Below are 57,671 nucleotides of genomic sequence, written 5' to 3' on the forward strand. Positions count from 1 at the left end.
CCATTATATGCGACATAGAAGATGAGCGGATTATGTTTTCACATTTCCCTGTTTTTAACAGAAAGGTGCATGATAGATTCACAAAAGCGCGTGATATTTTAGATGAAACCTACAAACTCGCACAATGCTCCCTTAATATACACGGACATTTACACTCCAAAGAAAGTGGCAATGATTTTTGTATCAATGTTAGTTGCGAAAAACTTGGTTTTATCCCACGCAAATTAGGAGAGATTTTGCAATCTCATAAGAAAAAAAGAAGCTTTTATGCTTGAATTTTTTACAGCCATTAGCGTGGGTTGTGTAAAATGCAACATCCCAAAGTCCAAAAGAGCTTTGCTTGAAAAACTCCAAAAGCTTGGGGTCTTAGAATCTACACAAACCAAAGATGTAATAAAACTCAAAGATGAATTTCTTATCGGTATTGTCGATACGACCTTGAGTAAATCTCATAGCTTTTTGACACCATTGCACCCACAATACAAACAAGATTATATCCTCAAAAGCATTCCACGCAATGTCTTTAGGGGCGACATCATTCTAGCCAAGAGAGAACATATCAAACAAGGAAAAATAAAGGGTATAATGCGCTACAAAAGCATAGCGCGGTTTTTATGTGTGCTAGAAGCAAAAGAAAGTTTTGATATATGTGTATTGTTACAACACAAAGGCACGATATATGCCTTTAGCCTACAAAATGGGCAAAGATTCACACCCAAAGCCTCACAAAAATCCCTCCGCACATTGCCACCACATTGTGTCATCAAAATCGATTTGCGATCTCTTGAGATTCACAAGGTGCTAGGAGTGCTTGATAATCCAAACATTGACAAACAAATCGTGCTAGAGCAACACGCCTTAGATCAAGATTTCACACCCCAAAGCCTACTACTTGCACAAAGTTATGGCACACGTGTATTAAAATCCCATTATCCACACAGACGCGATTATACACATCTAGCATTTTGTGTTATCGATCCTAAGGGTGCCAAAGATCATGATGATGCAATTTATTATGATATAGCATCACAAACACTCTATGTCGCTATCGCCGATGTGAGCGAATATGTGAGCAAAAATAGCGCTCTTGATACACAAGCAAGAGTAAGAGGCTTTAGCGTGTATTTTCCAGATTCTGTCGTGCCTATGCTACCATTTGCACTCTCTAGCAAACTTTGCTCACTGCAAAAAAATCGCTTGCGTCTTGCGCTTGTGTGGGAGATTAGCCTCAAAAATGGGCAACTACAACATCATGCTCTTTATGAAGGAATCATTAAAACAAAAGAATGCATCGATTATGAAAGTTTAGATTCCGCACTTACGCAAAAAAAACTACCACAATCACTCAAATGGCTATATGCCTATGTTTCAGAGGTAAAAAAACTCCGTGCCAATCGCCTAAAAATCGGTTATGATCTCCATAGCCCAAACCCAAATATACATATAGATTCTATAGGCAGAGTAACGCATATAGATCTAGATCATACTTCCCTTGCACACCACATCATCGAAGAATCTATGCTTCTAGCCAATATCGCTACAGCACAAATGCTTCACAAACACACACCAAATGGGCTTTATAGAATCCACCAACCACCAAAAGAAAGTAAAATATTCCAACTTTTAGATGCCCTGCAAGATTTGGGTGCGCCTATTATACGATCTAAGTTAAAAGATCAATTTGATGCAATTCAGCATTGGGCAAAACAAAAGAGTGATCGATTTGCACAAATCATAGATACACTCATTATTCGATCTTTTAGCAAGGCGTGCTATAGTGCCACGCCTTCAGAGCATTTTGGATTAGGGTTTGGACTTTATACACATTTTACCTCACCCATAAGGCGTTATGGGGATTTGTGTGTGCATAGAATCCTAAAATGCCTCTTGCACGATGCCAAGGGATTGGAATACCTCACAGCAAATATGGAGAGTATCGCGCAAGAGCTTAACCTCAAACAAAAGACAATTAGCTACCTAGAACGCGATTTTAGCAACCTAAAAAGCGTGCGATATGTTCTAGATCTTTTGGCACAAAATCCTAATAAGCCCATTGTATGCGAGGCGATCTTGCTTGATGATACTATAGAAAATGATGGGTTTGCAAAATCCCTAGCCCTAGATCTCATTCCAAATACCTATATTTTGTTACAATCTTGCGGGGAGTTTGAAAAATTTGCAATTTTTCATGTGCGTATCACAGGAGCAGATCTCATTGCACGCGAGATCTATGGCGCAATTACCAAAGCCAAATCCACAACCAAAAAGAGGGAAAATGTATAAAAAAGATCTAGATTCTCTCCTTACCAAACCAAACCCTCCAAGAGCCTATCTACTCTATGGTGCAAGTGAGTTTCTCATAACACACTATGGCATAAAAATCGCCAAATTTTTGGCTAACACCCAAGAGGTGCAAAAATTTTTTTATGATGAATGCGATGTGGATAATATCCACGCATTACTTAGCCAAAATTCACTTTTTGGAGGCGATACATTTATCCTTATGAAACTTGATAAAAAGCTTGATAAGAAATCTTGTGAATCTCTCCTCAAAGCTTTAGAATCTAACCCAAGCAATGCGCTTATTATTGAGTTTCATATCTCTAGCTCCAAAAGTGAGGCTGAATATATGCAAGATTGTCGTGCCTTTGCCAATGCGTTTAAAAGCCCTAATATACCGGTGGCAGAAGTGCGATTTTTTGAACTAAGTTTGCAAGAGAATCTAGAATTTTTGCACACTCACGCCAAAGATCTAAACCTCGAAATCCATACACAAGATTTACGTTATATCCTAGAGCTACAAAATAGCAATCTCTCAATTGCGTATAAAGAACTTGAAAAAATTTGTATTGGACTAGATTCACAAGGTGTGCGCCACATCAGCAGTGAAGAAGTGCGATTTTTGTGTGAGGGCATAGCAAGTTTTAGTGTTGAAGAGCTATTTTGTGCAGTTATGGACAAAAAGCCATTTGTGAAGATTCTCCAAAATATTTATGAAGAAGGCACGAGTGAAGTAATGCTTGTGCGAGAACTGCAACGATTTTTTTACCAACTTTTTTTATTTTTTAGTTATATCAAAACGCATGGTAATCTCAATGCAAATGAGATTTTGGGATTTACTCCACCAAAACATATTCTTGATCGACAACGTAAATATTGCCTGTATTTTAAAGAGGCTGATTATATTGAGATTTTTGACTTACTAAACCGCTGGGATAGGGAAGCCAAAAGTGGTAAAAGCAAAAATTCCCTCACGACTTTAATAAAAATTCAAGCTATGCTTAGATAGAATCAGCCCCTTATGCCTTGCTCTTTTGTTTAAATACAAGAGGGCGGTTACACCAAAAGGAGATTCTATGAAACACTACGAGACGATGTTTATCATCAAACCTACTCTAGTCGAAGAAGAAATCAAAGCGAAAATTGATTTTTTCAAAGATATTATTATCAAAAATGGCGGTGCTATTGAAACTTGCCTAGATATGGGTATGAGAAATCTTGCCTATGAAATCAAAAAAAATAAGCGTGGCTATTATTTTGTAATCTACTTCAAAGCTCCTACAAACCTTATTGCAGAGCTTGAAAGAAATTACAGAATTAATGAAGATGTGTTGCGATTTATTGTTATCAAATACGAAAACAAAAAAGAGCAAAAAGCATGGCAAACACTTGTAGATAGAGCTAACAATAAACCAGAACCAAAGAAACAAAAAGCTGAATCTACTCCCAAAGATTCACAAGAAGTACCAAAAGAGGCTTGAGGAACATTTGGGATTAAAGTTAAGCTATAGGCAAAGGGGATAGGATGTATAACAAAGTCATTATTATAGGAAATCTCACACGCGATGTAGATTTACGTTATTTGCCTAGTGGTAGTGCGATAGCCACACTTGGACTTGCCTCCAATAGACGCTATAACAAGCAAGATGGAGGCAAGGGCGAGGAAGTGTGCTTTGTCGATGTGAAATTGTTTGGTAGGAGTGCAGAAGTTGCAAATCAATACCTTAAGCGTGGATCAAAAGTCCTTATTGAGGGACGATTAGCTTTTGAAAGCTGGACAGACCAAAGTGGGCAAAAACGATCCAAGCATAGTGTGATTGCAGAGAGTATGCAAATGCTTGATTCACGCACACAAAACACAGAAGATTCTGGATATACTCCTAACTATGTGGATAATACCTACTCTCAAACACCACAAAATCAGCACACAGCATATAACCAACCGCAACAAGCATATAATACCCAACACAATAATGCGTATCCACAAAATATCCCCGAAATCAACATAGACGATGAAGAAATACCATTCTAAAAGGAGAACTTATGGAAAAGAAAAAATACTCAAAACGATATTGTCGCTACACAGAAGCTAAGTTGGAATTTATCGATTATAAAGATGTCGATATGCTTAAGCACTCACTTTCAGAGCGCTACAAAATTATGCCTCGTCGCCTCACTGGTAACACAAAAAAATGGCAAGAGCGCGTGGAAGTAGCAATCAAACGCGCACGACATATGGCACTTATCCCATATATCATCGATCGCAAAAAGGTTGTTGAAAATCCTTTTAAAATCTAAGTGTAAATTCTTTGGGGGGGGGGGACCCAAAGAATTCCTTGCATCCTCCACTTTTTATCACAAAGAAATTTTTCTAAGATGCTGATCTTCTAGTATATATACTTTGTCACACATCTGTGCTATCTGTCTATCATGTGTCGCGATGATGAGGGCAGTGTTTTGTTGCTCCACATACTCAAAAATACATTCCATAACCTTATGTGCTGTGCGTGAATCTAGATTCCCTGTAGGCTCATCGGCAAAAATAATCTTTGGTTTCTTGCTAAGCACACGCGCGATAGAAAGCCGTTGCTGCTGTCCACCACTCAATTCTCCGATATGTTGCTTTAGTGTATGTGCAATCTCAAAACGCTCCAAAAGCTCCATATCCATAGGCTGGTTGCTCACAATACTTGCAAGTTCAAGATTCTCTGCGACATTAAATCCACGAAAAAGATAATGGGCTTGAAAAATGATACCTAGCTCGTAACGGCGAATATGCAATAATTCTTGATCCTTTAGGGTGTATATATTATGAAATTGCAAAATATCTACCTCGCCATTTGTAGGTGGAAGCATAGTGCAGAGATTGTTTAAAATCGTGCTTTTTCCACTCCCGCTCACGCCTACAATAGCGATTTTTTCTCGCTCATTTACCACAAGATCTAAACCTTCATAAATCAATGAATCAAAGCTATGACACAGATTTTTAGCGCGCAATAATGTCATCTTACTCCTTCCAACTAAGTTGTGCGTTTTTTTCACACAGCATAATCCACGCAAACACGCGTGAAACCGCCAAGTATAACTTAGGATCAATTTCTGAATCTAAAGGCATATCTAAAAGTGAATCCACCAAAACTTCATTACAAAATAATGGCACATCATATTCCTTTGCTTTGGCAATGATACGCATTGCTACCTCACCCCTACCGCTTGCCACAACCTTTGGGGCATTATGCATATCCACATTATAGGCAAGTGCAGCAGCTTTTGAAAATGTCTTTGCCATTGTTAAAATGCAAGCTGGATACGATCCACATCTGCCCACGATGTGCGAGAATGCCCATTGTTACCACGAATCTCAAGATGTTTAAGAACCTCTAAGGTATTGCGCACAAACATATCTGTTTCTAGATTCACGCGTTGGGCGAGTGTATAGGTTTTAAAAAGCGTATTTTGTAGCGTATGAGGTATAATCGTAAGCCAAAAGCCATTTTGTGTAACATCTACAACCGTTAAACTCACACCATCAACACTAATAGAACCTTTTGGCAAAATAGCACACAAACTCTGTGCGGAAGTCGTGATAAAAAAATTACTTTGGGTAGGAAGATGTGTGATATGCCTAATCACACCTATAGCATCAATATGTCCTTGCACGATATGCCCATCAAGTCGAGAATCTGCACGCAATGCTGGTTCAATATGCACAGGAGCGTTAGAAGTAAATTTTTCTAATGCAATAAGGCTTTTTGTCGTGTCACTAAGCTGAGCAACAAATCCTCTAGGACTAGATTCTATGGCAGTGAGGCACACACCATTTACCGCTATAGAATCCCCTATAAGTGGTTGGTAGGCACAAAGCACTTCAAGTCTATTTCCAACCAAAGAAGAGATCTTGCCAATCTCCCTAATAAGCCCACTAAACATAGCAATCCTTGCTTAAATTTATTATGTTACAATTAGCTAAATTTTATCATATTTTCTCTAAAAGGTGTTTATACGATGATGATTGATACGCATTGTCATTTAGATTCGCAAGTATATGATGCAGACTTGGATCGTGTGATTGCTGATGCGCTACATGCAGGGATTAAACAAATTATCATACCTGGTGCATTTGGTGGTGATCTTCCTAAAGCTAGAGAAATCGCACATCGCTACCAACATATTTATTTTGCTGCTGGGATTCACCCATATGAACTTGATAGCTTTAGTGAGGATTTGTTGCGAGGATTTGTATGCGATGAAAAATGTGTGGCTATTGGAGAGTGTGGTTTGGATTATTTTCGCCTACCTGAAAGTGGGGTTGAATCTTACAAGAACCGCCAAAAAAAACTTTTTATCGCACAAATTGAGCTTGCACTAGAATACAAAAAACCACTCATTGTGCATGTGCGTGAGGCTTCAAATGATGCATTTGAAATCCTCAAAGCGTATCCTGAACTTAGAGGTGTCTTGCACTGCTTTAATGCCGATAGAATCTTGTTAGGATTACAAAACTTTTATTATGGTATTGGTGGAGTTTGCACCTTTAAAAATGCACGAAGACTCATTGAAGTGCTTCCTCTTGTGCCAAAAGATCGGATCTTGCTTGAAACAGATGCACCTTATCTCACGCCTCATCCACATAGAGGGGAGCGCAACGAGCCAAAATATATTCCTTTTGTTGCAGAAAAAATTGCCGAGATCCTCTCACTAAGCGACAAGGAGATTCGAACTCTTAGCACACAGAATGCCTATGCGCTCTTTACGCAGATTCCACCTATTTTGGAGCAAGCTATATGAGATTTTTACTCTTTGGTATAGTATTTTGTATCCATGTATGGGCGGTAGAGCATTATTCTTTTGTTGATAGTGATGAGCATACGCCAAGGATTTTGCAATCTTTTGGGCTTAGTTATGATTTTTTACCCGAACAAACCGATCAACGCAATGCCATAGAATCTAGTGCGCAATATTTCCTTAAGCGCTTTGATAATAGTTATGTATTTATTCCCATTATACGCAATATGATAGCCCAAGAAGGCTTACCACAAGAATTTTTATTTTTGGCAATGGTTGAATCTGAATTTATTATCAACGCCAAAAGCTCCAAAAAAGCTTCTGGTATTTGGCAGTTTATGCCTGGAACCGCCAAAGGCTTAGGACTAGAAATCAATGAATACATCGATGAAAGACAAGATCCCATAAAAAGCACACAAGCAGCAATTACATATTTAAAGCAACTCCACGATCTCACCGGAGAGTGGTATCTAGCTATGATGGCGTATAATTGTGGTTATACACGCTTACAAAAAGCCATAGAAGATGCTGGGGGTGATAGCTCCTTGCAAACTCTCTTGGATGAGGAAAAAAAATATCTCCCACCTGAAACACGAAACTATATCCGAAAAATTGTAGCGATGAGTCTTGTGTTTAATGATGCAGATTTTCTCAAAAATAACAATTCTGAATACCTCCTCAATCGTGGCGCAACGGACACACTTGCAATTTTGAAGCTAAAAAGTGGTGTGCCATTGGGTCTTATCGCTACAAATGCAGGAATGTCATTAAATGAGTTACGAAGCTATAATGCGCATTTTAAATACGCATTTTTACCCCCCGGATCAAGTACCAAAGAATATAATGTATATTTGCCCTATGAGAAACTCGCACGATTTAAGCAACATTTTGACACAAACTATAAGCCAAATTCTGCTTTTATGTTGCATAAAGTCCAAAAAGGCGATACGCTAAGCTCTATTGCACGCCAATACAAAACAAGCATTAATGAGTTAAAACGCATCAATGGTCTAAAAAATTCACATTTATCTATTAATCAAAAAGTCGTAATTCCAATTCCCAAAAAGTCCTAAAGAGTAGCGTAGCATGAAAAAACTTAGTATCCTAATACCCATACTAGCACACATACTTGTGGGTGCAGAAAAGCTCGAGGTCAATGCAAAAACCTTTCAAAGCGATGACAAAACTAATCTCATTGAGCTTAATACTGACGTCTTTATCAAAAAGGCAAATGATAAACTTTGGGCACAAAAAGTCATCATCAAAACAGATAAAAAACGCAAACCCTTAGAATATACCGCGACTGGCGACGTGAGATTTTATGTAGAAACCCAAGATGGCAGGAAAATAAATGGTAGCGCACAAAAAGTGGTGTATGACACCGTAGCTGATGAATATCGCCTCTATGACAATGCTAAAATCCAAGAAAAAGATAGCCCAAATACCATTATTGGAGAGTTTATGACTCTCAATAACAAAAAAGGGCAAGCATATTCCCAAGGGGCAAAAGACAAGCCTACAACGCTTATATTTTTACTTGATGAGGAGGAAGATACAAAAGATTCTCAAAGTACCTCAAACAACAAGCAAAAGAAATAATAAAAGAGTATATATGCTTATTACCAAAAATGCGCGTTTTCTCACAAGTGCACAACACATCGCACAAGCTCCAAGCCCACAAAGTAGTGAAATTGTTTTTTTAGGACGTAGCAATGTAGGAAAATCAAGCTTCCTTAATATACTGCTAGGCAAAAAATTAGCCAAAAGCTCTGCCACACCTGGTAAAACACAACTTATCAATTTTTTTGGAGTGGAGTTTATCAAGAATAATGAGATACTTCCGCTTGTATTTGTGGATCTTCCTGGCTTTGGATATGCCAAAGTGAGCAAAGAAACAAAGGCGAAATGGGAGAAAAACTTGCTAGAGTTTTTACAAAAACGCAGTGCAATCAAACTTTTTATACATTTGCGTGATGCTCGTCATCCAAATCTAGCACAAGATGATGAGGTATTGCAATTCCTAACAAATCTCAAACGCGGTGATCAAGAGATTGTAACAATTTTTACTAAAGCCGATAAACTTACCCAAAGCAAAATCGCTAAGCTAAAAAACTCCCGTGCTATCCTTAGTAGCACACTCCAAAACCCAAAACTAAAAATTCCCACAACAGAGGAGTTGCGAACAACTATATTGCAAAAAGTTTTGGGTTACAATCAAAAACACTAATGTCTCAATAAAAGAATAAAGCTACACGACACAAAGCTTGTTATGTATTCCCTCTAAGAGCTATTTCTTGCACAAAACGATGTGTGGGAATATGGATATTATGCAATAATAAAGCTTCTCTTTGGTGAAGTCCTCTTGTAGGGAAAAACCATCTTTTGCATAAAACTTTAACATTACTCCATAAAGAAAATTGTTTAGAGGGTATAAGAAATGCCAAATCATAATAAAACTTATATGTTTCCATAGTGTTTTTGACAAGTGTAAGAATCTCTTGCTTATATCTTTGTTCATCCAGCAATATCTCATTGAGCGCTTGAACACTAAAACTAACATCTGTTTCTTGACATAATTCTACCCTACAGGCATTTGGTGTAAATATTTGTTTATGAAAAAATAATGTGAAGTCCTTAAGTTTCCCATTAGCAAAATCTAAAAGTACACTAAAACTCTCTTGTTCTCTTTGGGTATAAGCCTTATGTGGCGTACAAAATGCAAAGTTTCCAAGACTATAAAATATTAAGCACTCTCTTTGTCTTGTGTAATACGACTCATAGCCCTGTGCCCAATGCGGGTGATGTCCAACAATAATATCTACACCCATATCACACAAAAATTTATAGAATCTACGAAATTGGGGCAAAGGTAAATCAACATTCTCTAATCCAGCATGAACAATAGCTATTAAGACATCAACATTTGCACGCAACTCTACTATTTGCCGAACAAAAGCTTCATCAAACAAATCCACATATCCACATTCTGCATCTAAAAAAATTCCAACACTATCTAATGCCCCAAACTGACTCTCGCCACCATTAATCACACCAATGCGTGTATTATTGATCTGTGTTCTTATAATAGGGGGGGGGGTGGTAGATGTATTATACGATCCTATATATTCCGCTTTATGTTGTGTGATCACGTCCATCGTGGATTGCAAAGCATCTGCACCATAATCAAAAATATGATTATTCGCTAAACAAAATACATCAAAACCTAAATTTGCAAGATCTGCGATAACATGAGAATCTTGGGACATATGCGGTCCTGCCTTGATGATAGGCACTCCAACACCACTGATAGGAGCTTCGAGGTTACAAAAACTTAAATTTTTATTAATAAGATCTGACAATTCATGGCATACTTCTATGCGAGGCTTACTGACAATATCACCACAAATAAAAATCCCCATACACAACCCTTTTTACATTTTATCACTTTCCATCTTTTAATTATCACACACCCCAAATATCAACGAAATTATCATTTACCCATAAACTTTGTGTGTTACCAAACTTAACACTTATATTTGTGCATTTGTGTGAATCTCCTTAAAAGTCTCAAACACATCACCTACACGCACATCATTATAGTTTTCAAGCATAATTCCGCACTCATAGCCCTTGCTCACTTCTTTTACATCATCTTTGAATCTCTTAAGTGAAGTAATTTGACCTGTATGCACCACCACGCCATCGCGTATAAGACGCACTTTGATTCCGCGAGTAATGGTGCCATCTACCACCATGCAACCAGCAACAACACCAACCTTTGGTATGGTAAATGTCTCTCGAACTTGTGCTTGTCCTGTATTTTCCTCTTGTATAACTGGACTCATCAAGCCTGATACAAGTCCTTTTAGCTCATCAAGCAATGCGTAAATTACCGAATATGTCTTAATCTCAACATTTAACTCTTTTGCCTTTGCCTTCACATTGCCTGTAGGGCGCACATTAAAACCAAGTATAAAGCTATTTTCACTAGTGCTTGCAAGGGAGACATCGCCATCAGTAATCCCCCCAACACTCGCACTTACGATATTAATACGCACCTCATCATTACTAAGCCCTTCTAAACTTGCCTTAATGGCTTCAAGACTACCTTGAGTATCGGCTTTCACAATCACAGGCAACACCGCTAAATTCCCCTGTGCTACCATGTCACCCAATTCCTCAAAAGTAACTTTCGTCGTTTTGCTAAGCTCTTTTTGTCGCAAATACGAAGCGCGTTTTTGGGCATATTCTCGCGCTTGTGCCTCACTATCTAGTGCAACAAGAGTGCTTCCGGCTTCTGGCACTTCAGATAAACCAACAATCTGTGCAATACTTGAGGGCGTAAGGGATTTTATCGGCTTACCCATATCATCATTCATTGCTCGTATGCGCCCAAATGCAGTCCCTGCTACCACAGAATCTCCCACCTGCAATGTCCCACTCTGCACGATGATAGTCGCCACAGGTCCTCTACCTTTCTCTAAACTACCCTCCAACACAACAGCCTTTGCCTTACCTTCCTTTGCAGCCTTTAGCTCCAAGAGTTGGGCTTGTATAATAATCGTTTCTAACAGCGTATCTACACCCATACCAGTTTTAGCGGATATAGGGATAAACTCATACTCTCCACCCCATTCATTTGGCGTGAATCCGAGTTCAGCACATTCAGCCTTGAGTTTATCAGGATTAACATTCTCTTTATCCATTTTATTCATCGCAATAATAATCTGCACACCTGCTGCTTTAGCGTGATTTAGCGCTTCAATGGTTTGAGGCTTGACACCATCATCTGCAGCTATTACAATAATAGCAATATCTGTAACTTGTGTGCCACGACTACGCATACTGCTAAATGCTTCGTGTCCGGGTGTATCAATAAAGCTAATTGTCTTATTATCTTTTTGCACCATGTATGCACCGATATGTTGTGTGATACCACCAGCTTCCTTGTGTGCCACTCGCGAATTACGAATATAATCGAGCAAAGAAGTTTTTCCATGATCGACATGCCCCATGATAGTTACCACAGGTGGTCGCTCTGCAAGGAATTGTGTGTTTTCTTCATACACGACTTCAAAGCTACTTTTTTGATCCAAAATTGAGACTTGGATTTTAAATTCCTCTGCCAAAATCTCAATAGAATCCTTATCCAAAAAGTCATTTTTTGTCGCCATAACCCCTAAATCAAAAAGTGCTTTTATCACATCTTTAAGCTCTCTACCAGAAAGATCAGCAAACTCATATACACGCACTTCTTCAGGAATAGTGATCACGCTTTTTAACTCTTTTGGTGGTTCTTTTTGTTGGTATTTTTTATTTTTCTTACCACCACGACGGATAGAACCCTCATTCATCCAAGGACTTTTTTTATGCACCTGCACGCGATCAGTGATCGCTTGTTTAATGCGATTTTCCTCTTCCTCATCACGCATTTCACGCTCATTAAGATCAAAAAGCATGATTTCATCTTGCTCATCATCATAATCGCGATCAAAAGTAATCTCTCTATCCTCTAAAATATCGATCTTGTGTTCATCGCTATGTTTATTGGTAGGGCGAGATTTTGCTACTTTTTTGGGTTTTTTATTGTAGCCCTCATCTTGAGTTTGCGCAAGAAGCTCCTTGTAGCTCACGGATTGCGTGGCTTTAAGTTGTGCTTGTGGAGTTGGCTTTACTTGATCGTTTTTGCGGACAATACGTAATCCTCTTTTTTCTGGCTCTTTATTTTGCGTGTCATCTTGTGCAATCTGTAAGGGAGAAGCTACTTCTATCTTGGGCTGTATTTGCACAAAATCTACAAGAGGAGTCTTTAACTCTGCTTTGGATATATCTATAGAATCTTGTTCTTGTGGTTTTTCCTCTTTTGGAGTCTTAGTATTTTGTGTTTTTGGCCTTGTAGCTGTCTTTTTTGTCGAGGTTTTTTCTTTGGCTTGAGTCTTTGGTTTTGGTGGGTTTGGATTCTTGCCTGTAGATAAAAACTCATATAACGCGCCTGCTTCCTCTTCTGTTATACTTGAGGAAGTTGTCTTGACTTTTAACCCCATTTCTAGGGCTTTTTCAAAGACTTCTTTTGTTGTTTTTGCGCATTCTTCAGCTACTTCAGCCAATCTCACTTTTGCCATATCTACTACACTCCTTTAGATTCTGTAATTTGTTGTATATTATAACGCCTCATGACACCACGCAATGCTTTTGGATCTTGATAACATTGTGCACAAATATAAAAACTCCTACCAACACCACTAAATACACATAAAGTATTGTGCGTAACTTGAAACCTTTGGAGTGTGTGTTGCAAAAACCTGCCCCTACACACCACGCACATTCTTGTTTGTTTAGGATTTCTCACATTATACCAACATTCTAGTTAAAATTCTCTAACACCCATATTATCAAACTCCAACTCGAGAATGCGACACTGTGGAAATTTTTCTGCCAACACACTTGCAAGTTTTTTACTATCATCTCTATAACATATATTTAGAAACGACGATCCGCTACCACTCAATGTGCTTAGCAATGCACCATACTCTAGTGCGGTTTTTTGCAAAGCAAAAAGCATAGGTAGGGCTTTCATACGCGTATTTTGGTGAATCCTATCTCTACTTGCCAAGCGCAATTTCTCCCAATCCTTTTGAAAAAATGCTACACTAAGAAGTGAGGAATGCGAGAGATTAAACACACAATCCCTTAGACTATAGTACTTTGGCAATGCTTTGCGAGAGTGTTTGGTAGACATAGTGCGTGTAGGTATGGCTACCACAGCACACACGCTATCAGGAATGTCTGTATGCATATGCACAACATTTTGCGATTGAATCTTGTTGCCATAATGTTCCAAAATCGCGACATTAAAGCCACCAAAAACTGCCGGAGTAACATTATCTGGATGATTTTCATACTCTGTAGCCAAATTTAAAATTTTTTGCTTATCAATAGCTTCTCCAACATATGTGAGTGCAGCATAAATCGCACTTACAATCACAGCCGAACTCGACCCCAAACCACGCGATACTGGTATGGCATTTTCAAACAAAAATTTACAATGTGCTTGTCTATCATAGCGTTCTAGAATCTGTGAAAAAATCTTCACAAACACATTATCAACTTTCAATTTCACATAATGCTCACCTTCACCCACAATTTGGATACTTGTAATATGTGCAGGGGTAATTTGAATCTTATTATATAAACCTAACGCCAACCCCAAAGAATCAAAGCCTGGACCAAGATTTGCACTTGTAGCAGGGACAATAATATTCATTGTTGCTCCATTTATACCGCTGGTAAAATATATAAAGGCGTGTTTTCACACGAAAAATCCTTAGGATACAAAACCTTTGGCAATCTAAATTCTATCGCCTCACATTCTGTCTCTAGCAAAATCTCATCATCACGCAAGACAAAATACTTGTTTGCAAAAGCATGGATAGGATTTGCATTATTAAACGCAAAACTTGAGGCACTATAAAGCCTATAACCCTTAGTAAGAGCGAGTGTATGCAAATAAATATGCGTAGCTTTAAGCGCACTAAAGCGTCCGGGACCACGCGCATAATACATGTGTTCTATCTCCACCCTTTTGGCAAAAAGCATGCTAAAGAGTTCGTTTAGGGCATATGTCGTATGACCATAAAATCTGTATGTTTCTTGTAGCTCCATACCTTCAGATTCTGTATTGCTAGATAGTATTTTGCTTGTGTAGATTCCCGCTAGAAGTGGTTCATTGACACTAACAATAACCAAAGAATATCTCTGCATATTTACACTCTTAATTAGAATCTTGGGGCATATTTTCAGACTGCAAATCTTTGGATTGTGAATCTGCGTGTGTAGATTCTAATGAATCCATAAATTCTTGCGGAGCCTTTGGGATTTGTGGTAACGATGGAATATTTGTAGCTTGTTCACCTTGTGGTTGGCGCATTTTTTGTGTGATATTTGCAGCTTTTTGGGCATCCATTTTAGCAAGGATCTTACTCACATCTTTAGAATCCATGTTTGATAAAATTTCTACGACTTCTTGTTCAGGCATTTGCTCAAAAATCGCTGCGGATTTACCCTCTTTCATTTGTTGGTAACTTTGTGTGACTTTATCGTCACTACCTTTTTTCATCTTGCGCAAAATTTCTTCATTCTTGGCTATAAGATCTTGAATATATTCTTCACGCGCTTTCATATCAAGCTCGGCTTGTTCTTGGGATTTTTGAAACTCTGCTTTTGCCTGTTCTTTTGCTTTCTGAAATTCCAAAATCTTTTCGTTAATGCTAGATTCTTGCTCACTAAGTTTACGTCTTTTTTCTTCCAAAAGCACCTGTGTAGCATTTTGAAAAACTTGGAGTGCTTGCTGACGCTCATCTATGGCTTGGAGTTCTTGGCGAATCTCATCTTTGCGCTGATCAAATATAATGTTACAATCAAGTAATTGTGTTTGGGTTTGCTTACCCCCATCGGCTGTCATTCCAACACCACAAAACACCATTAGCAACAAAATAATTCGCTTCACACTCCATTACCTCCTGCGATGAAGTAAGACAGAGATTTCATCAAGTTCTTTGTCCCCTAAAATCTTAAGAAGTTTATATCTAGATTCTTGCTCTTTTGTATCAAGGTATTTGATTTTTTCATATTCGATAGAAATATGCTTATATTCCTCACGCAAAGCTTTTGCTTGAGCCTTTAATTGGGAAAGCTCACTATGAAGCCCATCAATATGCGTCAAAAGCCTATCTCTTGTATCCGCAAGAGCGATATAAGCACCAAAATCCCCATTTTTTGGGAAATGCACCTCACCCACATCGCACATAAATGCATCAATTTCAGCTTGTTTTTGTGTGATAAGGAGATTGTGTTGCATCATTTTACGCTCATGATTTTGCAGTGCCTTATAGCGTATATCAAGGATAGCACTAAATTTTGTTTTCACAACCTCTCCTTAACGCACGATCACATCTTCACGCTCTGGACTTGTAGATATAAGGGATATTTTCACACCAATATATTGCTCCAAGAAATCGATATAGGCTTTTGCATTTTTTGGAAGTCTAGATTCATCTCGTATATTAGCCACACTCTCCCAACCTGCAAACTCTGTATAAATTGGCTTGACATTTTCATAATCGGTGGGAATATGTGTAATTGTTTCACCTTTGTATTCATAGGCAGTGCAAACTTTGATTGTATCCAATCCATCAAGCACATCCATTTTCATAATGCCTAACTTTGTACAACCATTTAACCTACAAGCATACTTAACAGCCACCGCATCAAACCAACCACATCGGCGTGATCGACCTGTAGTAGTGCCAAATTCTGCACCTTTTTGACGCATATACTCGCCCTCGTTACCAAAGTCTTCTGTAGGAAATACGCCGTTACCCACTCTTGTGCAATATGCCTTGGCAACCCCAATCACTTCTTTGAGATCTCTAGGGGCTAATCCTGTGCCACTGCATGCACCAGAAGCCGTAGTGCTAGAGCTTGTCACAAATGGATATGTGCCATGATCTATATCAAGCATACTGCCTTGTGCCCCTTCACACAAAATCTTTTTGCCTTCCTCTTGGGCTTTCCATAAAAACTGCGTGGTATCGCACACAAATGGCAATAACACCTTAGCGCTAGATTCTAATGCACTCATTACAGAATCTACGCTAGGCAATGTAAATGCATATCTTTCCTGCAAAATCTGCATATCATCGATAGCGTTGGTAACTTTTTGCTCCAAAGCCCCAAATGAGCGTAAATCCACCATACGAATCCCGTTACGTGCAATTTTATCTGTATATGCTGGTCCTATGCCTTTACCTGTTGTGCCAATTGCCTTATCTTTTTTACTAAGCTCTTTTGCTTTATCAAGCACACTATGATAGGGCAAAATAATATGAGCCTTATCGCTAATAAAAAGCCGTCCTTGCAAATTCGTAAATGGCTCTAACTCACGCAAAAGTGCGCTAGGATCTATGACGACACCATTTCCGATGACATTTTTGCAATGCGGATACAAAATCCCTGATGGGATAAGATGTAAGGCAATCTTTTGTCCATTGACTACGATAGTATGACCTGCATTATGTCCCCCTTGATAACGCACGACATAATCATATGTTTTTGCGAGTGCATCAACAATCTTGCCCTTGCCTTCATCACCCCATTGAATCCCAACAACCAAATCTGCCATTTTATAGCTCCCCTCTAGTTTGATGACTGCTTGAGCAAAATATCCACGATACTATCAGTATAGATAGCAAACCCGCACGATGGGGTTTGTGAAATTGTGTATTTACCGCCGATAACAAGAATCGTGTTCCCACTTATCATACGATAAAACAAATCATCATAATAATGCCCTGGTGCATAAAAAAGTGGTGAAAAAATACTCTCTTCATATTCACAAAAACTTGCACATCCTAACATTGCCTCTAATTCTTTGGCTAAAAAATTTGGCATATTTTTGATACACCGCTCCAAATCCTGTTTGGTATTGACTTCAATAAGTTCTTTTAAAAAATATTCTTTACTTGCAATACGCTCCACATCAGGATTGTTAAACTCTTGTATGTCAATATTGAGGTGCTGGGCACATAAAAGCGGAATCTTTTGATTACAAATTTGTAGCAAGGGTCGCAATCCTAACGTATTCATAATCATAGTCGATAGCCCCATAACAGGCGTAAGTGAAATACTATCAAGAAATTCTGCACCAATTTGATGAAGCTCTGTAGTAGGATACCCATATACTGGCTGAATGTAAAACCATTTCTTGTGACTTGTGCTACGTGCAATTCTTTTGGTAATAATACGCATTACATCAATCGTGCTATCATAGCGTAAGACTATCTGATGATTATCTTCTCCACTAAAATAAATCATATCGCGATTAGAAAAATCCCCTTGATGATTGAGAAAACTAAAAATAGGTGTTGCAATCTCTTTATAATCATTTTCATAGAGAATCTTCGTGGCTTTAGATTCTATATCACGCTTTAAGCGCGCGGACTTGCCAAAATATAGTTTGCTCCCTTGTGGTAATTCGTGGTCTAAAATCAATCCTCATCCTTTAGCTAAAAGTTGCGATTATAACACACGCACACTTTAAACATCAATTAACAATTTACTTTAACTCCTTACAATGCCAAATTCAATTCACATTATCAAAAGGAAACATATGGCAAAAAAAGTAGCACTTCTCATGAGTGGCGGTGTAGATAGCTCATATTGTGCTTATCTGCTCAAATCTCAAGGTTATGAAGTCATAGGAATATATCTCAAACTCCACGACAAAGAGGCAAAACACGAGGTTTTTATTGGTAACTGCCAAAAAGTTAGCAAAGAATTGGATATAGAATTTCATGTTTTACAAGCCCAATCGGAGTTCAAAACAATCGTGTATAATGAGTTTGTGAATGCCTACAAGCGTGGCGAAACGCCAAATCCATGCACACTTTGCAATCCACTTATTAAATTTGGTCTAGCCCTCCAAGAAGCAAAAAAAATGGGTTGTGAGTATATAGCCACAGGACATTATGCCAAAATCACACAATACAATGGCATCAATCGTATAGCTAAAGCACGCGATACAAGCAAGGATCAAAGCTATTTTCTTTATGCGTTGCCACAAGAGGCACTAGATTGTATTATTTTTCCGCTAGGCGATAGCTTGAAGGTTGAAATTAAACCTACGGCATTACAGATTCTGCCATTTTTAGGAACACTAGAAACATATAAAGATTCTCAAGAAATCTGCTTTGTAGAGACAGATTATATTGATGTGCTTAAAAAACACGAACAGGTGGAACAAACAGGTATAGTGCGTAATGCACAAGGAGAGGTAGTGGGAGAACATAATGGCTATATGCAATACACCATTGGCAAACGCAAAGGGTTTAAGGTATTTGGTGCTCACACACCACATTACGTTATGGGTATTAATCCAGAAAAAAATGAGCTTATTGTCGGTAGCAAGGAAGAATTACAAACAAACATAGTATATGCAACAAATAAATCTCTTACTATACCACTTACCAAAGAATTGTATGAAGTTAAGATACGCTACCGATCCGCGCCAATCAAAGCACACATTAGCATAGAAAATAATATTATTACTGCCAAATTACAAGAGAGTGCTTATGGAGTAGCAAAAGGGCAAGCACTCGTAGTGTATGATGGTGATATTGTGCTTGGCGGTGGTGTAATTATATAACCACATATCTTTAGAATCTTATAGGATTCTAAAGATACCTTGCAGCAATCCAAGTGCATCTTTAGTCGCCAAGCAAAACCAACTAATGTCCGCAGCCACAGCCTCCACCACAGCAACCGCTACCATTGTTATGATGATGACCGCCACCAGTTCCGCAACCACAGCCTCCACCTACACCACCTTGCAAAATTTCCATTTCTGTTGCATCACGCACATCTAACACACTAACATTAAAGTTTAGTGTTTTTCCTGCTAGTGGGTGATTGTAGTCGATAATCACAACTTGATCGTTAAAATCTTTTACGATCACCTGTGCAGTTTGTCCATCATCACTCTGACCAAAAAGTGTCATACCAATCCTAAGATCGATTCCTTCAAATTGATCGCGTGCAAGTTCCTGGATTAAATCTGCTTGATAAATTCCATACGCATCTTCTGGCTTAACTTCTATAGAGAGTTTGTCTCCAGATTTTGCCCCCATAAGAGCATTTTCTAAACCACTAATAATCTGATTTGCACCCACAAGAAATTCTAGCGGTGTGCCATCTTTGTTAGAATCTATAACCTCATTATTTTGTGCATCTGATACTTCGTATCCTATGCTAACAACCTTATTTTGTGTAATCATTTGTATTCCTTTATTGTTTAAGTTCTTTGGCTTGTGCGGCCTCTTTACTCTGTGGATATGTCGCTATTAAGACTTCCAAAAAAGAATTATAGTTTGGCATATCTTTAATCCCCTTGAAACAAAGGGCTGTATGTAGCAAAAGCGTAGGCATATACGTACCGCCATCACTAAGAGCAACACTCGCCTTGTAATATTTAATCGCCAAATGGTAATCTTTTTGCAAATACGCAATTTCACCCAAATAAAAGGTTACTTCTGGTGTCTTATATTTATTATCTTTAAGCCATAGCATGATGTCTTTGGCGGATTTATATTGTTTTTTGGTTATAAATTCCTTACCTTGAGCAAAAAGCTCAGCACTCTTATTTTTGTCAAACTTTATTGGATTCTTTTGTGAATCTTCGCTTTGTTTCTTTACACCCTTAGTCTGGGTATTATTTAGTTTTTCAAGTTCTTGAAGGATACTCTCTTGCGTCTTAAGGGTAAGTGCATGAATTTCTTGCATTTTGGAATCTAAATCTGCAATCTGTCTGCCTTGGTCTTGCAACAAAGTTTTGAATGTCGCTACTTCGGTTTTTAGATTCTCGATATCTTGTGTGTTTGTTGTGTTCTGTTGGATAGTAGTTTGAAACTTTTGATGTTGTGATTCATACAAACTCATTAATCCCTCTTGGGATTGTGTGAGAGCTTCTTGTTGCTCTTTAATTTGTGTTGTAAGATTTAGTAAATTTTGTGTGATACTTTGAAGATTAGAGAGATCCTTTTTTGTTGCACCACTTTGTTTTTCAAACGCTGAAGGCTCACTAGCTCCATAACAAATCCACAAAAGAAGCAAAAAAGAAATGTAATATTTCATTGTGCTTCTTTGTGAAAAAATTATTTCGCGACTTTAAAATCAACGCGTCTATTAGCTTTGTAGCATTCTTGTGTAGCTTGTGTGCAAACAGGCTTACTCTCACCATATGTCACAGTAGAAATATTTTTAGAATCTACACCACGCACTTCAAGAGCATTTCTCACGGCATCTGCGCGTTTTTTACCAAGCGCAAAATTATATTCATCAGATCCAAAAGAATCGGTATTGCCCTCTAAAACTATTTTTGCGCCTGATTGCTTAAGTGCGTTTGCGGCCTGATCGATGTTTGCAAGCATATCATCTGCGATTGTGTATTTATCAAACCCAAAAAGAATTGTTGGTAAACTATTTTTGTCAAGCTGGACAAAATTATCACTATTTCTACCACTTGCTGTATCTGCTCCAACACTGCTACCATCTGGTGAGATAATCACAGGTGTTGTAGAAGCATCTTGCCCCTGCACCGCTATAGCACCGCTACCACCGCTAGAGACCTTAGTATTATCTCCACAACCACTCATCAATAACAAAAATGCTCCAAAGAAACCAATAATACGAACTTTTTTCATGACTACTCCTTAATCTTTGAGATCTTAGCTAATTATAGCCTTTAAAGGTTTGTAAGTCAAATTACCAATCATAAGATTGAATTTTTGCCTGTGGAAGTGGGAAAAAATAACTACTATTGTAATCTAATCGGATAATACCCAATGCGCTTTGTGTTTGTGTATTTTTAAGATACATAATATTTTTACCATCTTTTGAGAATGTTGGCATTTGATTAGAACCTTTTTCTGTAAGACGGCGTATAAAATCGCTATTAGTAGCAATTAAATAGAGATTAAATGTATTAAGTCCAAACTCATTATTACTTTCGCGACTCGTATATACAATGTATTTATCATAACTAGCCACAGCACTATTATTGCGTCCGTGAAAGACAAGTTGCTCGACATTGCCTCCATCAAGGTTTGTGGCAAAGACATTTGGATAACCCAATCTATCAGAAACAAATGCCACATCTCTTTCATTATTGATAAATTTTCCACCTACATCAATGCCAGAAAATGTCGTAAGCCTCTTAAGATTCTTTGTTGATACGTCATAAAGATATACATCGGCCGCATTTTTAGTCGGCGTGAGTGTGAGCAGTAATTTTTGTCCATCACTACTCACATCTGAAACCACTGCCATACCATCACTTTGCAAAAGAACTTCTGCGGTATTAGTGCTTATTTGGTAGCGTAAAATCGTAGGTTTATTATCGATATAGCGCGTGAAATATATAATATTTTTTTCTTTATTGCCCCATTTTGGGAAAATATTTAACCCACCCTGTATCATATCTTGCTCAAAACTAAGCGTATAATCCGCCAAAACAATCACGCTACTGCCTGAAGTTGTATATTTAGAAAGCACGACAAGCTCACGCATCCAATCTATCGATGGCGCTTGGACATAAGCATTAATGCCAATACACATCTCATGTGCTACAAATGGATAATGTTTTAGAGTGGGTTGTGTGTATTCTTTCTCAAGGACTTTTTTGCCACTATGGACATCATAAAGCACCAAATATCCTACAATTGTTTCATTCTTTTTACTCGCACTCACGCGCGCCACAAGATCGACTTTTTTGTCTTTATAAACTTGAAAATCTAGATCCTTATCTTTGAGATTCTCACCTTTTTCTACCTGAAAATGATTACTTACTTTTAGATCTCCAACAAGATGTGCAAAAATCTTTTGCCCGTATTCACTATTATCCACGACATGCTCGACAACAATAAAAGGAAGTTTTGTAGAGCTTGTAACAATCTCGAGTGTTGCATCAAGCGCATTCATTGGTAGTGCCCAAAAACTCCACATACAAATACATACAAGCAAGCGTTTTAGCATTTTATCTCCTTAAAAAGTATGTATTATAACGCAAAACTTTAATTTCAACATTAGATGCCCTCTTTAAATACAGCACTCTTAAATATCAAACATATGAATCTTAGATTACCCTGGATTGCCCGATTCTATACAATGCAAAATCATAACGCACGGGATCATCTGGACAATATTTTTGAAGCGATTTGGTAAGCTCTAATGCCGCAGCAAGATCATAGGTTTTGCGTTTTAGAAGTCCTAATTTTTGTCCTATCGCAAAGGTATGTGTATCAAGCGGTATGATAAGCTCACTTGGTGCGATTATATCTTGCCAAATTCCAAAATCTAGTGCATCATCACGCACAAGCCATCGTGCAAAAAGATTCCATCGCTTTAGGGGACTTTTGCCCTTGGGATTAAACAAAGACGTGAGAGTTTGTGAATCCCCATACTTCCCAAAATGTATATCTTTGGGTAATTCCGCACCAATGGCAAAATCCACGCCTCTACTAGAAACGCCAAGCCTAAAGGCTATCTCGCGCAATGTCGCTATGCTATGATAAATTGCATTGAGGATTCTATAAGGCGTGTAGCCACTCTTTGTGCCACGAGCAAAAATTTCTCTAATGCCACCACACCTAATACATTCTCGCAAAATTGCAAACAATGCGTGTATATCCTGTGCATTTTGGAAGCGGTAATAAGGTGTCCCATGTGTTTGTGTTCCTGTATACTCTAATAGCCCAAAATCTAGCGTATGCAAAAATGCAACAATTTGCTTGGCGCTACCATACGAAAGAAGCGCGCACAAAAGTGCTATTTCTGCAAAATATGGATGTTGTGTATAGCGTCGCACAACTACGATAGGATCTGGTGTGTTAAGATTCTCCAAGGTATTACAACCCTCATAATGTGAATCTAAAAAATGCTGCAGTTTTTGTGTATTTTTCAAATGTTGTGTGACACAAGATTTTTGTGGCATTATGGCACAAAATCTATCAAAATCATACCCGCAAATGCCTCGTCTTTATAAAATTCCACGCGATACATACGATTTGCACTATCAACAGCAAATCTCTTAAACATACTATTTTTCTGTATAAGTGTATCAAACTCTTGAGGCTTAGGACTCTTATCTCCGGGCTTGACAAATCCTATCACATTGGCACGATAGCCTTCTTTAGATTCTATCCAAAATGACTGCTTGACTTGAATGATTGTGCCCATTTTGACTTCCTTGGCTTCCTCCCCATCGATACGCATATATACACTTGGCAATGTATGATCAAATTCTAAATACAAGGGCTTAATCACGCCCATTGTGCGCATACCATATTTGATACCAATAGTAGAATCCTCTCTGTGCATAAGCCCTACAATATAGCTTTGAGAATCTATGGGCAGATCTTGGAGTTGTGTTTTAGCACTTTGTGGCATAGGGAAATAATTTAGCGGTGACTTAAGATGTAAAAGCGGTAATGTAATCAGTGAATCTATACTAAAGGTAATATTTGGATCGTCAATGAGTTTAGCAGTTGTCTGTGGATCTAGTGTAAAGTTACGCTCAAATTCAATCCCAACTGCGTGCAAAAAGCCCTCAATGCCTAACAAATGATAATATACCTTTTCTCGTAATGGCAAGGTTTTGGATGCCTCATGCGCAAAAGCTGGTTTATTGTGTGTGATAGCAAAAAATGTAAGGCTTTTTTGCATTTCTTTATCTTTTGTGGCGGTATAGGTATTGTGAATGTGATACGTGTGCAAAGGCTTTAAGATTCCGGTATTTGTATGTGCTACTACCTGTGAAATAATCTCTTTAAGATTACCATATGGGGTAACTTCAATAGAATCTTGATCGATAATCGAGCAATTCCCCCAACGCTTGGGATTAAGCATATCATTGATATATGTCTCACGATAAAACCCGCTACCATCATGCATGTGAAAAATTGCCTGTACATCAGGTCGCAAAATCTGTTCTTTGATTTTTTGAATCGTGTTATATTCAGGATCTTTAGTGCTAAGTGTGGCAAATTTACGATTTAAATCGCCATACACACCTCGGCTATTATAATACATAGAATGTGGGCTAAGCACAGGTATTACCCGGATATTACCCTTTTTAATCGTATAGTATTGAAGTAAAAGGTTTGTCGCATTATAGGCGCCAGGTTCATCACCTTGTATACCAGACATAATAAGCACACTAGGACCATTTGAATCCTTAGTTGGCATATCATAGACTTTGAAGTCAATAGGTGCAGTTTTTGCTCCCCACATCACACCAAAACCCATCGCCATCAATATACTAATACGCCATATTTTTAACTGCATACACATTCCTTTGATTAAAAAAGGTGACATTATAACATAAACGCAATGCGAAATTATGGAATACAATATGCTTGACTTGGGCTATGAAGTTTCACACAAAGGATTCTTAATTATGCTAGCATTATCCACATTGCAATCACATCTTCATACTACTACAAATAATCCACACAAGCGCTTCGGTGAAGATTCTAAAGGTCTTAATGAATTTATTGGTGCATTACAAATCACAAACATAAGCCTCACAAAGATTCTCAAAGAAATAGAATCTTGTGAGCTAGAAGATTGCATTAGTACAAAAGCATTACAAACCTTACAAAATAATGCATGTGTGCGCATAGAAGAAATTATTCAAAATACGAAATTTATGGGCACTCCACTTTTTGATACACCTCTAAGTGCCAAAGTCAATGGAAACATAAAAGATATTTGTTTTGAAAATCCCTTAGCTTTGTCGCAAGATTTTAGTGCAATGAAAGGCTTTATAGAAGACAAACACGCTGAATCTAATGACTTGCTTTTAGAACTTAGCGAGGCTCTCCTTACACCTTCAAATACGCATTTTGAATCTATAGATAGCACCAAACTTGCTACCATGCTAAAAGGCTAGATTCTATGCTACGCTTTGCTCCCTCACCAACGGGTGATATGCATATTGGCAATCTCCGTGCCGCTATTTTTAACTATATCATCGCCAAGCAAACTAACCAACCCTTTTTGATCCGCATAGAAGACACAGATCTTGCGCGAAATATTGAAGGCAAAGACAAAGAAATTTTAAGTATTCTTAATCTTTTTGGGCTTTTGTGGGATAAGCTTGTGTATCAAAGTCATAACTTCAGCTATCATCAAAAAATCGCTGAATATCTTATCTCCAAGGATTATGCATTTTATTGCTATTGCACCAAAGAATTTTTAGATCAAAAACGCCAAGAAGCCAAAGAGCACAAAAAACCATTTCGTTATGATGAATCTTGGGCAATTTTGCATAAAGATTCTAATCCAAAACCTGTGGTACGACTAAAAGGAGCGCAAGAAACAATAGAATTTCTCGATGAAATTAAAGGTGAGATTAGTTTTGGACTTAACGAGATTGATAGTTTTGTAATCCTCAAAGAAGATGGAATTCCCACATATAACTTTGCATGTGCGGTTGATGATATGCTCTATGATATTAGCTTTATTGTGCGTGGTGAAGATCATGTAAGTAACACGCCTAGACAGATTCTGGTGCGAAAATACCTAGATTACACCAAAGACATTGGGTATGCGCATTTGCCTATTATTCTTGGAGAAAGTGGTTCTAAGATGAGTAAGCGCGATAACGCATCAAGCGTTAATTGGCTACTAGAACAAGGTTTTTTGCCTCAAGCGATTATAAATTATCTCATTGCCATGGGTAATAAAACACCAACAGAAATCTTTAGGCTACAAGATGCGTTAGAGTGGTTTGACATCAAAAACATCGCAAAATCGCCCGTAAAATTTGATATAAAAAAATTGCGTTTTATCAATCGCGAACATCTTAAAATGCTTAATGAAAGTGAGTTGGCTCTACTACTTAACACGACAGATGCTAGTGTAGGTGGCTTAGCAAAACTCTATTTGCAAGAAGCAAGCACACTCAATGAGATTCGAGAAAAAATCGATGCTATCTTTGCCCCAAAAGATATTTTTGCGCTCTATGAGGATCAAGATTTTAGTGAATCTTGTCAGATTCTCTATAAAGAGTTCCAAACACTTATACAAGAACATTCTCTAGTCTTGCGTGAGTATGAATCCCTCAAAACCGAGCTTATGACTCGCACAGGCTTAAAAGGCAAAAATTTCTTTAAGTCTCTTAGAATCTTACTCACTGGCACATCACATGGCTTGGAGTTACATGAGTTATATCCATTTTTACAATACTTCTTGCAAGATATTATGCGTTTAAAACAATAACTAAATTACAGATGAAAGTTTTTAAGAATATCTTTTGTGTCGCTTAAGACCTATCCTCTTAGATTTATTGTTCTTAGTGCATATTTTAGGTATATAACCATGTGATATTAATAAGTCGCTTTTCTACTTTAACAACAATAATATTGGGGTTGTTTTTTGTCTTTTGGCTTAGTGTAGTGGTAGATTCTCTTACACATAAAATACACAAAGGTAATACAATCACAGGCATTGGCTTTGGCACACTCATAGTGTTGCTAGTAAGCTTGATATGGTATTTCAAAATGGATTTGGTCTTGCTTCGGCATATAACAGCATAAAATATGTGTATTATTATGCAAGTGCTAATGCTGTAGTGTTAGGCGTAAGACTTATTTGCTATCGGTGCTAAAAACTTGCAGGGAATTTTACTAGCGCAGTCTATATTTGGCTATTTTTACCCCTCTTAGTTTTATGTTTCTATGCCTATGGACTTTGTGTAGAGCTTTATGGATTGGCATTTTTTAGTGTTATTAGTGTGGGCTAATGCAGTATCTCATAAGCCTAAAAAATAGCGACTACCCCACGCAAACACCCCTATGGGAGTCTCAAGCAAGATTCTAAGATATTGCAAAGATTATAATATTACGACTTGTAAAAAAATATACCAAAGAGATTCTTATCTCTGCATATGGGAATCTAATCCATATGCCCTAATTATGCATTTTGCGGGGTGAGAATATAATCCATAGCTTCATCTTCTGCCACATCCTCAAGTGAAATCACCTCATACGCACTCTCATCACTCAAAATCTTTTCTGTCAAAAGGTGGTTTAGTTTATGGCTTCCAGCAAAGGCTACATATGTACCAAGCAAAGGCATTCCAATCAATGCCATATCGCCGATAGCATCTAAAATCTTATGTCGCACAAACTCATCTTTGTAGCGTAACCCCTCTTTATTCATCACGCCGTTATCATCAAGCACGATACAATTACTTAAATCCCCACCCTTTGCTAAACCTATGGATCGGAGGTAATTTACTTCATTTAAAAAGCCAAATGTCCTCGCACGCGCAATTTCCTCAATATATGCTTTGGTGCTAAAGGTAAATTTATAGGATTGATTTTTAATCGCTTGGTGCGGAAATTGGATAGAAAAATCAAAAATTGTTTTTTCGCTTGGCTCCAAACGCACAAACTTATCACCATCTTTTACTTCTATAGGTTTTTTTATGCCTAATGCTTTTTTGGGTGCATTTTGTGCAACAATCCCAGCCTCTTGAATCAACATACAATACCCTATCGCGCTACCATCCATAATTGGCACTTCTTCATTGTCTAATGAAATTTTAAGGTTATCAATCCCGTACGCATAGATAGCAGAAAGCAGGTGCTCGATTGTCGAAACCTTGGCATTATCTTGACCAAGCACGGTTGCCATAGTTGTATCGATCACATTTTGAGGTTTTAGCTCGATGCTCACTCCCAAATCTTGGCGATAAAATACAATGCCACTATTTTCTGCCAAAGGCTCCAAGCTCATTGTTACAGGCACACCCTTATGTAGTCCTATCCCTACAAGCTCTACTTTATTTTGAATGGTTTTTTGTTTCATACATCGCCTCCATATTCTTTCATCTCTAACATCGACTTTTAGGCATTATTTTAAGCATAAACTCGTATCTCATTATATAGAGAATCTCTCTCTACAGGTATAAATCCGGCATTTTTAATCTGAAAAATTAATTCATCTCTATCAAAACCATTTTTGCTTTTGGCTCCACCGGCAGATTGTATGCTTTCTACCTCAATCGTGCCATCTAAATCATCTGCGCCAAATTCTTGTGCCACCACCGCAAGATTAATCCCTAAAGTAGCCCAATATGCTTTAATGTGTGGAATATTAGAGAGCAAAATACGCGCTATAGAAATAGTTTTTAAAATCTCTTGTCCGCTTGGAAACTCTTTAACATCAAGATAATTATTGTGTCTTTGATACAACAAAGGAATAAACGCATTAAATCCCCCTTGTTTAGAATCTATCTTGTCTTGCGGACTTTGTGCCTCTCGCAAACGAAGCATATGATTTATTCTATGGACTTTAGATTCTATATGCCCAAACAACATAGTCGCATTACTCATCTTGCCCAAAGAATGCCAATGTCTATGAATCTCAAGCCAACGCGTAGAGTTTACTTTTCCTTTGCAAATATAAGCGCGCACCCCTTCATCAAAAATCTCTGCACCACCACCGGGCATAGAATCTACCCCAGCCTCTAGCATATCTACTAGCACCTGCTTATATCCCTTGCCAAACTTTCTATCCAAAAAATCTACCTCTGCGGCAGTCAATGCCTTGATATGAATCTGTGGCAATGCTTTTTTTACTTCCCTAAAGACATTCATATACCACTCATATGTATAGTTTGGATTGTGGCTAGAGACAATATGCACTTCTTTTGCACCATTATTATAAGAAGCAGTTGCTTGTGCAAGAATATCATCTAAGCGCATTTCATAAGGGTTTGGATTTTTTCTATGTGCCGAAAATGCACAAAACTTACATACATCAGCACAAATATTACTAGGGTTTATGTGACGATTGAGATTAAAAAATGCCTTTTTTTGGTATTTTTGAGTGCGGATAGAATCTGCAGCCTTACCCAATGTAAAAATATCCAAATCATAAAGCTTTACTAACTCATTTTCATTAAGATTCTCACCACTTAATGCTTGTTCCAAAATATCTTGCATACTGCGCTCCTTACAAGTTGTCACTAAATGGTGTATTATGCCAAATATACACTAAAGCATTTATTAACAAATGCCTAAAGAGTAAGTAAGGAAATATGCGTTAGAATACCACGATTTTTCGTATAGGAGGGGTTTGTATGCTTTCTAAACAAACCAAGCGCAAACTCATTTTGTTATTTTTGCCGCGTATTGTGTGGGTGCTACTTTGGTTGCTATATCTCACATCACGACGCAGATTCCATTTTCATGAGGCAATGATACACAATAATTTTGTCGGTGCTTTTTGGCATGGCGAATTTTTAATGTTGCCGTTTTTGTATCGTTATCTAAACACGCACCAAAAAGCCTTTAAACAACGATCAAAAGGCTTTTATCTTATGGCATCACATCATTTTGATGCTGAACTTATGGTTACGCTTTGCAGGTATTTTGGGTTTGAAATCTTGCGTGGATCAAGCTCCCGTGGCGGATTAAAAGTGCTTATAGAATCTATACATCTCCTTAAAAATGGTTGTGATATAGGTATGGCACCCGATGGTCCTAAGGGACCTTATCATTCCATAGCTAATGGTGTGGTAGCGATGAGTCAAAAAAGTGGTGTGCCTATCGTCCCTTTGCGTGTAAAATGCAGTGCATACTGGGAACTTAAAACATGGGATAAATTTAAGATTCCAAAACCCTTTGGCACTATTGATTTTTATGCTATTGAAGGATTTAGTGTAGATCCCCAAATGCCACTCCAAGAAGCAAAAGAGAAACTTTTGGCATATATGGATAGCGTGGATACCATGCATAAAGAAGTTTAAAAAAAAATTTGGATACAATAGAAATAACTTTGACTTTAAGGAATTAGATTGCATTTATTAAATCTCTCTAGCCTCTTGCGACCATTTTTTTGCACGACTCTCATTGGTGTAGATATTGATGGAAAAATCTGTAATGTGTGTATCATAGTAAAAAAAAATGGTCGCATTAAAGAAGAGATTCAAAAAGACTTTAAATGCATTAACAACGAACTTCCCATAGAAGCAGTAAAACTTATCAAAACCTATAAACGCAAATACCCATTTAGTTTTTTGGGTGCCTTTTCCAAAACCTACAATCAAGGTCTTGTGAGCACGACACAAAAATCAAAAGTTAGTCAATTTGGTATCAAACCAAATGATAATGTATTTATTACCTTTGATAATTGGATGTGCTATATCCAAAAACGCGCTATTGATGAAAATCGTGTGCGTTACCTCAAGGCTTTGGGATTGGATTATCTCTTTTCGCCATTTGTTGCGCTTGATATGCTTATCAAAAAACATCTTCATAAACGCAATTGTATGTATATTCTTCAAGCACGCAGTAGCGTAAGTTTGTTGGTGGCAGATACACAAGGTGTCTCGTTTGGAGGGTATTTCTCTCTAGGTGATGCACTAGAAATTGGCGATGACACCCACGAGGAAATAAGCGAGATTCACTCCTTGCTTGATATGAAAAGTATTGAGGGTGCGATTGGTTCATCTATCGATGAGTTAAAAGAAATAGGCGAATTAGAAGACATCGACAAGGAAGTCTTGCAAGAAGAATTTTTACCCCAAGAAATCCAAATACAAAAGCAAAAACACGAAGAGCAATCGCGCATTGAGGAGTTCAGGGATATAGCACGCGCACATAATGCCAGTGAAACAATCATAAACTGCATCAACGAATTTTATAGCAATGATATTTATCGAAGTGACTTTTTAGAAAAAATTGTGATTTTTGATACCTATGGCATCTCGCCACAAGCCCTCGCTCATATCAAAAATGCATTACTACTAGATGTAGAGCTTCAACGCGTTAATCTTGGTAAGATTCTCCTTGAACTCATACAAAGGGAGAATTCCTAATGATTAGCTATAGCTTTATTCAGCCAAAGCCTAAATCGATTTTTCGTCGCCTCACGAAAATATGGATTTTATACATTGTGCTTATGGTGGTGTGTGTCCTCCTTTTTAGTATGCTTTTAGATTGGCGGATTCAGCGCAAACAAGAGGAACTAAAAGATTTTGAACTACGCACACAAAAACTGAATCTAAATATCATAGCGACCAAAGATTATTTACAGCGCTTAGAGTTTGAAAAAAATCTTGTAGTAAGTATCATAGAGGGCATAGATCCCCAGATACAATCTAATAATAAACGCTTTAGAGGTGGCTTTAAGCGCCTTTTGGACATCATTCCAACCCAAATTACACTCAATACCCTAAAAATCGACACACACACACTAGAGCTTCGTGGCATAACACCATCAAAAGAAGTATATGCATTTTTGCTAGAAACACTCCTAAAAGCAAGTTTTGATGAAAGCAAAGCCGAGTTTTTTCCACTTGTCAATGGGTGGTTTAATTTTGTCTCTGTGAGCAAAAAATACCCTACCACGACAACAAAACAACTAAAAGGAGAATAATGAACGAATACAAAACAGACTTTATTGTCAAAAATACATTATTTTTTCTTTTGTTTGTCGTGTTGGCTCTCATAGGCATTACCAAACACATTATGCCAAAGATCTATGATTACAAAGCCCAACTCGCTGAAAATAGGCACACAGAACTTATTTACAAACAAACAAAAGTAGATTTTAATGCCCTTCGTGCCCAAACATTAGGATTTATCAAGACTCATCACACATCCTTTGATAGACTCTATAATCAAGCACCAGAAGATTCTGAACTCTTAGAGCTTTTGCGCGAATATTTTGTCAGCCTCACACTCAAGCAAATATCTCAAAGTATGGAAAATGACATTTCTAAAACGCGTTATCAACTTATAGGATATATGCATAATAACGCACAGCTTCAAGACTTTATGCACAAAATCAATACCTTGCCCTATGTCATCGAATTAAGTGTGCCACTTGAAATACACGAAGATCGTGTTTCACACACACTCAAGGTTTCCCTATATCTTGATGTTTTTCAAAGCCATTACAAACCACACGCACTCATCTTGCAAGAAAACTTAGCCTACAAAAAACAATAAAACCATAGTGCGAAATGCTGTGTAAATTGTCGATTTATGGTTTTGTGTTACCATAAAGTTTTAGTCAATATTAATTTATGAAGGATGTAGATATGAAATCACGATCTTTTGGTTCAATAATAAGTGCGATAATTTTGGGATTATCAGGCGTAAGCACGCTTAGTGCTATGGAATTTAACGAAGTGGGGCACAAAGCTCTTGGTATGGGTGGCGTAGGCGTTGCTGTCAAAAATAGCCCTTATGGATTATTTTTTAACCCCGCACTCTTAGGAGCAAAACCAGGCACAAAATTAGGCTATAGCATTGGTGTGGCTATTAGCCACAAAAATATGTTTGAACTTTTAAATTACAACCTTAGCTCTATTTCAGATATCAATGGCTTTAATGAGTTACTAAAAGGCAATAGTGTCAGTGGAAAATTCCAGGCTGCATTGGCGCTTCAACTTCCAGAAACCACATTTGGAAATTTTGCTATCGGATATACAGAGACTGCCTATGCATTTGCATCGTTTGGTGGCTACCTACCAACAAACCAAAGTAACTTAAGTAATGCAAACCTAACATTTGATGTCAAAAATATCGGTATCACAGAAATCCCTATAGGCTATGCATATAACTTCCAAACACCTATAGGAGATATTAGTGCAGGGATAGCAGTCAAATTTATGAATGCTTCCTTTGGAAGTCGTAGCACCAAATTTGACCAAAACTTCAAAAAAAGCGACCTTCAAGACACCGTTCTCAAAGATATTTTGAAAGCAGCAGACAACAAAGATTCTTCTTTTGGTGTGGATGTAGGTGTAACCTATGCCCCTAGAGAAAATTTCACCATAGGACTTGTGGGGAAAAACCTCAACACACCTACATTTTCTTTTGGCGATTCACAAATCAAAGTGCGTCCGCAAGCAAGACTTGGTATAGGCTATGAGCTTGGCAAACATGTAACAATCGCTGCTGATGCGGATCTGACAAACAATGATGTATGGAATCTCACAAACTCCAAACTCCAATCACAAAAAATGGGTGTAGGGGTTGATGTGGATTTTGCATTTTTTGATATACGCGCTGGGGTAGCCAAAGATTTACGTCAAGATAATGGTGCTATTCTCTCTGCTGGAGTTGGTTTTGGTTTCATAGATGCAGCGATTGCATTTTCTACGCAAAAAGGGGAATTTAATGGTAGCACCATTCCTCAATATGTAGCATTACAAATTGGTGGTGGGTTTGTCTTTTAGGCGATAGGCACAAAGATATAGTCTAGGGAAATTGTATGAAAAAAATTCTATATGTTTTGGCTACATGTGTTGCTAGTATGCATGCATTGGAGTTTGGGACTATGGGAAATGTCTCGGCGAGTATGGGTGGAGCTGGGGTAGCTCTCAAAAACTCGGCATTTGGATTGTATTATAATCCCGCCCTACTCTCCGCCTCGCCAAAAGTAAAATTTGGCTATAGCGTTGGTGTTAGCATACAAGAAAAAAATATCGCGCAACTTGCTACTATCGACATCGCAAATATGCAACGAACTGCCCAAAACCTTGCCTCTAGTTTTGGTGGGAGTGGTGGAACTGGTGGGAGTGGGGCGGTAGATGGCGTAGCAAAGGCGGTAGATAACGCATTAGATTCTGTGTTAAATTCGAGTGGTAGTAGTGGTAGCCAAAGCACACAACAAAAGCTAGAATCTTATCTCAAAACCTCAAATGGCAATCATAACGATCTTATTGACAAGATCAAAGAAAATGTCAAAAATAGTAATGATCTTACAGGTATCCAAAAAGATCTTATCACAGGTGTTGCTAGTGGCATAGATTTTAACAATCTCAAATTTGACAATGGCACTGGCACTAACACTGTCAATCTCGCAAATGCAATCTCGTCTATCACCATTAGCAAAGGTTCGGATAAAGGCTTAGATAAGTCTATGAGTGATATTGCTATGGTGCAAAATGCCTTGCAAGACAATCATATGAATCTCACTAGTCAAAACGGCATTGTCCTTCAGTTAGGCTCTCGACCACTTAATGATATGATTGGCACTTTTGCAGTAGGTCTTTTTGGGTCGCTGTATTCCAATATTTCACTCAATGCCAACCCCGATAAATTGCGCCTTATCATTGAAGCAGGTGGGCAGTATTATGAACTAACAATCACCGATGATGGCTACACATATGGACTTTCAAATGAAAATACTTATAAGCAGCACTCCCTCATCGCCTCCTTGCAGGACGCACAAAATGGTCATAGTATCTATATGACTTCTTTTGTGCTTAGTGAGATACCTGTGGGCTATGCACGCACATTTTATCTCAAAAATGGGAATCTAAACATTGGGATTGCTGGGAAACTTATGAATAGCACTAGTATGCAAAACAAAGTACCCATCACAACTAAAACAGACTTTGGTGCAGAAATGAGTAAAATCGTGCAAGATTTCAAAAATACCACCATCGATAAAGCTATAGGGGTAGATGTGGGAGCGGTATATGAGATTGATTTGCCAAAATTCCGCTATCTTACCTTAGGGCTTGTGGGTAAAAATCTCAACTCTCCGACATTTAACTCCACTCTACAAAATATCACGATTAAACCGCAAGCGCGTGCTGGGATAGCATACTACACACAATCTGGGTTTAACCTTGCCTTTGATGTAGATCTCACACAAAATGACATTATTGCCTTTAGCACCAAAGATCAAAAAAGCCAAATGATAGGCGGTGGTGCTGGATTTATATGGAAAGGCTTTGATCTACGCCTTGGTGCGATGAAAGATTTACGTCAAGATAACGGACTAATCCTTACAGGCGGGGTTAATGTGCTGGGGATTATCGATATTGCCTTGCAATCAAGCACGAAATTTACTAAGATCCAAAACTATCCAATACCACAATACCTTAGCCTACGAGTGGGTGGTAGCCTAAGCTGGTAGGCTAGCCACCTGTGTGATAAAACGCACGCTCAGAAATTTGAACTTCCTTTTCACTCCATTGATTTTTTTCTGGTTTGTTAGATACAGCTTGTTTCAAAAGCGTATCCATCGCCTCTTTATCTCCCAAAAGTATTGCTTCACGCGCATTTACAGAATCTTGATAAAACAAACACGGACATAACACACCTTCGCTTGTGAGACGGATTCTATTGCAACTTGCACAAAAATCATCTTCGTGTGGTGCAATGATCCCAAAGGTATAAGATCTACCATTTTTGGCCGGTGCATTGATACTAAAGAGCTTAGCAGGTCCGAAGTGCTCTTTAAACAATGAGGTAACTTTGTATCGTGAGGAGATTGTATCTAAAATCTCCGCAGAACTTAGCGAGATAAGATCAGAATTTGCGTAGGTGTTTTCCATAAATTCAATAAAACGCACCAAAATGCCACGCTCACGCCCAAATTCTAGCATATCACAAATTTCATCGCGTGTGAATGCGAGTGCTACCATATTAAGTTTTATGTCAAATCCGACATTTTGGGCAGATTCTATCCCACGCAAAATCTGTGGAAGCGCATCACGCTTAGAAATTACTCGTATCCGCTCTGGCTTGAGCGAATCCAAAGAAATATTAATACGCTTTAATCCTGCATTTTTGAGGCTTTGGGCAAATTTTTCAAGCAAAAAGCCATTTGTTGTAAGTGCGATTTCTATATCATTTTTATACGCATAAATACCGCTTATAAATTCTGCAATATCAGATTGCAAAAGAGGTTCTCCGCCTGTAACGCGAATTTTTGTAACTCCATTATCAATAGCAACTTTGATAAATTCTAAAAGTTTTGGAAGCTCAAGAGCTGTAGCATCAAAAAAATCATCAGGTGTATCAGGCATACAATATTGACAGCGAAAATTGCATTGTTTGGTCAAAGACACGCGTAAATAGTCAATCTTGCGATTAAAGGTATCAATTAGCATAAATTCTCTTTATCTAGGGGTTCAAAAATTATACAATTATAAATATAATTCAAAGTTTAATCTACAAAAAGAGGATATATGTGTGAAATAGCGTGTGTGGTGCTATGTGGTGGCAAAAGTAGTCGTATGGGATGTGATAAAGCATTGCTACCTTTTGGTAACAAGGACTTAGCACATTTTATGTATGATACTTACAGCAATATATTCCCGCATACATTATTGTGTTGCAAAACCCCCAAACCACGGCTTAAACTCCCAATGATTATAGAATCTAGCACTCAACACAACCATAACACGCACATAAACACAACAAAGGATATGGCTTTTTCACCGCTTTATGGCATTGCATGTGCGCTACAAAACCTCACAGGTGATTATATTGCTTTTGTGAGTGTGGATACACCATTTCTCAAACCCAAAACCTTGCAGAATCTAGTCAAACAAGTGCAAAGCCTTGGGGCAAATGGAGGCTATATCGTGCAAGTTGATGAAACAAACACCATAATGTGTGAGCATTTTTTGCTTTCTGTATGGCACAAAAACACACTAGATTCACTTAACTATGCCATACAAACACAAAATTTTCGTGTGGGTGGACTCGTAAAAAGCCTAGATTTTCTCACATACAATGTGTATGATACCTTGCTATCTTATAATCTTAATACCCCACAAGATTATCAATTAGCACTCGCACAGCTACACTCCTAACATATCTGCGACAATATATAAAATTTTATCTTTGTTGTGTTGTGTATTGTATGTGTATGCAAGAGTATGGGCTTTTGCTTTGTATGCTACAATCTCATCACGCCTAAGCGTTGAGATTGTCTCTACCAACGAATCTACACTATAATCTTTTGAACAAACGCCACAAGACTCTTTAGCCATAAATTGCTCAATCTCGCTAAGTGGAGTTGAAACGATACAAAGTCGCGCCTGTATGTATTCAAAAAATTTATTTGGCAAACAATGCATGAGATTAAAAGTCGTGGGTAAAAATGGAATAAGTCCTATATCAAATCTATGAGAAAATGGCACGATTTGCTCAAGTGGCACTGGGGGTAAAAATATGAGATTGTTAGGTGCTTTTGTGCGTAGAGATTCTAAAAACTTGGGCTGATTGCTTAACGCCATTGCATACAATATATACTCACTTGGAAGTTTGTGTGCCAACTCGATAAGATTCTGGCTACTTCTATCAGGGCTTACAAAACCATGATAGAGAATCTCTATAGGTGTGCTAAGCGGTGTAGGAAAGAGATCATATAATGGTGGTAGCGACAAAAATACATCAGATTGTATCCCAAAATTTTCATAATACCCACGCGCTATGCCATCACTTACGCATAATGCTCTATCTACTTGTGGTAAATACACTGCGCACAAATGATAAAAAAATAAGCCAAAGCTCTCTAACCACTCTTTGCTATTCTCATACTCTAACGGATAATACTCTCGTAAGTCTATAAGAATCTTTGCTTGCGGGTGAATAAGCCTATATTCAAGTGCAAAAGGTAAAAGCGTTATATCTTCTATAATCAAAAGTTGCTGTGGTGGCAAAGCAGCAAGATACTCTCTAATGCACAAACGATTAGCGGTAAAAATAAGCTTTTCAAAGGCACCATTTTGACAATACTCTCTAAGGGCTTGGTTTTGTTCTGGTGTGCGATCTTTGGCGGTTGGCATTGCAGGAAAACTAAGGGTATGCACCTTATCAATAGGCGTGCATTCTTTGGCAATAACACTAAGCTTATAGGTATGTTTTAGCATCTCAATAAGTCGTGCTGGGCGTGGTCTCTTACTCACATCAAAATCGCACAAAATCGTAACATTAGCAACCATTGTTTGCACCTATAATCTTGCCTTGTGGCAAAATACACACAGACTTTTGTTTTGTGTTTTTACTAAGTCGCACTTCATAAGGACTTATAAATGCTAATGGTGTTTTGGCACAATACACAAATCCTAAAAAATCAAAATACACACGCCCACTCTCACGCTCTCCACACATGCTAGGAGAAAAAATCTCCATATGTTCTATTCCTAGATTCTCACCCAAACGCGCATTGATAGAAAGATTATTTTTACAATCAAAAGATGTATTTGTGTTGTTATAGCCACTTATACATCGGCGTGTGCTATCCATAGCAATAATATCCCCTGCCATAGGACGAGAATCAAAATCTGTGCTTAGTGAATCTCGTGGCGTATCAATATAGAGCGAAAAGCTTGAGGTCGCATATATTTTTCCTATATGAAATTGCACCTGCCATAAGGCATTTTTAGAATATGCCATAAGCTTCTTTGGATTCACCGAAGGATAGAGTGTGTGTAGCGTATCTACTTGCGCGCTATGGGTAAAATGCCTTTGATCTGTGAGTGCTAGAATCTGGGCATTTTGAAGTTCGTATAAGAGTGTGTGTTGTGCAACAAATAGGCTTTGATTCTGACTTGAGAGACTAAAGACAAACACAATGGCCACAAGTGCAAAAACAAGCAAAAGCTCGATGAGATTCATATTAGCGCCTAATGCTATGTGTGGTGTTAGGTTTATGCGATGGTGTTTGCGGAAGGATTTGATAATATGCCACTGCCTTACCTAAATACTCTATGGCTATATCATAATGCTTAGAATCTGTTGTGTGTTGCAGGAGTTTGGGCGAATCATTGCTGATACCATAAAAACGCAATTGTAATTCTAGGCGTTTGTCTGGAGTTGTAATTGCATGAATTCCCATAGAATGTAGCTTATGTGCCAAATCCTTGCCATAATAATATGATTTTGCAAAATGTGTTTTTACATCAAGGAAATATACAAGCTTGTTAGCATATAACACACCTGTTTGCAAACATGCAAGAACGATGATACCAACCAATCGCACGACATATGGTTTGCGAAATTGTGGCAAACGCACTCGTATATCGCTTACAAATCGTTTTATAAGTACTGGCAAAGCTACAACACTCATAGGAATAAGAGTAGCTATATCCACTTTTTGTCGCAAAGAAAGTATAAGCACAAACACAATTGCACTCAAACTCACATAGCTCATAAAATCATCATAACGTTTGATAGAATAAATGAGTGAATATATATAATACACAAGTAATAATGGCGAAAACAAAAAGATAAGCCCACCCAATGTATCCAAAAAATAACTCTGTGGATGCCCACTCACATCAATACCAAAGAGATTCATATTAATCGCAAAGCACGCAAGCGCAAATATCATATAATATGTGTGTCTTTGGCGTAACGCATAAAAAAACATTCCCAAAAACAACACGCTACATCCAGCATCTAAAAATACACCTATGGTTGGAAGAATATATGCATTGCGTTTGAATCTAAGTTGCCAATACACACAAACAAGCGCGATACTCATAATAATAGTAGCCTTAGAAATAAGCACAGAGCTAAAAACCACCCCCGGCAATATCATAAAGGTAAAAACACATAACAGCACATCAACAGGTTTTTTGAGATAGATTCGAGAAATTGCATAAAGCAGACAAACATTACATGTATGCAAGATTAAAAATGGTGCGCGCAGTGCAAAATCATTATGCCCAAAATACTCATAAGAAAATCTCACGAGAGAAAACAGCCACCCTCTATCATAAAAAAATCCAAAGGCTTCTGTGTGATGAATACTCATCTCATTAATATTAAATAGCAAACTCGCAATGTGTGCGACAAGAAGAATAACAAAGAGAAATGTTGTGCGTAGAGTTTGCATAGCAACCTTTGTGGTATTTAGTGTTTTAGGATTGATTATAACATATTAGAAATATATACACATAACCACCATCATATATCCGAAAAATCCTTTGTAGGCAAGGCTTTTGTTGTTTTGGCGCCAAGTTTTTTTAGGGATTCAAACCTTGAGGCGAGACTGCCTCTGCCACTTATAAGCTTAGAATCTATCTCATCACTTTGCTTTCCTAAACGCTCAATGAGTTTTTTTAGATTCATAAAATCCTCTGTAACTCCTACAAATTTATCATAAAACTTGCCTATCTCTTCAAAAGCGCTCCGCACTTTTTCATCGCTTTGGATATGTACCCAACTTACTTCAATGGTTTTTAACGCCATAAAAAGCGTATGAGGCGTCGTAAGATACACCTTTTTTGTATATGCGTATTGATAGATTCCATTATCCACACTTAGTGCAAGATCAAGGATATTTTGATAAGGAATAAATAACAACACAAATTCATATGTATGGGATTGAAAATTTGCGTAAGGCTTTTTGGCTAATTCATCAATACGATTTTTGAGATTGCGTGCAATTTCTTGGCACACACTCATATCAACAGATTGAAAGCTAAAGTCATTTGGTAGCGGAAACTTAGAATCTATAATAATGCTTTTTTGCTTATCCAAATACACCACTGCATCCGGACGATACCCACTGCCTTCAAGACTAAAATGCTCTTGAAGTTTGTATTGCTCTCCCTCAATTAATCCGCTATGCTCCAAAACATTTTTTAGCTGAATCTCGGCAAAGTTGCCACGGATTTTCTTATCACCCTTTAGAATCTGTGCAAGTTTATCTGCATTTTGTCCTATATCTTGAGTATATGCAAACATATTTTTGATATTAGTTTCTAACTTGGTTTCATTAGCTATCAAGTGTTCTTTATATTCACGCATGTTCTCACGCACAGGAGCAAACACAGATTCTAAAATCTTTTTAGAATCTTCCATAAGATAGAGTTTGTTTTGTTGGAGCATACTTTGAGATTGAATCTGCAATGATTGAGCAAATTCCTTCTTAAGCGTAGCAAGGTTTTGGGCATATGTTTGCTCAAGGGTTTGTAAAAGCGTCGCATTAGAATCCATATACGCCTGTAACCTAGCATTTTCTTGTAATAGTTTTGTGTATTGTTCGCTAGATTCTCGAATTTGGGTTTGTAGTATCTGTTCATTATGTGTGAGTGTTTCATTATGTGTAAGCAATGTCTGCAAGTCCTTACGCAATGTAGTGTTTTGGAATTTACTTCGCATAAGTATGGCAAAAAGGATAATAACACACACTAGCAACAATCCGGCACAGACATATATTATTTGCATATCTTGTCCTTTTTAAGAAAGGGTGTCTTCTTGCGTAAAAGCCAAGATTTTTTCGTGCAACACACAACCAGTCTCAAAATCCAATGTGCAAAATTTATAAATGTATGTCCGAACTTCATCTAGATTTTGTGCCACCCCCTGTGATACATAGACATACAAGATTGCTAAAAAGTGTGCAATAAATCGCATAAAGTACCCCAAAATTTTTATCTGCCATTATACTTAAAATTTTGTATAATGACTGCGCTAGAGTTGTTAGGAGGAGTGATGAGGATTTGGCTCAAATATTGTAATATCATATTGTGTGTCATCGCTACAATATTTGGAGTGTTTGTATTCCCACACAACAAAATCACTCAAGAAGTGCTTGATTTATTTCCAAACAATGCACAACGAGAAATTATTGATGTGTATCGTGAATTCTCAAGTTCTCGCTATGTGCTTGTCGCAAGCAAAGGTTTTGATGAAAACTCAAAAAATACCCTTGAATACTTTTTGCAACGCGCACGCTCCCTGCCAAATGTTGCAACAACCTTTACGCACAACCAAACCCCACAAGCCTTGCAGAATTTTATCACTACACACTATATCGCTTTTGCCTATCCCCGCACAAATCCACCACAAGTAGCATACACACCTGCTTATATCACAACCCATATCACACAAGGCGTGCAAACTCTGCTACAAACTAAAAATGCACAAGATATAAACCACAAAGACACGTATCTTACAGATCCTGCCACACAAGAGGGCTTTTTTAATCCTTATGATCCCCTTGGTTTATTCTACCTGCCACCTCAAGAACAACAAACATTCATTGCCAAAGATTATGGGTTTTTGGGCATTGTAGAATTACACAGCATAGAATCTAACTCCATACAACACACAATCACAGACTTTGAATCTCTTGCCAAAGACTTTCCTACAATACGATATTTCTCACAAAATTTTATGGATTCTATCAACCTATCCTTGACACTCAAGGAAGTAGGATTTTTACTCACTTTTTCATCAATTGTATTTATTATGCTGTATTTTATCATTATTCGTATTCCTATGCTCACGCTTAGTAGCATTGCGACTTTGGTTTTTGCCAATATCATGGCAATGTTTGTCGTGGCAAATGTCTATCCACAAGTAACAATTATGGCACTGACCTTTGGTATGGGGATTAGCAATATCGCCATTGATTATATGATGCACCACAATTTTTTTGGACTCTATGCCACCAAACACAGAACATTTAATTATCCAGTTTTTTATGGCTATCTAACAACAATCATAGGTTTTGTAACTTGTCTTTTTATCCCCTTTCCTCTTTTGGCACAACTTTCGTTATATGCGATTGTTTCGCTAAGCATAAGCTATGGTATGTTTGCCTTTGTGTATCCACACATTGGGTTTAAAAATCCAAGATTTTTCCCTACATTAGCCAAATGGCGCATACTAAGAATTCCTGTGTTATGGTTTTTTGTGCTTTGTGTGATCCATGCAGGAATTATTGCAACACATTTACATACAGATTTTGATCTCTCCAAATTAGGATACTACAACAAAGATTTAGAAATAGAGCGAGATTTTTTTGCCAATGCTTATAATCAAGATACAAGCCAAATTCTCCTCTATCACCAAAATACCCAAGGACTTATTACACTTGCTAATACCCTGCAAAACGCGCTAGATTCAAAAGACCATAGCACCATCATACCACTTAGCCTCTTTCCAGATACAAAACGCCTAAAAACACAAGAAGCCTTCTTGCAATCGCCTATTATACAACAAGACATCGCTACGCTACAACGCGTGTTACCAAGCATACGCGCTAATATTTTGGCACATAGTAGCCCAGACACACACCAAACAATTTCTGCACTTTTTGATAATATGACAAAAGCGTATGACTTAGATAAACTTCAAGATCTGCATAGCCTCACACCAACAATGCTTGATGAGATGGGGTTTCGTATCATTACACACAATGACTTATTATATTATCTTGCCAATATACACACCCAAAACTTAGCCTTTATCCAAGAATTTGCCAAAGACACACAAATCAACGATCTAGGCAACATAGAAACACAATCACTCCAAACCCTCCTTAGCCACATCACAGATTCTCTATATACACCTATGTTTGTCGTGCTAGGCATAGCATTGTGTGCCATGCTTATAACAATCGCCATTAATGCAAAAGGGACATTTTTGGAATGTGCTATATTCGTGCTTTTCCCGCTATCAAGTGCGCTTTGTGTGATTTCGCTACATAATCCTCTTAATATTTTACATCTCTTTGGACTACTTATTCTTGTTGTTGTCAGTGTGGATTATGGAATCTATGCCACAAAAGAGGGGCTAAGCTTACGCACAATGCACGCAATTTTTTTCTCTGCCATCACAACGGGCGTATCATTTGGAATCTTAATGCTTGGTAATACTAAAGCAATCGTATCCTTTGGTGAAGTGTTTTTTGTAGGCATGATGTGTATTTTGGCACTACTATTTTTACTCAAAAAGAAACCTTAGTATAAGAATATCAGGGATTCTTTGTAAGATTTATGCTTAAACTTAGTGTTTTTTGCTACAATCCATAGTTTATTTTCGATTTTTGTAGGAACTGGAGGGATTTAGGTGAGCAAGATGAGGCATTTTTTGACACTTAGAGACTTGAGTAAAGATGAGATTCTAGAAATCGTTGATCTTGCACTACAAATCAAACAAGAATGGCAAAATCAAACACAGCCCTTGTATTTAAAACGCAAAACTTTGGGTATGGTCTTTGAAAAATCTTCTACACGCACGCGCGTGAGCTTTGAATCAGGTATTTATCAGCTTGGTGGTATGGGAATCTTTCTCTCCAACAAAGATATACAACTTGGGCGTGGCGAACCTATCAAAGACACAGCACGAGTTATAAGTTCTATGCTTGATATGGTGATGATGCGCACAGGCGATCACGCAAGAATAGAAGAATTTGCGCAATACTCTAGTGTGCCCGTTATTAATGGATTGAGTGATGATTATCATCCAGTGCAACTTATGGCAGACTATATGACAATGGTAGAGTGTGGAATCTCTATGCCACACACAAGTAACTTTTATCCACGCACCCAAACTCCACAAAAACCTATCGTAGCATACATAGGCGATGGTAATAATATGGCACATTCATGGCTTTGGTTGTGTGCAAAGCTTGGGTTTGAACTGCGCATAGCTTCACCAAAGGGCTATGAACCAAAAACCCATATCTTAAACCAAGCCCTGCAAGAAGCCAAACATAGTGGGGCGCAAATTCTAGTGTGTGATAATGTGCAAGTTGCCGCTAGTGGGGCAAATGTCGTTACAACTGATACATGGGCATCTATGGGACAAGAAGACCAAAAAAAGGAACGACAAGAAGCATTTAAGCAATATTGTGTCGATAGTGCTACAATGGCACTTGCCAACAAAGATGCGATCTTTTTACATTGCCTCCCAGCATATCGCGGACAAGAAGTAAGCGAGGAAGTACTTGAAGGCACACAAAGTAGAGTATTTTTGGAAGCACAAAACCGCCTCCACGCCCAAAAAGGCATTATGGTATGGCTACAAAGGCAAATGCACGATGAAATTCACAAAAAATGAACTTTTACTTCAAGAAGATGTGCACCGACAATTTGGCATAGGGTATCTAAGCAAAATCGATGATAAAAGCGCATTACTCAAACTCCAAGAAGGAAACCTTAATAACACGAAAGATATTTGGTTTTTACAAGATAATGAAAATCACGAATTTGTCCTAATGCCTCAAAGTATGTTAAATACATTACTAAAGCGTATCAAAATGATTCAAGAAGAAAAGCTTTTTATGAAATTAGAGCGTGAAATTGCTACACAAATGCCTATTGATTTTGATGATGCAATGAGTGTGGCACAAATGTATGTAGAATCTCATCGCCAAAGCGATGGTTCACTCCCTGCGCTCAATGTCACTTCTGTGGTGCGTGATATAAAAAAACAACACCCAAATTTATTTTTTAACCTTGATGACTATATACTCAAACAAAAACAAGGTATGAGCAATGATTGATTTTGAAAAGTTTGCCGCGCACTCCAAACCCGGTCCTAGATACACAAGTTATCCCACTGCTGTGGAATTCCATAATAATTTTTCTTCCAAGGAATATATAGAAAATCTCCAACGTAGTGATGAAAAATACGCGCACATACCGCTTTCTATATATGTGCATTTGCCATTTTGTCAATCTGCATGTTATTTTTGCGGTTGCAATGTCGTCTATACAAGCAAAGAGGATAAAAAAACACGCTATATAGAATATTTTAAAAAAGAACTTACTCTCTTGGCAGATAAAACAAACACAAAAAGAGAAGTGGTGCAATTCCATTTTGGCGGTGGGACACCGACGTTTTTCAATGCCACTGAACTCCAAGAGGTGATAGAATCTATACGTGCGATATTTCCTAATTTTTCTTCAAATGCTGAAATAAGTTGCGAAATCGATCCAAGACATTTCACTCAAGATCAAATGCAAGTGTTACACAATGGTGGTTTTAATCGCCTAAGTTTTGGTGTACAAGACTTTAACCCAAAAGTCCAAGAAGCCGTGCATAGACACCAAAGTCCAGAAATTGTGCAAAAAGCCGTGGAGTTAGCACGAAAGTTTGGGATAGATTCTATTAACTTTGACCTCATCTACGGGTTGCCATTTCAGAATCTTGAAAGCTTTAAACAAACGCTTGATGCCGTCTTAGAACTTTCTCCAGAACGCCTAGCAATCTTTAACTACGCACATGTCCCATGGATGAAAAAAACAATGCGCAAAATTGATGAAAGCACACTGCCATCACCGCAAGAAAAGCTTCAGATTCTCAAACAAAGCATTGAGGTGCTAGGATCAGCAGGTTATGAAATGATCGGTATGGATCATTTTGCTAAAAAAACCGATGAACTATATCGCGCCAAAATACAAAAGCAATTACGAAGAAATTTCCAAGGCTACACGACCAAAGGGTTTTCGCAAACCATAGGTATTGGATTGACAAGCATTAGTGAAGGCGTGGAATACTACGCCCAAAACTACAAAGATATGGCAATGTATGAAAAGGCAATTGATAATGGAATCTTGCCAACAGAGCGAGGGATAAGACTCACGCAAGAAGATAAATTGCGCAAAAGTGTCATTATGGAACTTATGAATACTCTTAGTCTTGATTTCTCACACGCACAACAAGAATTTGGCATAAATTTTACCGATCATTTTGCGCGTGAATTAGCGCTTTTAGCCCCATACCAAGAAGCTGGATTGATTGAGGTTGGCAACAATGCGATCACAACTACACAAACTGGCGGAATGCTTATCCGTAATATCGCAATGTGCTTTGATGCATATCTACAAGATGCAACCCAACAAAAACGCTTTAGCAAAACAATCTAAAGGATAGCCATGTCGCCCTTTGATTTACAAAAAACCGCCCTTTCTTGCGTGAAATGCGGAAAATGTATTCCTGATTGCACCATTTATCAAGTTAATCGTGATGAGACCACATCACCTCGAGGCTTTTTGGATCTCCTTGGTGCCTACAAAGCTGGGCATTTACCCTTAGATTCTACAAGCAAAAAAATCTTTGAGACTTGCTTTTTATGCACTACTTGTGTAACAAACTGCCCCTCAAGTCTCCCTGTAGATACCGCCATAGAATCTGTGCGTATTGACATCGCACAAGAATTTGGCATAAGCTGGTATAAACGCTTATATTTTTTCTTACTGCGACACAGAAAAATAGCTGATCTTGTCTTTTCTTTTGTGGGATTCCTTGCACCATGCTTGTTTAAAGGAGATACGACCAAAATAAGACTCCCTATAAAACGCAGCGTGTTTCCGTTTGCTAAAAAATCCTTTTTACAAAAATATGGCACACCAATGCCAAATACCACACAACACCTGGAATCTAGCACTACCAAAAATCGTCGTGTGGCAATTTTTATCGGTTGCTTGGCAAATTATAATTATGTCAATGTTGGGGAAAGTTTATTAAAGATCTTAAAAGCCCTAGAGATAGAAGTCTTTGTCCCCAAATTTCAAGAATGCTGTGGCGCACCAGCATTTTTTACCGGCGATATACGCACTGTTACTACGCTTATAAAACGCAACATTCAATATTTTGAAAGTTTTTGGGATGAAATCGAAGCGATGATAATCCCTGAAGCAACTTGTGCTGCGATGATTAAGGTGGACTGGAAACATGCACTAGAACTTGGTAGCGAAGAATCTACATGGATAGAGCGTTTAGAACGCCTCTTGCCAAAAATATTTATGACTAGCGAATGGCTTAGTGCAAAGACAGATATTCTCACACGACTTGATGACACACGCCAAGAATATGCTATCACATACCACGATCCTTGCCATGCAAGAAAAGTGCTTGGTGTGTATAAGCAACCTCGCGCATTACTAGCCAAAAATTTCACTATCAATGAAATGTCAGACTGCACACGCTGTTGTGGCTTTGGCGGAATTAGTATGCAAAGCTCTAATTACGCCCTTACACTCAAAGCAGGGATACCAAAAGCACAGAGTATCGACAAAAGCGGTGCACAGATTGTAAGCGCGGAATGTGGAGCATGCAGAATGCAACTCACAAATGCTCTAGATTCTATCAAATCACCTGTGCGTGTATTTCATCCGCTAGAGCTTTTAGCCGATCAACTCCCATCTCAATCACACTAAGGCTTCTTTAAGAGATTTTGTCTATTACCACTTCTCTTGAGCGGCAATAATCTTACGAGTAATCTGTCGTATTTGTGGATCTTTGGTATAACTCAAAACAATTTTTAAAAATCTAACCGCACCTTGATGATGAGCAATCTATCACGGAGATGATCAATCTCTACACTCTTAGATTCTGATGGATTTTGAGCCATCATAGGCATAGCCTCTAGTATAGTTTGACACTTAGTTGCTGTTGATCCCCAGTATCATGAGAGTGCATATGATGATGTGTATCGGCAAAAATCAAAGTCATAGTCAATATTCCAAAACCTAACATTAAACCAAACAATGCCATCAAAATCCTATGGGTAAATGCCGTGACGTATGTATGAGGTAAATCTAAATTGATATATTTGTGTAGAATATTTTTGTATAATTACATTTTTATCGTGCCTGACCCCTTCATCTAGTGGCCAAGGATACCGCCCCTTCTAGGCGGTCACGCAAGTTCAAATCTTGCAGGGGTCGCCATTAGCTTTTGTCTTGGCTACCATTCTCCTTTTTAGGTTTCTCTTGCGTTTTTGGTGTCTGATCTTTTTGCTCAACTAAAGATTTTTTGCCTTGTTTTTTATCTTTTTGGCGATCTAGTCTTATTTTTTCTTTTAATACCTTTGTTTTTTTGCGCTCCTTAAATTGTGTCAAAATGTCCTTTGTGGGATTGTCGCTATAGTGTTGGTATTCAGAATACTGCCACACAATATGTGGATCTGGGAGCAAACAAACACGGGTTTGATCTTTGTCTTCATAATCAATTTTGCTTAACAAATCCCGCGCAACATTTAATCTAGCACGTTTTTTATCATCGGTATTGACAATCACCCATGGACAAAAATGCGTATGTGTGCGTGCAAACATCTTCTCAAATGCCTCTGTGTATTCATTCCAAAGCCCCAATGACTTATCATCAATAGGGCTAAGTTTCCACATACGCAATGGATCTGTTTTGCGTCGTAGGATTCTGCGTTTTTGCTCCTCTTTGCCCACATCAAGAAAATATTTAAAAATCATCGTGCCACTAGCAATAATCATATTTTCAAGATTAGCTACTTGTGTAATAAATTCCTTATATTGTTCTTGGGTGCAAAAACCCATTACCTTTTCTACACCTGCGCGGTTATACCAACTCCTATCATAAAATACAATCTCTCCACCGCTAGGAAGCGTAGAAATATAACGCTTAAAATACCATTCAGTGCTTTCTGTTTCTGTAGGTTTTGAAAGTGCCACAGTGCGACAACCTCTAGGATTAAGATGTTCGGTTAGTGCCTTTATCATACCTCCCTTACCTGCTGCATCGCGACCCTCAAAAATAATCATCACCTTTTTTTTGTATTTTTTGACCCAATTTTGCAATTTACAAAGCTCAATATGAAGTTTTTGTAACTCTTCTTCGTAAAAAGACTCTTTCATTCTGCCAGACTTCTTTTTATACACATCTTTAATATCCAAGCTGTTTTCTGGACGAATCACAAGCTGTTGCTTAGTTTTTGACATACCAACTCTCCCTGTAGTTTAGATTAACTTTGAGAGTATAAAAAAATGCATTAATAAATGCTAAAATATCAAAATCCACAGCTTACAAAATACCAAAAAGGTACTGTTATGAAACATACGACTTCCTTTTTGCTTATGGGTATAGATTCTCTAGGCACTATTACACTCCTTGATACACTTGCAAAACAACATGCTATCGTTTTAGAATCTAAAGATTTTTTTATCAAAGCCTCGCATACCGATAAAGCAACATTGTGTGCGTTTTTTGATGAGATACATACACTCTTTGGTGCAAAACTTCTTCTTACTACAAATCTAGCCAAAACCGCCATTACACTTCTTAAAGATACAAACCAAAAATTAAGCACGGCAGAAAGTTGCACAGGAGGATTATTAGCCTATGAATTTACCCAAATTAGCGGAGCATCGGAAGTATTTTTGGGTGGCGTAATAAGCTATGATAATAGCATTAAAGAATCTTGGCTAGGTGTAGATTCACAGGATTTACAAAGCTTTGGTGCAGTGAGTGAGGTAGTTATCTCCCAAATGTGCAAGGGAATCTTACATTTAAGTGGTGCGGACTTTGCCCTCACTACAAGTGGTATCGCTGGACCAAACGGAGGAAGTGTACAAAAGCCTGTAGGACTTGTATATGTAGGTGTGCAACAAAGAGGCAATGTCGCAAAAATAGAGCAACACATCTTTCATGGTAATCGCAAAAGCGTGCAAAAACAAGCCACACAAACCGCAATTCTTATGCTAATAAGAGAGATTCTAAAATCCTAAAACCCTCACATTCTATTTGTCTTGAACAATACTCACACTAAGTTGCAAAATCTCTGGGTGTTTGGCAATAAACTCATTGATTTCTTTCAAAGAAAGATGAGAGATTTTAGCAACATCTTTTTTATGGTTATCAAGTGGCATATTACGCATATAATTCATAAATTTAGCCTGTAGGCGTTGTGAGAGTGTCTCCTCGCCCAATGGCTCACTACCAAGAATAAAGGCTTTGGCAGAATCTAGCTCATCTTGCGTGATACCATTACTCACAAATTCTTGCATAACTTCCTGCACGACCTTAAGAGCCTCGTCCTTAGAATCTAATCCTGTTTGGAGATATCCCACACCATAATTTACCACATCGCTTCCGCCTGTGATACTAAAATATGCGCTATATGCTAAACCGCGCTTGACACGTACTTCTTCCATTATCCGAGAGCCAAAGCCTGATGATCCTAACACAAAGCTCATCACTTTTGTTTTGTAGTTTTCTGTGGTTTTGGCATAAAATGGCGAGGCAAAATGTATATAAGCTTGTTGGGTTTGTTTGGACACAACTATTTCTTTTGGAGTTTTTCTCGGTGTTATTGAGGGCTTAGAAACCTTTGTACCTACAGGCAAAAAGCTAAGTTCCTTAATAAGTTGCTCTTTGAGTTCTTGTTGTTGCATATCACCACCTGCTACAATGATGAGGCGATTAAGCACGAGATTTTGACGCAAATACTGCTCAATATCCTCTAGCGTTATAGAATCTACACTTGCTATATCTCCTATGCTAGGGTATTCCATAGGTGTATTTTCAAAAAATATCGCATCAAGGTTTGTGCGTGCAACATAATCAAAGTCATTTTCCTTGCGTAAAATTGTGGCTTTGGTGATGCCTTTTAGCTTTGCAAGGCTTGCTTGTGTGATATTTGGATCTTTGAGTAAATCTACAAGGCACGAAAGTGCGAAGTCTTGTTGTTCCTTTAAAAATGAGAGTTCAAAACTCAATGTTTGCATACCAGAGCCCACATTAAGCGTAATAGCCTTAGATTCTAGTTTGTCTGCAAACGCAATATTTCCAAGCGTATATGTGCCTTCATTAAGCAATCCAGAGGCAAGATTTGCAAGTCCTGCCTTTGCTTCTTTGGTATTTTTTGGATTTGCTATCACATCTTTGGTATTGATAGCGTCATACATACTTCCCGCACCTTGAAACACAAGTCTAATTTCCCCCACAGGAAGAAGATCGCTTTGCTCAAAAATAAGTGGTACATTGACATCATTAATGCGCACATATTCCACTTGAGAATCTTTGGATTCAAAGTAATTACTTTTTAAAACCATACACAAACCTCCAACAAATAGCAAAAAGCCGAAAATACCACGATACAATTTCCTTGACATAGGTTTCTACTCCCTTAGTAACGCTGCAAAATCTCATAAGCAGTATTGCGTTTAGCAGGGTTATAACCCAAATCCTTGATAAGCGCTATCATTTCTTTTTCATTCATAGAATGACTAGCGCCAGCCGAAGACACAACATTTTCTTCCATCATTGTGCTTCCCAAATCATTTGCACCAAAAAGCAGAGCTAATTGCCCAATATAGGGACCTTGTGTTACCCAAGAACTTTGGATATTTTTAAAATTATCAAGATAGATTCTGCTACATGCCAAAAGACGCAGATATCTATGTGAACTTGCACATTTGATATCAGGAAATTCCTCTTTAAGTGGAGTGTTGTTGGGTTGAAAGCTCCAAAGAATAAATGCCCTAAAGCCATGATATTTGTCTTGAAGATTGCGCAATGCCTCCCAATGTGCAACAATATCTTCATCAGATTCTACACTGCCAAACATCATCGTAGCAGTCCCTTTCATACCGATTTTGTGCGCCTCTTCATGCACTTCTAGCCACTCACGAGTATCAAGTTTTTTTGGTGCAATAATATCACGCACTTTATCACTCAAAATCTCTGCACCTGCACCAGGCACAGAACTAAGCCCCACTGCCTGCAAACGCTTTAATACTTCTGGAATGGTGATTTGTGAAACTTTGGCAATATAATTAATCTCAATAGCCGAAAATCCGTGTATTGTGATTTGTGGATATTTTTGGTGAATGTGACTTACAAGATCTTCGTACCATTCTATTTGTAATTTAGGATGCACACCACCTTGAAAGAGAATCTGTGTGCCACCAATGGCGATAAGCTCCTCAATTTTGGCATCAATCTCATCAAAGCTCAAAATATACACGCCTTCTTCATTAATGCGTCGCTTAAAAGCACAAAATTTACAATCCACCCAACAAATATTTGTGTAATTGATGTTTCTATCTACAACGAATGTGATTGTATTACTTGGATGTAGTGCATCTCGAATCTGTGTGGCGCGTATGCCCAAATCTTTGAGTGAAGCATTTTTCATCAAATCCAAAATCTCTGCATTACTCACGCGCTTTTTCGCAAGAATTGGTGTAGTGCTCATATGCTGTCTCCTTTAGTGATTCTAAAATCTCGTGCCCATAGTAAATTCAAATGTCGAAGTAAAATCATTTGGCTGTGGATTGATCGCTCGTGGGAATACAAGCACCAAAGGTCCAATAGGACTCACCCACTCTATAGCCACTCCCCATGATTGTCGCATTGTCTCATTGATTGAATCTACACCTATCATACCATAATCATAGAAAACCGCTAAACGCATTTGTGCTTTTTCCAAGATTCCATAACTCAACTCTACAGAGTTTGTCATCATATAATTACCACCCACACGAATACCTTGTAGATAGCTACTTGTGTAATAGCGTGGTGTAAGAGAACTTATCTGATATCCACGAACACTCGTGATACCACCCATATAAAATTTACTTGTAATAGGCGTATATCCATGGTCGATAATCATACCTGCTTGCATCTTGTAGCGCGCGATAAGATCTAAGCCTATGAGACTTTTTAAATGTTTATAAGCAGCAAACTTCCCATAAATCTTGCTATATTTCTCTTGACCACCAAGCCCAGCATATTCCAAATATGCAGAAGCGATGATACCATTTTTAGGGAAGTAGTAGTCATCTGTGTTATCAAAGTAGATACTTGGACTAATAGCACTTTTTAGTGGCGCATCAAGGGGAGTTACCCCATTTTTATAAACTTCTTGGAAATACTGCATATACGCATTGCTTGTAGCTTCTTGATAGAATCCTAAAATTCTTGTAGTACTTAGCGTATAACCCAAAGAAACCCTAAAAGTATCCGTGATCAAGCGTCCGAAGTTTATGCTTCCACCCACGGTTTGTTCGCGATAATCCCAGTTCCAATATGTTGAAACAAATCCACTAACAGATTCACTATATTCAGAATCTAAGATACGCGGATTGGTAAGTGTGAGATTAAAAAGCTGCCTACGATATGACCAATCCATATAAAGCTGTCCGCTATGTCCTGTCCCAAAGAGATTTCTCTCTCTAATAGAGGCATTAAGCATAAGCCTATCATAGCTTCCATATCCAAACCCAAACATAAGCTCACCAGTGCGTGCTTCTTGGACACTTACAAGCAAATCCATAGAATCTTCGCTTACCCTACGCTCCTCAATCTCTACTTTATCGAAGTATCCCAAGCGTTTTAGAGCATTTTCGGATCGGCGTAATTGTGAGAGAGAATATTCATCGCCGGGTGCTAAGAGCAATTCTCGTCGAATAATCTTATCAGCAGTTCGGGTATTGCCCGTGATAATCACGTCATTTATCTTAACTTTCTGTCCTGTTTGCACATAATAAATAACCTTGACTTCAGAATCTGCTGTATTTTTATCCAAATCAGGAGACACACGCGTAAAGGCATAACCCAAATCCGCAACTTCTTGCTTAATAATATCCATATCCGCCCGCAGATTCTCTATATTAAAATATTCTTTCTTTTGAATCTTAAGTTTTTTAAGAAGCTTTTCCTCTGAAAGCACAGGATCTTGCAAAACAATTTTTACATCAGAAGTCTTATAACGCTCACCCTCTTGTATCTTATAATATAGTTGTGCACTATAGTCGTTAAAATCCGTCTTCAAAAAAGCTGGAGACACATTCGCGTCCAAAAAACCTTTTCGCATATATGCGTCCTGGATTCTCGCACTATCAAATTCTAAATCATTAAGTTTGAGTTTTCCATCATTGCGTCCCCACAGCCATCCCGCAAATTGCTTTTCCCTATTGGCTGCAAGTTCTTGAACTTCGCTCATGCTTAATTTTTCACGCCCTTGATAATATGCCTTAGTAATGATGATATTCTCACCTTGATTGACATTCAATGTAATGGCATAAGCATCATCGCTTCCTATAGGTGTAAGCTCTTCACTAATCACGCTACCATAATAGCCCTGATATTCTAAGATCGTCTTAATAATAAGCTTGGCACGCTCTAGCTTGACTTCATCATAACTATCACCTTTTTTGATACCAATCTGATTATACAAAGTTTCTTTTTCTTGCTCATTACCGTAGCCCTTAATCTCTACACTCGCAATCTTAGGGCGTTGTTTAAAATGAAAGGTTAAAACCCCATTATCAAAGGTCGCATATACATCAGAAAAATACCCTTGTTGAAAAAATGCAACAACTGCATCATCAACCTTCCCTACATCAAGCATATCACCTGGCTTTATTTTTGAAATTTCTGCCGCAAGAGTGTCGGACACAGAAGTGCTACCCTCATAGCGCACGGCAGTAATTTGTGCGCCATAGACGCTATTTATACATAACAATAAAAATAATAATTTTAGACATCTTTTCATACGCTTATGAATTCTCTCATATTTTAGATTCTTGCATTCCAAACTCACATGAATAGGGGTGAGATTATACTTAAAAAATATTAAAAAGAATCTAAGCTATCACAATGCATCAAGTAAAGTTTAAGCAATAACAATAATCCTAAATCTACCCATATTAATGTATGACTCACATCTGTAGATTCAATTAAAAATGTTTCATATATGCCATATTGCGATAAAAATTTCCCAAAATTTTTCACACTTGACTTGACAACTAAAAAAATAAGATATAATCGCAAAGCTTGCTGTCCGACACAGAAGTCTTAGTCCTGAACACTATCAAAGAAGTAGAGGAACAAGCTAAAACACATTTAAGGAGAGCATTATGTCATATGCACAAGAAGTTTTAAATAAGGTAAAGACAAATTATCCTTCACAGGTGTTGTTTCATCAGGCGGTAGAAGAGGTTTTAGAATCTCTTAATCCTGAACTTGAAAAAAACAAAAAATACCAACAAAATGCTATCTTAGAGCGCCTTGTTGTGCCAGATCGCGAGATTCACTTCCGTGTAAGCTGGGTTGATGATGCAGGCAAAGTGCAAGTCAATCGTGCATACAGAATCGAATTTAACTCTGCAATCGGACCATACAAAGGTGGTTTGCGATTTCACCCAAGCGTTAATGAGGGTGTTATCAAGTTTTTGGGATTTGAGCAAATTTTCAAAAACTCTTTAACAACTCTTGCTATGGGTGGTGGCAAAGGTGGTAGCGACTTTGATCCAAAAGGAAAAAGTGATGGCGAAATTATGCGATTTTGTCAAGCATTTATGAATGAACTATACCGACATATTGGCGCCACTACAGATGTACCTGCTGGTGACATAGGCGTAGGTGGGCGTGAGATTGGTTATCTTTTTGGGCAATACAGAAAACTTACCAACCGCTTTGATGGTGTGCTTACTGGCAAAGCTCTTGAATGGGGTGGAAGCTTAGTAAGAACAGAAGCAACAGGTTATGGAAGCGTGTATTTTGCACAAGAAATGCTTAAAGTACGTGGAGAAAGCTTAGAGGGTAAAGTTTGCACCGTTTCAGGAAGCGGAAATGTGGCTATCTACACAGTAGAAAAGCTTCAACAGCTTGGTGCAAAACCCGTAACTATCAGTGATTCTAAGGGTATGATTTATGACAAAGATGGTATTGATCTTGCGTTACTCAAAGAACTCAAAGAGGTAAAACGTGCCTCACTTGAAGAATACGCACAAAAAAGAAGCAGTGCAGTATATACTAAAGCAAGCGACTACAAAGCTGGCACAAATGATGTATGGGCAATTCCTTGTTTTGCAGCTTTCCCTAGTGCAACACAAAATGAATTAAGCCTAGAAGATGCAAAAATCTTGCTCCAAAATGGTTGCCAATGCGTAAGCGAAGGTGCTAATATGCCTTCAACAATGGAAGCTGTGCATCACTTCATCCAAGCAAAAATTTGTTATGGTCCTGGTAAAGCAGCTAATGCTGGTGGTGTGGCAGTAAGTGGGCTAGAAATGGCACAAAATGCAAGTATGACACCATGGAGCTTTGAAGTTGTTGATGAAAGACTTCAAGGTATCATGAGAAGCATCTTTACAAATGCAAGCCAAACTGCTGCAGAGTTTGGTGATCCTACAAATCTCGTTTTAGGAGCAAACATAGCAGGCTTTAGAAAAGTCGCTGGGGCGATGATTGATCAAGGTGTGATTTAAATATCTCACACCTTGGCTTTTAGATTCGCTGGTTTTAAAATTTCTAATATCTGTGGGTAGTAAGCAAGGATATTATCCAAATGCTTTTGGCTTGCAGTGGCGTTGTATTTCCACAAAGCATTTTCCTGGCTACCCCAAGTTGTGATTGCATTTGCAACAGAATCTGGATCATGGTTTTCAATAAGACGAATTTTGGTTCCTTGTAAAAGTGCCATAGCCCAAAGCCAAATATCATCGCTTGTAGGAGCAAGACGCATAAAAATTTCAGAATCCACCACATCTTTATGAAGACAATGTGGTGGATAAAGCACGCCCCCTACACCAAATAAAAAGTTACGATATGAACTACGCGGTGGGATTTGATATTTAAAAATTTCTAACCAATTATTACAATCCTCAAGTACGCCATCTTTATCAAAAATCACATATCCCACCCAATGACAATGCACATCTTTTGGGAATTTTTCATAGCTTTCTACTAAACGCTTGACAATAAAGTCTGGATAAA

59 protein-coding genes, 1 tRNA gene and 1 pseudogene (1 of these 61 running past the window's edge) are annotated in these 57,671 nt (G+C 38.0%); 29 read left to right on the forward strand and 32 right to left on the reverse strand.

The window, feature by feature from the left end; genetic code table 11:
• The 6 genes and pseudogenes from C6H22_RS02385 to rpsR all read left to right on the forward strand — a co-directional run.
• Positions 1-275, forward strand: a pseudogene (locus C6H22_RS02385) (metallophosphoesterase); the annotation flags it as partial.
• Positions 268-2,283 carry an RNB domain-containing ribonuclease gene (locus C6H22_RS02390; protein ID WP_104693743.1) on the forward strand — a complete coding sequence of 672 codons (2,016 nt, stop codon included), beginning with the start codon at positions 268-270 and terminating at the stop codon, positions 2,281-2,283. The pseudogene C6H22_RS02385 and the gene C6H22_RS02390, both read left to right, overlap by 8 nt.
• The gene (holA, locus tag C6H22_RS02395; RefSeq protein WP_104693744.1) at positions 2,276-3,289 is read left to right on the forward strand and encodes a DNA polymerase III subunit delta; all 1,014 of its coding nucleotides are present in this window, start codon (positions 2,276-2,278) and stop codon (positions 3,287-3,289) included. The genes C6H22_RS02390 and holA overlap by 8 nt, the downstream gene beginning before the upstream one ends.
• A gap of 67 nt (positions 3,290-3,356) precedes the next feature.
• Positions 3,357-3,761 (forward strand): 30S ribosomal protein S6, encoded by a 405-nt coding sequence (rpsF, locus tag C6H22_RS02400; RefSeq protein WP_104693745.1) that lies wholly within the window; start codon positions 3,357-3,359, stop codon positions 3,759-3,761.
• Positions 3,762-3,805: 44 nt separating this feature from the next.
• A complete protein-coding gene (locus C6H22_RS02405) occupies positions 3,806-4,312 on the forward strand; it encodes a single-stranded DNA-binding protein (protein ID WP_104693746.1) in 507 nt (168 codons plus the stop codon).
• A gap of 11 nt (positions 4,313-4,323) precedes the next feature.
• Entirely contained in the window at positions 4,324-4,578 is a 255-nt protein-coding gene (gene rpsR / locus C6H22_RS02410; protein ID WP_104693747.1) for a 30S ribosomal protein S18, read from the forward strand.
• A 57-nt stretch (positions 4,579-4,635) separates the two neighbouring features.
• Here rpsR and C6H22_RS02415 read toward each other — a convergent pair whose 3' ends face one another.
• From C6H22_RS02415 to ribE, 3 genes are read right to left on the reverse strand one after another with little or no spacing between them, the layout of a single operon-like run.
• Positions 4,636-5,286, reverse strand: a complete 651-nt coding sequence (locus tag C6H22_RS02415) for an ABC transporter ATP-binding protein (RefSeq protein WP_104693748.1) — start codon at positions 5,284-5,286, stop codon at positions 4,636-4,638.
• A 1-nt stretch (position 5,287) separates the two neighbouring features.
• The gene (locus C6H22_RS02420) at positions 5,288-5,569 is read right to left on the reverse strand and encodes an EscU/YscU/HrcU family type III secretion system export apparatus switch protein (protein ID WP_104693749.1); all 282 of its coding nucleotides are present in this window, start codon (positions 5,567-5,569) and stop codon (positions 5,288-5,290) included.
• 2 nt (positions 5,570-5,571) lie between these two features.
• A complete protein-coding gene (gene ribE, locus C6H22_RS02425) occupies positions 5,572-6,210 on the reverse strand; it encodes a riboflavin synthase (protein WP_104693750.1) in 639 nt (212 codons plus the stop codon).
• 75 nt (positions 6,211-6,285) lie between these two features.
• Here ribE and C6H22_RS02430 point away from each other — a divergent pair, with 75 nt between their 5' ends.
• From C6H22_RS02430 to yihA, 4 genes are read left to right on the forward strand one after another with little or no spacing between them, the layout of a single operon-like run.
• Entirely contained in the window at positions 6,286-7,068 is a 783-nt protein-coding gene (locus C6H22_RS02430; protein ID WP_199769797.1) for a TatD family hydrolase, read from the forward strand.
• A complete protein-coding gene (locus C6H22_RS02435; protein ID WP_104693751.1) occupies positions 7,065-8,138 on the forward strand; it encodes a lytic transglycosylase domain-containing protein in 1,074 nt (357 codons plus the stop codon). Before C6H22_RS02430 ends, C6H22_RS02435 begins: the two co-directional genes overlap by 4 nt.
• A 13-nt stretch (positions 8,139-8,151) precedes the next feature.
• Positions 8,152-8,664, forward strand: a complete 513-nt coding sequence (gene lptA / locus C6H22_RS02440) for a lipopolysaccharide transport periplasmic protein LptA (RefSeq protein ID WP_104693752.1) — start codon at positions 8,152-8,154, stop codon at positions 8,662-8,664.
• Positions 8,665-8,677: 13 nt separating this feature from the next.
• Positions 8,678-9,292: a ribosome biogenesis GTP-binding protein YihA/YsxC gene (yihA, locus tag C6H22_RS02445; protein ID WP_104693753.1), complete on the forward strand. Its 615-nt coding sequence runs from the start codon at positions 8,678-8,680 to the stop codon at positions 9,290-9,292.
• A gap of 40 nt (positions 9,293-9,332) precedes the next feature.
• Here yihA and C6H22_RS02450 read toward each other — a convergent pair whose 3' ends face one another.
• The 9 genes from C6H22_RS02450 to C6H22_RS02485 form a co-directional block, all read right to left on the reverse strand.
• Positions 9,333-10,484, reverse strand: coding sequence for a CapA family protein (locus C6H22_RS02450; protein WP_104693754.1), 1,152 nt, complete (start codon positions 10,482-10,484; stop codon positions 9,333-9,335).
• 111 nt (positions 10,485-10,595) lie between these two features.
• Positions 10,596-13,187 carry a translation initiation factor IF-2 gene (gene infB, locus C6H22_RS02455; RefSeq protein WP_104693755.1) on the reverse strand — a complete coding sequence of 864 codons (2,592 nt, stop codon included), beginning with the start codon at positions 13,185-13,187 and terminating at the stop codon, positions 10,596-10,598.
• Between the two features lie 5 nt (positions 13,188-13,192).
• A complete protein-coding gene (locus tag C6H22_RS08595; protein WP_233707001.1) occupies positions 13,193-13,363 on the reverse strand; it encodes a hypothetical protein in 171 nt (56 codons plus the stop codon).
• A 69-nt stretch (positions 13,364-13,432) separates the two neighbouring features.
• Positions 13,433-14,329: a homoserine kinase gene (thrB, locus tag C6H22_RS02460; protein WP_104693756.1), complete on the reverse strand. Its 897-nt coding sequence runs from the start codon at positions 14,327-14,329 to the stop codon at positions 13,433-13,435.
• Positions 14,330-14,340: 11 nt separating this feature from the next.
• A complete protein-coding gene (locus C6H22_RS02465; protein ID WP_104693757.1) occupies positions 14,341-14,826 on the reverse strand; it encodes a hypothetical protein in 486 nt (161 codons plus the stop codon).
• 10 nt (positions 14,827-14,836) lie between these two features.
• On the reverse strand, positions 14,837-15,571 hold the full coding sequence (locus tag C6H22_RS02470; protein ID WP_158654591.1) for a MotE family protein: 735 nt from the start codon (positions 15,569-15,571) through the stop codon (positions 14,837-14,839).
• 6 nt (positions 15,572-15,577) lie between these two features.
• Positions 15,578-15,991 carry a flagellar export protein FliJ gene (locus C6H22_RS02475; RefSeq protein WP_104693759.1) on the reverse strand — a complete coding sequence of 138 codons (414 nt, stop codon included), beginning with the start codon at positions 15,989-15,991 and terminating at the stop codon, positions 15,578-15,580.
• Positions 15,992-16,000: 9 nt separating this feature from the next.
• Complete coding sequence (locus C6H22_RS02480) at positions 16,001-17,245, reverse strand: adenylosuccinate synthase (RefSeq protein ID WP_104693760.1); 1,245 nt, start codon at positions 17,243-17,245, stop codon at positions 16,001-16,003.
• A 14-nt stretch (positions 17,246-17,259) separates the two neighbouring features.
• Positions 17,260-18,114: an ATP phosphoribosyltransferase regulatory subunit gene (locus C6H22_RS02485; protein ID WP_104693761.1), complete on the reverse strand. Its 855-nt coding sequence runs from the start codon at positions 18,112-18,114 to the stop codon at positions 17,260-17,262.
• A 118-nt stretch (positions 18,115-18,232) separates the two neighbouring features.
• On the opposite strand from C6H22_RS02485, the gene mnmA reads away from it, so the two are divergent.
• Positions 18,233-19,267, forward strand: a complete 1,035-nt coding sequence (mnmA, locus tag C6H22_RS02490; protein WP_104693762.1) for a tRNA 2-thiouridine(34) synthase MnmA — start codon at positions 18,233-18,235, stop codon at positions 19,265-19,267.
• 82 nt (positions 19,268-19,349) lie between these two features.
• Here mnmA and C6H22_RS02495 read toward each other — a convergent pair whose 3' ends face one another.
• The 6 genes from C6H22_RS02495 to C6H22_RS02520 form a co-directional block, all read right to left on the reverse strand.
• Complete coding sequence (locus C6H22_RS02495) at positions 19,350-19,895, reverse strand: FKBP-type peptidyl-prolyl cis-trans isomerase (RefSeq protein WP_104693763.1); 546 nt, start codon at positions 19,893-19,895, stop codon at positions 19,350-19,352.
• A gap of 10 nt (positions 19,896-19,905) precedes the next feature.
• Positions 19,906-20,751, reverse strand: a complete 846-nt coding sequence (locus C6H22_RS02500; protein ID WP_104693764.1) for a tetratricopeptide repeat protein — start codon at positions 20,749-20,751, stop codon at positions 19,906-19,908.
• 20 nt (positions 20,752-20,771) lie between these two features.
• A complete protein-coding gene (locus C6H22_RS02505) occupies positions 20,772-21,320 on the reverse strand; it encodes an OmpA family protein (RefSeq protein WP_233707002.1) in 549 nt (182 codons plus the stop codon).
• A 61-nt stretch (positions 21,321-21,381) separates the two neighbouring features.
• Positions 21,382-22,650 (reverse strand): Tol-Pal system protein TolB, encoded by a 1,269-nt coding sequence (gene tolB / locus C6H22_RS02510; protein ID WP_233707003.1) that lies wholly within the window; start codon positions 22,648-22,650, stop codon positions 21,382-21,384.
• Between the two features lie 100 nt (positions 22,651-22,750).
• Positions 22,751-23,608 (reverse strand): TIGR02757 family protein, encoded by an 858-nt coding sequence (locus C6H22_RS02515; protein WP_104693765.1) that lies wholly within the window; start codon positions 23,606-23,608, stop codon positions 22,751-22,753.
• Positions 23,608-24,960 (reverse strand): M99 family carboxypeptidase catalytic domain-containing protein, encoded by a 1,353-nt coding sequence (locus C6H22_RS02520; RefSeq protein WP_158654592.1) that lies wholly within the window; start codon positions 24,958-24,960, stop codon positions 23,608-23,610. Before C6H22_RS02520 ends, C6H22_RS02515 begins: the two co-directional genes overlap by 1 nt.
• Before the next feature lie 112 nt (positions 24,961-25,072).
• On the opposite strand from C6H22_RS02520, the gene C6H22_RS02525 reads away from it, so the two are divergent.
• The 3 genes from C6H22_RS02525 to C6H22_RS08600 all read left to right on the forward strand — a co-directional run bounded on the left by C6H22_RS02525 (position 25,073) and on the right by C6H22_RS08600 (position 27,215).
• Entirely contained in the window at positions 25,073-25,567 is a 495-nt protein-coding gene (locus C6H22_RS02525) for a flagellar FLiS export co-chaperone (protein WP_158654593.1), read from the forward strand.
• A gap of 5 nt (positions 25,568-25,572) precedes the next feature.
• Positions 25,573-26,898 (forward strand): glutamate--tRNA ligase, encoded by a 1,326-nt coding sequence (gltX, locus tag C6H22_RS02530; RefSeq protein WP_104693768.1) that lies wholly within the window; start codon positions 25,573-25,575, stop codon positions 26,896-26,898.
• A 101-nt stretch (positions 26,899-26,999) separates the two neighbouring features.
• Entirely contained in the window at positions 27,000-27,215 is a 216-nt protein-coding gene (locus C6H22_RS08600) for a hypothetical protein (RefSeq protein WP_158654594.1), read from the forward strand.
• 376 nt (positions 27,216-27,591) lie between these two features.
• Here the strand turns inward: C6H22_RS08600 and lpxC are convergent, their stop codons facing one another.
• Positions 27,592-28,491, reverse strand: a complete 900-nt coding sequence (gene lpxC / locus C6H22_RS02535) for a UDP-3-O-acyl-N-acetylglucosamine deacetylase (RefSeq protein WP_104693769.1) — start codon at positions 28,489-28,491, stop codon at positions 27,592-27,594.
• Between the two features lie 50 nt (positions 28,492-28,541).
• Positions 28,542-29,630, reverse strand: a complete 1,089-nt coding sequence (mqnE, locus tag C6H22_RS02540; protein ID WP_104693770.1) for an aminofutalosine synthase MqnE — start codon at positions 29,628-29,630, stop codon at positions 28,542-28,544.
• A 137-nt stretch (positions 29,631-29,767) separates the two neighbouring features.
• On the opposite strand from mqnE, the gene C6H22_RS02545 reads away from it, so the two are divergent.
• From C6H22_RS02545 to traF (C6H22_RS02570), 6 genes are all read left to right on the forward strand, one after another.
• Positions 29,768-30,436, forward strand: coding sequence for a lysophospholipid acyltransferase family protein (locus C6H22_RS02545; RefSeq protein WP_104693771.1), 669 nt, complete (start codon positions 29,768-29,770; stop codon positions 30,434-30,436).
• Positions 30,437-30,484: 48 nt separating this feature from the next.
• Entirely contained in the window at positions 30,485-31,507 is a 1,023-nt protein-coding gene (locus C6H22_RS02550) for a hypothetical protein (protein WP_233707004.1), read from the forward strand.
• Positions 31,507-32,067 (forward strand): hypothetical protein, encoded by a 561-nt coding sequence (locus C6H22_RS02555; RefSeq protein WP_104693773.1) that lies wholly within the window; start codon positions 31,507-31,509, stop codon positions 32,065-32,067. The genes C6H22_RS02550 and C6H22_RS02555 overlap by 1 nt, the downstream gene beginning before the upstream one ends.
• Positions 32,067-32,642 carry a hypothetical protein gene (locus C6H22_RS02560; RefSeq protein WP_104693774.1) on the forward strand — a complete coding sequence of 192 codons (576 nt, stop codon included), beginning with the start codon at positions 32,067-32,069 and terminating at the stop codon, positions 32,640-32,642. The genes C6H22_RS02555 and C6H22_RS02560 overlap by 1 nt, the downstream gene beginning before the upstream one ends.
• A 92-nt stretch (positions 32,643-32,734) precedes the next feature.
• Positions 32,735-33,877, forward strand: a complete 1,143-nt coding sequence (gene traF, locus C6H22_RS02565; RefSeq protein WP_158654595.1) for a conjugal transfer protein TraF — start codon at positions 32,735-32,737, stop codon at positions 33,875-33,877.
• 35 nt (positions 33,878-33,912) lie between these two features.
• Positions 33,913-35,568, forward strand: a complete 1,656-nt coding sequence (gene traF / locus C6H22_RS02570) for a conjugal transfer protein TraF (protein WP_104693776.1) — start codon at positions 33,913-33,915, stop codon at positions 35,566-35,568.
• A 1-nt stretch (position 35,569) separates the two neighbouring features.
• Here the strand turns inward: traF (C6H22_RS02570) and moaA are convergent, their stop codons facing one another.
• Positions 35,570-36,547: a GTP 3',8-cyclase MoaA gene (moaA, locus tag C6H22_RS02575; RefSeq protein ID WP_104693777.1), complete on the reverse strand. Its 978-nt coding sequence runs from the start codon at positions 36,545-36,547 to the stop codon at positions 35,570-35,572.
• A 78-nt stretch (positions 36,548-36,625) separates the two neighbouring features.
• On the opposite strand from moaA, the gene C6H22_RS02580 reads away from it, so the two are divergent.
• Entirely contained in the window at positions 36,626-37,255 is a 630-nt protein-coding gene (locus C6H22_RS02580; RefSeq protein WP_104693778.1) for an NTP transferase domain-containing protein, read from the forward strand.
• Here C6H22_RS02580 and C6H22_RS02585 read toward each other — a convergent pair.
• From C6H22_RS02585 to C6H22_RS08605, 5 genes are all read right to left on the reverse strand, one after another.
• Positions 37,244-38,389 carry a glycosyltransferase family protein gene (locus C6H22_RS02585; RefSeq protein WP_104693779.1) on the reverse strand — a complete coding sequence of 382 codons (1,146 nt, stop codon included), beginning with the start codon at positions 38,387-38,389 and terminating at the stop codon, positions 37,244-37,246. The genes C6H22_RS02580 and C6H22_RS02585 overlap by 12 nt on opposite strands.
• Positions 38,379-39,065 (reverse strand): pilus assembly FimT family protein, encoded by a 687-nt coding sequence (locus tag C6H22_RS02590; RefSeq protein WP_104693780.1) that lies wholly within the window; start codon positions 39,063-39,065, stop codon positions 38,379-38,381. Before C6H22_RS02590 ends, C6H22_RS02585 begins: the two co-directional genes overlap by 11 nt.
• Position 39,066: 1 nt before the next feature.
• Positions 39,067-40,287, reverse strand: a complete 1,221-nt coding sequence (locus C6H22_RS02595; RefSeq protein WP_104693781.1) for a hypothetical protein — start codon at positions 40,285-40,287, stop codon at positions 39,067-39,069.
• A 71-nt stretch (positions 40,288-40,358) separates the two neighbouring features.
• Positions 40,359-41,624, reverse strand: coding sequence for a DNA recombination protein RmuC (locus C6H22_RS02600; RefSeq protein WP_104693782.1), 1,266 nt, complete (start codon positions 41,622-41,624; stop codon positions 40,359-40,361).
• 12 nt (positions 41,625-41,636) lie between these two features.
• Entirely contained in the window at positions 41,637-41,813 is a 177-nt protein-coding gene (locus tag C6H22_RS08605) for a hypothetical protein (RefSeq protein WP_158654596.1), read from the reverse strand.
• Positions 41,814-41,891: 78 nt separating this feature from the next.
• Here C6H22_RS08605 and C6H22_RS02605 point away from each other — a divergent pair, with 78 nt between their 5' ends.
• The 5 genes from C6H22_RS02605 (at position 41,892) to C6H22_RS02625 (ending at position 48,352) form a co-directional block, all read left to right on the forward strand.
• A complete protein-coding gene (locus C6H22_RS02605) occupies positions 41,892-44,150 on the forward strand; it encodes an MMPL family transporter (RefSeq protein WP_104693783.1) in 2,259 nt (752 codons plus the stop codon).
• Positions 44,151-44,264: 114 nt separating this feature from the next.
• Positions 44,265-45,248, forward strand: a complete 984-nt coding sequence (gene argF, locus C6H22_RS02610) for an ornithine carbamoyltransferase (RefSeq protein WP_104693784.1) — start codon at positions 44,265-44,267, stop codon at positions 45,246-45,248.
• On the forward strand, positions 45,229-45,693 hold the full coding sequence (locus C6H22_RS02615) for a DUF2603 domain-containing protein (protein WP_104693785.1): 465 nt from the start codon (positions 45,229-45,231) through the stop codon (positions 45,691-45,693). The genes argF and C6H22_RS02615 overlap by 20 nt, the downstream gene beginning before the upstream one ends.
• Positions 45,686-47,059 carry an oxygen-independent coproporphyrinogen III oxidase gene (gene hemN, locus C6H22_RS02620; protein ID WP_104693786.1) on the forward strand — a complete coding sequence of 458 codons (1,374 nt, stop codon included), beginning with the start codon at positions 45,686-45,688 and terminating at the stop codon, positions 47,057-47,059. Before C6H22_RS02615 ends, hemN begins: the two co-directional genes overlap by 8 nt.
• A 9-nt stretch (positions 47,060-47,068) precedes the next feature.
• On the forward strand, positions 47,069-48,352 hold the full coding sequence (locus C6H22_RS02625) for a (Fe-S)-binding protein (RefSeq protein WP_104693787.1): 1,284 nt from the start codon (positions 47,069-47,071) through the stop codon (positions 48,350-48,352).
• 24 nt (positions 48,353-48,376) lie between these two features.
• Here C6H22_RS02625 and C6H22_RS09160 read toward each other — a convergent pair whose 3' ends face one another.
• Positions 48,377-48,448, reverse strand: coding sequence for a hypothetical protein (locus C6H22_RS09160; protein ID WP_382275620.1), 72 nt, complete (start codon positions 48,446-48,448; stop codon positions 48,377-48,379).
• Between the two features lie 341 nt (positions 48,449-48,789).
• On the opposite strand from C6H22_RS09160, the gene C6H22_RS08610 reads away from it, so the two are divergent.
• Positions 48,790-48,865, forward strand: a tRNA-Glu gene (locus C6H22_RS08610).
• On the opposite strand, the gene ppk2 is transcribed toward C6H22_RS08610, so the two are convergent.
• Positions 48,866-49,888 (reverse strand): polyphosphate kinase 2, encoded by a 1,023-nt coding sequence (ppk2, locus tag C6H22_RS02635; RefSeq protein ID WP_104693788.1) that lies wholly within the window; start codon positions 49,886-49,888, stop codon positions 48,866-48,868.
• Positions 49,889-49,996: 108 nt separating this feature from the next.
• Here ppk2 and C6H22_RS02640 point away from each other — a divergent pair, with 108 nt between their 5' ends.
• Positions 49,997-50,674 carry a CinA family protein gene (locus C6H22_RS02640; RefSeq protein ID WP_233707005.1) on the forward strand — a complete coding sequence of 226 codons (678 nt, stop codon included), beginning with the start codon at positions 49,997-49,999 and terminating at the stop codon, positions 50,672-50,674.
• A gap of 12 nt (positions 50,675-50,686) precedes the next feature.
• Here the strand turns inward: C6H22_RS02640 and C6H22_RS02645 are convergent, their stop codons facing one another.
• From C6H22_RS02645 to bamA, 3 genes are all read right to left on the reverse strand, one after another.
• Positions 50,687-52,000, reverse strand: a complete 1,314-nt coding sequence (locus tag C6H22_RS02645; protein WP_104693801.1) for a M16 family metallopeptidase — start codon at positions 51,998-52,000, stop codon at positions 50,687-50,689.
• 74 nt (positions 52,001-52,074) lie between these two features.
• Positions 52,075-53,145: a dehypoxanthine futalosine cyclase gene (locus tag C6H22_RS02650; protein ID WP_104693789.1), complete on the reverse strand. Its 1,071-nt coding sequence runs from the start codon at positions 53,143-53,145 to the stop codon at positions 52,075-52,077.
• Between the two features lie 21 nt (positions 53,146-53,166).
• Positions 53,167-55,446, reverse strand: coding sequence for an outer membrane protein assembly factor BamA (gene bamA, locus C6H22_RS02655; RefSeq protein ID WP_104693790.1), 2,280 nt, complete (start codon positions 55,444-55,446; stop codon positions 53,167-53,169).
• A 364-nt stretch (positions 55,447-55,810) separates the two neighbouring features.
• Between bamA and gdhA the strand changes: the two genes are divergently transcribed.
• Entirely contained in the window at positions 55,811-57,163 is a 1,353-nt protein-coding gene (gene gdhA, locus C6H22_RS02660; protein ID WP_104693791.1) for an NADP-specific glutamate dehydrogenase, read from the forward strand.
• Positions 57,164-57,168: 5 nt separating this feature from the next.
• Here the strand turns inward: gdhA and C6H22_RS02665 are convergent, their stop codons facing one another.
• Positions 57,169-57,671 carry the 3' portion of a glycosyltransferase family A protein gene (locus tag C6H22_RS02665; protein ID WP_158654597.1) on the reverse strand. Its footprint extends 337 nt past the window's final position, so 503 of the gene's 840 nt are visible here — the last part of the coding sequence; its start codon lies beyond the right edge, outside the window — the gene reads right to left on this strand; it ends in the stop codon at positions 57,169-57,171.

The sequence above is a fragment of the Helicobacter equorum genome (assembly GCF_900198655.1).
Taxonomy (GTDB): domain Bacteria; phylum Campylobacterota; class Campylobacteria; order Campylobacterales; family Helicobacteraceae; genus Helicobacter_F; species Helicobacter_F equorum.

What these genes read in the sequence shown, in the direction of transcription:
- gdhA (WP_104693791.1), top strand. Translation starts at nt 55,811, where the DNA reads ATGTCATATGCACAAGAAGTTTTAAATAAGGTAAAGACAAATTATCCT.
- argF (WP_104693784.1), top strand. Translation starts at nt 44,265, where the DNA reads ATGAGGCATTTTTTGACACTTAGAGACTTGAGTAAAGATGAGATTCTA.
- lptA (WP_104693752.1), top strand. Translation starts at nt 8,152, where the DNA reads ATGAAAAAACTTAGTATCCTAATACCCATACTAGCACACATACTTGTG.
- C6H22_RS02555 (WP_104693773.1), top strand. Translation starts at nt 31,507, where the DNA reads ATGATTAGCTATAGCTTTATTCAGCCAAAGCCTAAATCGATTTTTCGT.
- ppk2 (WP_104693788.1), bottom strand. Translation starts at nt 49,888, where the DNA reads ATGTCAAAAACTAAGCAACAGCTTGTGATTCGTCCAGAAAACAGCTTG.
- C6H22_RS02495 (WP_104693763.1), bottom strand. Translation starts at nt 19,895, where the DNA reads ATGATTACACAAAATAAGGTTGTTAGCATAGGATACGAAGTATCAGAT.
- tolB (WP_233707003.1), bottom strand. Translation starts at nt 22,650, where the DNA reads ATGCTAAAACGCTTGCTTGTATGTATTTGTATGTGGAGTTTTTGGGCA.
- C6H22_RS02430 (WP_199769797.1), top strand. Translation starts at nt 6,286, where the DNA reads ATGATGATTGATACGCATTGTCATTTAGATTCGCAAGTATATGATGCA.
- moaA (WP_104693777.1), bottom strand. Translation starts at nt 36,547, where the DNA reads ATGCTAATTGATACCTTTAATCGCAAGATTGACTATTTACGCGTGTCT.
- C6H22_RS02515 (WP_104693765.1), bottom strand. Translation starts at nt 23,608, where the DNA reads ATGCCACAAAAATCTTGTGTCACACAACATTTGAAAAATACACAAAAA.
- C6H22_RS02390 (WP_104693743.1), top strand. Translation starts at nt 268, where the DNA reads ATGCTTGAATTTTTTACAGCCATTAGCGTGGGTTGTGTAAAATGCAAC.
- traF (WP_158654595.1), top strand. Translation starts at nt 32,735, where the DNA reads ATGAAATCACGATCTTTTGGTTCAATAATAAGTGCGATAATTTTGGGA.
- C6H22_RS02450 (WP_104693754.1), bottom strand. Translation starts at nt 10,484, where the DNA reads ATGGGGATTTTTATTTGTGGTGATATTGTCAGTAAGCCTCGCATAGAA.
- C6H22_RS02435 (WP_104693751.1), top strand. Translation starts at nt 7,065, where the DNA reads ATGAGATTTTTACTCTTTGGTATAGTATTTTGTATCCATGTATGGGCG.
- C6H22_RS02520 (WP_158654592.1), bottom strand. Translation starts at nt 24,960, where the DNA reads ATGCAGTTAAAAATATGGCGTATTAGTATATTGATGGCGATGGGTTTT.
- C6H22_RS02420 (WP_104693749.1), bottom strand. Translation starts at nt 5,569, where the DNA reads ATGGCAAAGACATTTTCAAAAGCTGCTGCACTTGCCTATAATGTGGAT.
- C6H22_RS02595 (WP_104693781.1), bottom strand. Translation starts at nt 40,287, where the DNA reads ATGCAAACTCTACGCACAACATTTCTCTTTGTTATTCTTCTTGTCGCA.
- C6H22_RS02590 (WP_104693780.1), bottom strand. Translation starts at nt 39,065, where the DNA reads ATGAATCTCATCGAGCTTTTGCTTGTTTTTGCACTTGTGGCCATTGTG.
- C6H22_RS02500 (WP_104693764.1), bottom strand. Translation starts at nt 20,751, where the DNA reads ATGAAATATTACATTTCTTTTTTGCTTCTTTTGTGGATTTGTTATGGA.
- ribE (WP_104693750.1), bottom strand. Translation starts at nt 6,210, where the DNA reads ATGTTTAGTGGGCTTATTAGGGAGATTGGCAAGATCTCTTCTTTGGTT.
- C6H22_RS02560 (WP_104693774.1), top strand. Translation starts at nt 32,067, where the DNA reads ATGAACGAATACAAAACAGACTTTATTGTCAAAAATACATTATTTTTT.
- C6H22_RS02480 (WP_104693760.1), bottom strand. Translation starts at nt 17,245, where the DNA reads ATGGCAGATTTGGTTGTTGGGATTCAATGGGGTGATGAAGGCAAGGGC.
- C6H22_RS02645 (WP_104693801.1), bottom strand. Translation starts at nt 52,000, where the DNA reads ATGGTTTTAAAAAGTAATTACTTTGAATCCAAAGATTCTCAAGTGGAA.
- thrB (WP_104693756.1), bottom strand. Translation starts at nt 14,329, where the DNA reads ATGAATATTATTGTCCCTGCTACAAGTGCAAATCTTGGTCCAGGCTTT.
- C6H22_RS02505 (WP_233707002.1), bottom strand. Translation starts at nt 21,320, where the DNA reads ATGAAAAAAGTTCGTATTATTGGTTTCTTTGGAGCATTTTTGTTATTG.
- traF (WP_104693776.1), top strand. Translation starts at nt 33,913, where the DNA reads ATGAAAAAAATTCTATATGTTTTGGCTACATGTGTTGCTAGTATGCAT.
- C6H22_RS02650 (WP_104693789.1), bottom strand. Translation starts at nt 53,145, where the DNA reads ATGAGCACTACACCAATTCTTGCGAAAAAGCGCGTGAGTAATGCAGAG.
- C6H22_RS02415 (WP_104693748.1), bottom strand. Translation starts at nt 5,286, where the DNA reads ATGACATTATTGCGCGCTAAAAATCTGTGTCATAGCTTTGATTCATTG.
- rpsR (WP_104693747.1), top strand. Translation starts at nt 4,324, where the DNA reads ATGGAAAAGAAAAAATACTCAAAACGATATTGTCGCTACACAGAAGCT.
- holA (WP_104693744.1), top strand. Translation starts at nt 2,276, where the DNA reads ATGTATAAAAAAGATCTAGATTCTCTCCTTACCAAACCAAACCCTCCA.
- C6H22_RS02615 (WP_104693785.1), top strand. Translation starts at nt 45,229, where the DNA reads ATGAAATTCACAAAAAATGAACTTTTACTTCAAGAAGATGTGCACCGA.
- C6H22_RS02605 (WP_104693783.1), top strand. Translation starts at nt 41,892, where the DNA reads ATGAGGATTTGGCTCAAATATTGTAATATCATATTGTGTGTCATCGCT.
- C6H22_RS02600 (WP_104693782.1), bottom strand. Translation starts at nt 41,624, where the DNA reads ATGCAAATAATATATGTCTGTGCCGGATTGTTGCTAGTGTGTGTTATT.
- mnmA (WP_104693762.1), top strand. Translation starts at nt 18,233, where the DNA reads ATGGCAAAAAAAGTAGCACTTCTCATGAGTGGCGGTGTAGATAGCTCA.
- yihA (WP_104693753.1), top strand. Translation starts at nt 8,678, where the DNA reads ATGCTTATTACCAAAAATGCGCGTTTTCTCACAAGTGCACAACACATC.
- C6H22_RS02465 (WP_104693757.1), bottom strand. Translation starts at nt 14,826, where the DNA reads ATGCAGAGATATTCTTTGGTTATTGTTAGTGTCAATGAACCACTTCTA.
- infB (WP_104693755.1), bottom strand. Translation starts at nt 13,187, where the DNA reads ATGGCAAAAGTGAGATTGGCTGAAGTAGCTGAAGAATGCGCAAAAACA.
- C6H22_RS02640 (WP_233707005.1), top strand. Translation starts at nt 49,997, where the DNA reads ATGAAACATACGACTTCCTTTTTGCTTATGGGTATAGATTCTCTAGGC.
- rpsF (WP_104693745.1), top strand. Translation starts at nt 3,357, where the DNA reads ATGAAACACTACGAGACGATGTTTATCATCAAACCTACTCTAGTCGAA.
- gltX (WP_104693768.1), top strand. Translation starts at nt 25,573, where the DNA reads ATGCTACGCTTTGCTCCCTCACCAACGGGTGATATGCATATTGGCAAT.
- hemN (WP_104693786.1), top strand. Translation starts at nt 45,686, where the DNA reads ATGATTGATTTTGAAAAGTTTGCCGCGCACTCCAAACCCGGTCCTAGA.
- mqnE (WP_104693770.1), bottom strand. Translation starts at nt 29,630, where the DNA reads ATGCAAGATATTTTGGAACAAGCATTAAGTGGTGAGAATCTTAATGAA.
- C6H22_RS02585 (WP_104693779.1), bottom strand. Translation starts at nt 38,389, where the DNA reads ATGGTTGCTAATGTTACGATTTTGTGCGATTTTGATGTGAGTAAGAGA.
- C6H22_RS02525 (WP_158654593.1), top strand. Translation starts at nt 25,073, where the DNA reads ATGCTAGCATTATCCACATTGCAATCACATCTTCATACTACTACAAAT.
- C6H22_RS08605 (WP_158654596.1), bottom strand. Translation starts at nt 41,813, where the DNA reads ATGCGATTTATTGCACACTTTTTAGCAATCTTGTATGTCTATGTATCA.
- C6H22_RS02580 (WP_104693778.1), top strand. Translation starts at nt 36,626, where the DNA reads ATGTGTGAAATAGCGTGTGTGGTGCTATGTGGTGGCAAAAGTAGTCGT.
- C6H22_RS02545 (WP_104693771.1), top strand. Translation starts at nt 29,768, where the DNA reads ATGCTTTCTAAACAAACCAAGCGCAAACTCATTTTGTTATTTTTGCCG.
- C6H22_RS02625 (WP_104693787.1), top strand. Translation starts at nt 47,069, where the DNA reads ATGTCGCCCTTTGATTTACAAAAAACCGCCCTTTCTTGCGTGAAATGC.
- bamA (WP_104693790.1), bottom strand. Translation starts at nt 55,446, where the DNA reads ATGAAAAGATGTCTAAAATTATTATTTTTATTGTTATGTATAAATAGC.
- C6H22_RS02405 (WP_104693746.1), top strand. Translation starts at nt 3,806, where the DNA reads ATGTATAACAAAGTCATTATTATAGGAAATCTCACACGCGATGTAGAT.
- lpxC (WP_104693769.1), bottom strand. Translation starts at nt 28,491, where the DNA reads ATGAAACAAAAAACCATTCAAAATAAAGTAGAGCTTGTAGGGATAGGA.